58 protein-coding genes, 1 tRNA gene and 3 pseudogenes (2 of these 62 only partly in view) are annotated in these 56105 nt (G+C 51.6%); 24 read left to right on the top strand and 38 right to left on the bottom strand.

Annotation, left to right across the window (positions count from 1 at the left end; translation table 11 throughout):
• The 5 genes from ACJJIJ_RS17370 to ACJJIJ_RS17350 form a co-directional block, all read left to right on the top strand.
• On the top strand, positions 1-234 hold the final stretch of the coding sequence (locus tag ACJJIJ_RS17370) for an efflux RND transporter permease subunit (protein WP_444938008.1). Its footprint begins 2898 nt before the window's first position; only the last 234 of its 3132 coding nucleotides appear in the window; its start codon lies beyond the left edge, outside the window; the stop codon is at positions 232-234.
• Positions 235-371: 137 nt separating this feature from the next.
• Positions 372-1118: a 16S rRNA (uracil(1498)-N(3))-methyltransferase gene (locus tag ACJJIJ_RS17365; protein WP_444938007.1), complete on the top strand. Its 747-nt coding sequence runs from the start codon at positions 372-374 to the stop codon at positions 1116-1118.
• Between the two features lie 50 nt (positions 1119-1168).
• A complete protein-coding gene (locus ACJJIJ_RS17360) occupies positions 1169-1534 on the top strand; it encodes a hypothetical protein (RefSeq protein WP_252083806.1) in 366 nt (121 codons plus the stop codon).
• Positions 1535-1548: 14 nt separating this feature from the next.
• Positions 1549-2196, top strand: a complete 648-nt coding sequence (locus ACJJIJ_RS17355; RefSeq protein WP_252083804.1) for an HAD family hydrolase — start codon at positions 1549-1551, stop codon at positions 2194-2196.
• 73 nt (positions 2197-2269) lie between these two features.
• The gene (locus tag ACJJIJ_RS17350) at positions 2270-2863 is read left to right on the top strand and encodes an OmpA family protein (RefSeq protein WP_444938006.1); all 594 of its coding nucleotides are present in this window, start codon (positions 2270-2272) and stop codon (positions 2861-2863) included.
• A gap of 76 nt (positions 2864-2939) precedes the next feature.
• Here the strand turns inward: ACJJIJ_RS17350 and ACJJIJ_RS17345 are convergent, their stop codons facing one another.
• A complete protein-coding gene (locus tag ACJJIJ_RS17345) occupies positions 2940-4643 on the bottom strand; it encodes a phytoene desaturase family protein (protein WP_444938005.1) in 1704 nt (567 codons plus the stop codon).
• Positions 4644-4797: 154 nt separating this feature from the next.
• On the opposite strand from ACJJIJ_RS17345, the gene ACJJIJ_RS17340 reads away from it, so the two are divergent.
• Both ACJJIJ_RS17340 and map read left to right on the top strand, forming a co-directional pair.
• Entirely contained in the window at positions 4798-5004 is a 207-nt protein-coding gene (locus ACJJIJ_RS17340) for a ParD-like family protein (protein ID WP_444938004.1), read from the top strand.
• On the top strand, positions 4997-5773 hold the full coding sequence (gene map, locus ACJJIJ_RS17335; protein ID WP_444938003.1) for a type I methionyl aminopeptidase: 777 nt from the start codon (positions 4997-4999) through the stop codon (positions 5771-5773). Before ACJJIJ_RS17340 ends, map begins: the two co-directional genes overlap by 8 nt.
• An 80-nt stretch (positions 5774-5853) precedes the next feature.
• Here map and ACJJIJ_RS17330 read toward each other — a convergent pair whose 3' ends face one another.
• The 5 genes from ACJJIJ_RS17330 to ACJJIJ_RS17310 form a co-directional block, all read right to left on the bottom strand.
• Positions 5854-7356 (bottom strand): tetratricopeptide repeat protein, encoded by a 1503-nt coding sequence (locus ACJJIJ_RS17330; protein WP_252083796.1) that lies wholly within the window; start codon positions 7354-7356, stop codon positions 5854-5856.
• Between the two features lie 186 nt (positions 7357-7542).
• Complete coding sequence (locus ACJJIJ_RS17325; RefSeq protein ID WP_252083795.1) at positions 7543-8175, bottom strand: DUF6058 family natural product biosynthesis protein; 633 nt, start codon at positions 8173-8175, stop codon at positions 7543-7545.
• A 228-nt stretch (positions 8176-8403) separates the two neighbouring features.
• Positions 8404-9222, bottom strand: a complete 819-nt coding sequence (locus tag ACJJIJ_RS17320) for a prolyl hydroxylase family protein (protein WP_444938002.1) — start codon at positions 9220-9222, stop codon at positions 8404-8406.
• Positions 9223-9261: 39 nt separating this feature from the next.
• The gene (locus tag ACJJIJ_RS17315) at positions 9262-10590 is read right to left on the bottom strand and encodes an aldehyde dehydrogenase family protein (protein ID WP_444938001.1); all 1329 of its coding nucleotides are present in this window, start codon (positions 10588-10590) and stop codon (positions 9262-9264) included.
• 27 nt (positions 10591-10617) lie between these two features.
• Positions 10618-11544: a CmcJ/NvfI family oxidoreductase gene (locus ACJJIJ_RS17310; protein WP_444938000.1), complete on the bottom strand. Its 927-nt coding sequence runs from the start codon at positions 11542-11544 to the stop codon at positions 10618-10620.
• A 16-nt stretch (positions 11545-11560) separates the two neighbouring features.
• On the opposite strand from ACJJIJ_RS17310, the gene ACJJIJ_RS17305 reads away from it, so the two are divergent.
• A complete protein-coding gene (locus tag ACJJIJ_RS17305) occupies positions 11561-12577 on the top strand; it encodes a LysR family transcriptional regulator (protein WP_252083791.1) in 1017 nt (338 codons plus the stop codon).
• Positions 12578-12866: 289 nt separating this feature from the next.
• A complete protein-coding gene (locus ACJJIJ_RS17300) occupies positions 12867-14204 on the top strand; it encodes a dicarboxylate/amino acid:cation symporter (protein ID WP_252083790.1) in 1338 nt (445 codons plus the stop codon).
• A 287-nt stretch (positions 14205-14491) separates the two neighbouring features.
• On the opposite strand, the gene ACJJIJ_RS17295 is transcribed toward ACJJIJ_RS17300, so the two are convergent.
• The 20 genes and pseudogenes from ACJJIJ_RS17295 to ACJJIJ_RS17205 form a co-directional block, all read right to left on the bottom strand.
• Positions 14492-14974 carry a low molecular weight protein-tyrosine-phosphatase gene (locus tag ACJJIJ_RS17295; protein ID WP_252083789.1) on the bottom strand — a complete coding sequence of 161 codons (483 nt, stop codon included), beginning with the start codon at positions 14972-14974 and terminating at the stop codon, positions 14492-14494.
• Positions 14975-15015: 41 nt separating this feature from the next.
• Positions 15016-15882, bottom strand: coding sequence for a PhnD/SsuA/transferrin family substrate-binding protein (locus ACJJIJ_RS17290; protein ID WP_444937999.1), 867 nt, complete (start codon positions 15880-15882; stop codon positions 15016-15018).
• Between the two features lie 469 nt (positions 15883-16351).
• Positions 16352-16921, bottom strand: a complete 570-nt coding sequence (locus ACJJIJ_RS17285) for a DUF1963 domain-containing protein (protein ID WP_476169783.1) — start codon at positions 16919-16921, stop codon at positions 16352-16354.
• A gap of 17 nt (positions 16922-16938) precedes the next feature.
• Positions 16939-17034: pseudogene (locus tag ACJJIJ_RS21090) on the bottom strand (DUF1963 domain-containing protein); the annotation flags it as partial.
• A 332-nt stretch (positions 17035-17366) separates the two neighbouring features.
• The gene (locus tag ACJJIJ_RS17280; protein ID WP_444889085.1) at positions 17367-17792 is read right to left on the bottom strand and encodes an acyl-CoA thioesterase; all 426 of its coding nucleotides are present in this window, start codon (positions 17790-17792) and stop codon (positions 17367-17369) included.
• Between the two features lie 966 nt (positions 17793-18758).
• A complete protein-coding gene (locus ACJJIJ_RS17275; RefSeq protein WP_444937998.1) occupies positions 18759-18953 on the bottom strand; it encodes a hypothetical protein in 195 nt (64 codons plus the stop codon).
• Positions 18954-19405: 452 nt separating this feature from the next.
• A pseudogene (locus ACJJIJ_RS17270) lies at positions 19406-19720 on the bottom strand (transposase); the annotation flags it as partial.
• Complete coding sequence (locus ACJJIJ_RS17265; RefSeq protein ID WP_353505433.1) at positions 19630-20097, bottom strand: transposase; 468 nt, start codon at positions 20095-20097, stop codon at positions 19630-19632. The gene ACJJIJ_RS17265 and the pseudogene ACJJIJ_RS17270, both read right to left, overlap by 91 nt.
• A gap of 234 nt (positions 20098-20331) precedes the next feature.
• A pseudogene (locus ACJJIJ_RS17260) lies at positions 20332-20760 on the bottom strand (IS5 family transposase); the annotation flags it as partial.
• Positions 20661-21110, bottom strand: a complete 450-nt coding sequence (locus ACJJIJ_RS17255) for a transposase (RefSeq protein WP_353505425.1) — start codon at positions 21108-21110, stop codon at positions 20661-20663. The gene ACJJIJ_RS17255 and the pseudogene ACJJIJ_RS17260, both read right to left, overlap by 100 nt.
• 666 nt (positions 21111-21776) lie before the next feature.
• Positions 21777-22427: a hypothetical protein gene (locus tag ACJJIJ_RS17250; protein WP_444937997.1), complete on the bottom strand. Its 651-nt coding sequence runs from the start codon at positions 22425-22427 to the stop codon at positions 21777-21779.
• A complete protein-coding gene (locus ACJJIJ_RS17245) occupies positions 22402-23388 on the bottom strand; it encodes a histone deacetylase family protein (RefSeq protein ID WP_444937996.1) in 987 nt (328 codons plus the stop codon). The genes ACJJIJ_RS17250 and ACJJIJ_RS17245 overlap by 26 nt, the downstream gene beginning before the upstream one ends.
• The gene (locus ACJJIJ_RS17240; RefSeq protein ID WP_444937995.1) at positions 23385-23855 is read right to left on the bottom strand and encodes a hypothetical protein; all 471 of its coding nucleotides are present in this window, start codon (positions 23853-23855) and stop codon (positions 23385-23387) included. The genes ACJJIJ_RS17245 and ACJJIJ_RS17240 overlap by 4 nt, the downstream gene beginning before the upstream one ends.
• A gap of 561 nt (positions 23856-24416) precedes the next feature.
• A tRNA-Phe gene (locus ACJJIJ_RS17235) sits at positions 24417-24492 on the bottom strand.
• Between the two features lie 125 nt (positions 24493-24617).
• Positions 24618-24893 (bottom strand): oxidative damage protection protein, encoded by a 276-nt coding sequence (locus tag ACJJIJ_RS17230; protein ID WP_444887522.1) that lies wholly within the window; start codon positions 24891-24893, stop codon positions 24618-24620.
• Between the two features lie 15 nt (positions 24894-24908).
• Positions 24909-25994: an A/G-specific adenine glycosylase gene (mutY, locus tag ACJJIJ_RS17225; protein ID WP_444937994.1), complete on the bottom strand. Its 1086-nt coding sequence runs from the start codon at positions 25992-25994 to the stop codon at positions 24909-24911.
• A gap of 563 nt (positions 25995-26557) precedes the next feature.
• Positions 26558-27085 (bottom strand): hypothetical protein, encoded by a 528-nt coding sequence (locus tag ACJJIJ_RS17220; protein ID WP_252083777.1) that lies wholly within the window; start codon positions 27083-27085, stop codon positions 26558-26560.
• Between the two features lie 360 nt (positions 27086-27445).
• Entirely contained in the window at positions 27446-29614 is a 2169-nt protein-coding gene (locus ACJJIJ_RS17215) for an AsmA family protein (protein WP_444937993.1), read from the bottom strand.
• A gap of 176 nt (positions 29615-29790) precedes the next feature.
• Positions 29791-31926: a TonB-dependent receptor gene (locus tag ACJJIJ_RS17210; protein ID WP_444937992.1), complete on the bottom strand. Its 2136-nt coding sequence runs from the start codon at positions 31924-31926 to the stop codon at positions 29791-29793.
• A gap of 89 nt (positions 31927-32015) precedes the next feature.
• Positions 32016-32315, bottom strand: a complete 300-nt coding sequence (locus tag ACJJIJ_RS17205) for a hypothetical protein (protein ID WP_252083774.1) — start codon at positions 32313-32315, stop codon at positions 32016-32018.
• Between the two features lie 116 nt (positions 32316-32431).
• Between ACJJIJ_RS17205 and hisB the strand changes: the two genes are divergently transcribed.
• The 4 genes from hisB to hisF are packed head-to-tail and all read left to right on the top strand — an operon-like array spanning position 32432 to position 35217.
• On the top strand, positions 32432-33019 hold the full coding sequence (hisB, locus tag ACJJIJ_RS17200) for an imidazoleglycerol-phosphate dehydratase HisB (protein ID WP_444889094.1): 588 nt from the start codon (positions 32432-32434) through the stop codon (positions 33017-33019).
• Positions 33019-33669: an imidazole glycerol phosphate synthase subunit HisH gene (gene hisH, locus ACJJIJ_RS17195; protein WP_444937991.1), complete on the top strand. Its 651-nt coding sequence runs from the start codon at positions 33019-33021 to the stop codon at positions 33667-33669. Before hisB ends, hisH begins: the two co-directional genes overlap by 1 nt.
• 55 nt (positions 33670-33724) lie before the next feature.
• Positions 33725-34456 (top strand): 1-(5-phosphoribosyl)-5-[(5-phosphoribosylamino)methylideneamino]imidazole-4-carboxamide isomerase, encoded by a 732-nt coding sequence (gene hisA / locus ACJJIJ_RS17190; protein ID WP_444937990.1) that lies wholly within the window; start codon positions 33725-33727, stop codon positions 34454-34456.
• Entirely contained in the window at positions 34456-35217 is a 762-nt protein-coding gene (gene hisF / locus ACJJIJ_RS17185) for an imidazole glycerol phosphate synthase subunit HisF (RefSeq protein WP_444937989.1), read from the top strand. The genes hisA and hisF overlap by 1 nt, the downstream gene beginning before the upstream one ends.
• Positions 35218-35297: 80 nt before the next feature.
• Here hisF and ACJJIJ_RS17180 read toward each other — a convergent pair whose 3' ends face one another.
• From ACJJIJ_RS17180 to gpmI, 3 genes are all read right to left on the bottom strand, one after another.
• Positions 35298-36659, bottom strand: coding sequence for a S41 family peptidase (locus ACJJIJ_RS17180; RefSeq protein WP_444883128.1), 1362 nt, complete (start codon positions 36657-36659; stop codon positions 35298-35300).
• Between the two features lie 212 nt (positions 36660-36871).
• Complete coding sequence (locus ACJJIJ_RS17175) at positions 36872-37999, bottom strand: murein hydrolase activator EnvC family protein (RefSeq protein WP_444937988.1); 1128 nt, start codon at positions 37997-37999, stop codon at positions 36872-36874.
• On the bottom strand, positions 37999-39546 hold the full coding sequence (gpmI, locus tag ACJJIJ_RS17170) for a 2,3-bisphosphoglycerate-independent phosphoglycerate mutase (protein ID WP_444937987.1): 1548 nt from the start codon (positions 39544-39546) through the stop codon (positions 37999-38001). The genes ACJJIJ_RS17175 and gpmI overlap by 1 nt, the downstream gene beginning before the upstream one ends.
• Before the next feature lie 227 nt (positions 39547-39773).
• On the opposite strand from gpmI, the gene ACJJIJ_RS17165 reads away from it, so the two are divergent.
• From ACJJIJ_RS17165 to smrA, 6 genes are all read left to right on the top strand, one after another.
• The gene (locus ACJJIJ_RS17165; RefSeq protein WP_252083767.1) at positions 39774-40190 is read left to right on the top strand and encodes a rhodanese-like domain-containing protein; all 417 of its coding nucleotides are present in this window, start codon (positions 39774-39776) and stop codon (positions 40188-40190) included.
• 39 nt (positions 40191-40229) lie between these two features.
• Positions 40230-40490 (top strand): glutaredoxin 3, encoded by a 261-nt coding sequence (gene grxC, locus ACJJIJ_RS17160; protein WP_444887513.1) that lies wholly within the window; start codon positions 40230-40232, stop codon positions 40488-40490.
• 158 nt (positions 40491-40648) lie between these two features.
• Positions 40649-41143 carry a protein-export chaperone SecB gene (secB, locus tag ACJJIJ_RS17155; RefSeq protein WP_444883123.1) on the top strand — a complete coding sequence of 165 codons (495 nt, stop codon included), beginning with the start codon at positions 40649-40651 and terminating at the stop codon, positions 41141-41143.
• 120 nt (positions 41144-41263) lie between these two features.
• Entirely contained in the window at positions 41264-41716 is a 453-nt protein-coding gene (locus ACJJIJ_RS17150) for an acyl-CoA thioesterase (protein ID WP_444883122.1), read from the top strand.
• Complete coding sequence (locus ACJJIJ_RS17145) at positions 41709-42572, top strand: SDR family oxidoreductase (RefSeq protein ID WP_444937986.1); 864 nt, start codon at positions 41709-41711, stop codon at positions 42570-42572. Before ACJJIJ_RS17150 ends, ACJJIJ_RS17145 begins: the two co-directional genes overlap by 8 nt.
• An 18-nt stretch (positions 42573-42590) precedes the next feature.
• Entirely contained in the window at positions 42591-43178 is a 588-nt protein-coding gene (gene smrA / locus ACJJIJ_RS17140; RefSeq protein WP_444937985.1) for a DNA endonuclease SmrA, read from the top strand.
• 168 nt (positions 43179-43346) lie between these two features.
• On the opposite strand, the gene ACJJIJ_RS17135 is transcribed toward smrA, so the two are convergent.
• Together ACJJIJ_RS17135 and ACJJIJ_RS17130 are read right to left on the bottom strand one after the other, a co-directional pair.
• Positions 43347-43844 carry an META domain-containing protein gene (locus tag ACJJIJ_RS17135; RefSeq protein WP_444937984.1) on the bottom strand — a complete coding sequence of 166 codons (498 nt, stop codon included), beginning with the start codon at positions 43842-43844 and terminating at the stop codon, positions 43347-43349.
• A 64-nt stretch (positions 43845-43908) separates the two neighbouring features.
• The gene (locus ACJJIJ_RS17130; RefSeq protein WP_444937983.1) at positions 43909-44382 is read right to left on the bottom strand and encodes an META domain-containing protein; all 474 of its coding nucleotides are present in this window, start codon (positions 44380-44382) and stop codon (positions 43909-43911) included.
• 181 nt (positions 44383-44563) lie between these two features.
• Here ACJJIJ_RS17130 and pyk point away from each other — a divergent pair, with 181 nt between their 5' ends.
• Positions 44564-46000, top strand: a complete 1437-nt coding sequence (gene pyk, locus ACJJIJ_RS17125; RefSeq protein WP_444937982.1) for a pyruvate kinase — start codon at positions 44564-44566, stop codon at positions 45998-46000.
• A 99-nt stretch (positions 46001-46099) separates the two neighbouring features.
• Here the strand turns inward: pyk and ACJJIJ_RS17120 are convergent, their stop codons facing one another.
• The 6 genes from ACJJIJ_RS17120 to hutC form a co-directional block, all read right to left on the bottom strand.
• Positions 46100-46276: a hypothetical protein gene (locus ACJJIJ_RS17120; RefSeq protein WP_444937981.1), complete on the bottom strand. Its 177-nt coding sequence runs from the start codon at positions 46274-46276 to the stop codon at positions 46100-46102.
• 425 nt (positions 46277-46701) lie between these two features.
• Positions 46702-47202 carry a hypothetical protein gene (locus tag ACJJIJ_RS17115; protein WP_444889101.1) on the bottom strand — a complete coding sequence of 167 codons (501 nt, stop codon included), beginning with the start codon at positions 47200-47202 and terminating at the stop codon, positions 46702-46704.
• A 97-nt stretch (positions 47203-47299) separates the two neighbouring features.
• On the bottom strand, positions 47300-47641 hold the full coding sequence (locus ACJJIJ_RS17110) for a hypothetical protein (protein WP_252083753.1): 342 nt from the start codon (positions 47639-47641) through the stop codon (positions 47300-47302).
• A 284-nt stretch (positions 47642-47925) separates the two neighbouring features.
• Positions 47926-49476 carry a histidine ammonia-lyase gene (hutH, locus tag ACJJIJ_RS17105; protein WP_444937980.1) on the bottom strand — a complete coding sequence of 517 codons (1551 nt, stop codon included), beginning with the start codon at positions 49474-49476 and terminating at the stop codon, positions 47926-47928.
• 267 nt (positions 49477-49743) lie between these two features.
• Complete coding sequence (hutU, locus tag ACJJIJ_RS17100; RefSeq protein WP_444883116.1) at positions 49744-51420, bottom strand: urocanate hydratase; 1677 nt, start codon at positions 51418-51420, stop codon at positions 49744-49746.
• Positions 51421-51508: 88 nt separating this feature from the next.
• Positions 51509-52219, bottom strand: coding sequence for a histidine utilization transcriptional repressor HutC (gene hutC, locus ACJJIJ_RS17095; protein ID WP_444937979.1), 711 nt, complete (start codon positions 52217-52219; stop codon positions 51509-51511).
• Positions 52220-52406: 187 nt separating this feature from the next.
• Here hutC and hutI point away from each other — a divergent pair, with 187 nt between their 5' ends.
• Entirely contained in the window at positions 52407-53636 is a 1230-nt protein-coding gene (gene hutI / locus ACJJIJ_RS17090; protein ID WP_444937978.1) for an imidazolonepropionase, read from the top strand.
• Positions 53620-54588 carry a formimidoylglutamase gene (gene hutG / locus ACJJIJ_RS17085; RefSeq protein WP_444937977.1) on the top strand — a complete coding sequence of 323 codons (969 nt, stop codon included), beginning with the start codon at positions 53620-53622 and terminating at the stop codon, positions 54586-54588. The genes hutI and hutG overlap by 17 nt, the downstream gene beginning before the upstream one ends.
• Before the next feature lie 49 nt (positions 54589-54637).
• On the opposite strand, the gene ACJJIJ_RS17080 is transcribed toward hutG, so the two are convergent.
• Entirely contained in the window at positions 54638-55060 is a 423-nt protein-coding gene (locus tag ACJJIJ_RS17080) for an organic hydroperoxide resistance protein (protein ID WP_444887504.1), read from the bottom strand.
• A 191-nt stretch (positions 55061-55251) separates the two neighbouring features.
• Between ACJJIJ_RS17080 and ACJJIJ_RS17075 the strand changes: the two genes are divergently transcribed.
• Complete coding sequence (locus tag ACJJIJ_RS17075; protein WP_444937976.1) at positions 55252-55752, top strand: RNA polymerase sigma factor; 501 nt, start codon at positions 55252-55254, stop codon at positions 55750-55752.
• On the top strand, positions 55752-56105 hold the 5' portion of the coding sequence (locus tag ACJJIJ_RS17070) for a hypothetical protein (RefSeq protein ID WP_444937975.1). 240 nt of this gene lie beyond the right edge of the window; the window shows 354 of its 594 coding nt (coding positions 1-354); the start codon lies at positions 55752-55754; its stop codon lies beyond the right edge, outside the window. Before ACJJIJ_RS17075 ends, ACJJIJ_RS17070 begins: the two co-directional genes overlap by 1 nt.

The raw sequence follows: 56105 nt of genomic DNA, 5'->3' as shown, positions 1-56105 counted from the left end.
ATTATCCTCACCTCTATCACTACCTTCATCGGGTTGGTGCCGATCATGTTCGAGCGCTCTATTCAGGCGCAGTTCCTGATTCCCATGGTGATCAGCCTCGCCTTTGGCGTCCTGTTTGCCACCGCGGTAACCCTGGTACTGGTGCCGAACCTGTACAAGGTGATCGAAGTGCTGCGTCCGAAAGGCAAGCGCCAGGAGCAAACTGACACTCCGGTGTCTCTGGAAACTGCCTGATCGCGATTTTCACGCCGGGCAATGGTGGGGGGGGGTTCCGCCATTGCCTGGTCTGTGCATTAGTGCCTAAACTACCCGCCTGCAAAATGCCGACATCTCTGTCGGCTTTTTTATAGTGCTTTACAGGATCTTTACCCATGCGCATTCCGCGTATCTTCTCCCAGCAGGCCCTGGCCGGTGTTTCGCAAATCGAGTTGGATGAGGGCGCTTCCCGGCACCTGGTAAAAGTCCTGCGCCTCGGCGCCGGCCACCCGATGACTCTTTTCGACGGTTTGGGCGGCGAGTACAGCGCGGAATTGCTGGCAACGGGTAAGCGTGCACAAGTGGGTGTTGGTGCATTTCGCGAAGATAATCGCCAGTCGCCTCTGGCGTTAACCCTGGCAATTGGCATCTCCCGCGGTGACCGATTCGACTGGGTGATACAGAAGGCTACCGAGCTGGGGGTGGCGGCCATCCAACCGCTGTTTAGCGAACGCTGCGAAGTCAAACTATCCGGCGAGCGCCTGCAAAAAAAGCTTGGCCACTGGCGCCAGATTGCCATCAGCGCCTGTGAGCAGTGTGAGCGCAATCTGTTGCCGGAAATTGCCGAGCCGTTAAAACTACCGCACTATCTGCAGATCTCAGCACAACAGGGTGCACCACAAACCAAGCTGGTATTACACCACCGCACCGAGCTGGATCTGCGCCGCTGGGAAGCGGACAATGGCAAGCCGGATTCGGCCCTGTTGATGGTGGGGCCAGAGGGTGGATTGTCCCAGGCGGAGATTGATCTGGCCTTGGGCCACGGCTTTATGCCACTGCGCTTGGGACCGAGGGTTATGCGCACCGAAACCGCGCCTATCGCCGCACTGTCTGTATTACAGTTCCAATGGGGTGACCTGTAGGAGCCGGCGCAAGCCAAAATTGGATAGGATGAAAACCAGGAAGGGAAACTATGATTCGAGTAATTGTAGGGTTATTGGGTATCGCCATTGTCTTGTTGTCGCTGGCGGTTATTGCCAAGCCCAAGTTGGCGCAAACCATCAGTGAGCGACTCAGCGAAACGGGCTATTTCTTTTCCGCCTGGCTGCGCATCTTTATCGGTCTCTTCCTGCTGTTGATCGCTGACACGCGCCACTGGTATATCCTCTTCAACGCCCTGGGCGTATTGGTGCTGCTGAGTGGCGCCTATATGCTGCAAATGGGTTTTGAGCGCGGCAAGGCGCTGGCCATCAAAATCTCCCAGGGCAATGAAAACTTCCTGCGTATCAGCGGTATACTCGGTGTGGTTATCGGTATCATGCTGCTTTCAGCGCGCTGATTTTACGGGGTCCCATGTCTTCCATAGATTTGATCATTTTTGATTGCGACGGTGTGTTGGTGGATAGCGAGAGTATCGTCTGCCGCATACTCGCCGAAGAAATGAATAAGTTGGGTATGGCCACCACTGCGGAGGAGCTGGATGAGCAATTCAGCGGCCGGCCCGCCAGGGACTGCCTACTGGAAATCGAGAAGCGTTTCGGCGGCCCCCTGCCAGACAATTATTTTGGTAATACCGAGCGCCGTATTCGCGAAGCATTCCACGCCGAGTTGGAACCCGTAGTCGGTATTGAGGGCTTGCTTGATCACTTACAGCAGATCGGCATGCGCAGTTGCGTGGCCTCATCGGGCTCTCACCAGAAAATGCATCTCACCCTAAATAAAACCGGTCTCTACGACTACTTCGACGGCAGGATCTACAGTGCTGAGGATGTATCCCGCGGTAAACCTTGGCCGGAGCTGTTCCTGCATGCGGCCACCAGTATGGGGGTGGAGCCGGGGCGTTGTCTGGTCGTGGAGGATTCTAACGCCGGTGTGGAAGCTGCGGTAGCCGCTGGCATGCGCGTAGTCGGTTACAGCACCCATAAGCAGAGAGCGCCACAGCTGGAGCAGCGCGGTGCCCGGGTAGTTAGCGATATGATGTCGGTGTTGAACTTCCTCTAACCGCTAGATATCTCCTGCCGCCGGCAGCTTGTTCTACACTGAATTTGACGTCTGCAAACCGGAAGTTTTGTCTATGGCGGGCAAGCCTTTATTCGTCTGCTATCTCGCCCTGCTGGCGCTATTACTTGCCGGCTGCCCCACCCCCGATCCCAATAGGAAATACGCCCTTGAACCTCAGTCTGCGGTGCAGTCCGGAGACAGCGAGAAAGAGGCGAGGCAGGCGGCTCCCTTTGCCGATGATTTGGTGCGCTTTTTACGCGGAAATTCCCGTAAAGATGGGGATACTTTTAGATTGCGCCTGGAGTTTGACCCCGGTGGCTTTGCGCCGCGCATGGACAGCATCGCTGATCTGGAGGCGTTATTGGTGATCATGCGCGATTTCCCCGAGATGCGAATTACGATTGAGGGGCACACGGATAATGACGGTGACCCAAAGAAAAACCTGCACCTGTCTCAGTGGCGCGCAGACTGGGTGCGCAATTTCCTGATAGAGCGCGGTGTAGACGGTGAGCGTATGCGGGCCCAGGGCTATGGTGATACAGACCCTATCGCCGATAATGAAAGCAAGGCCGGGCAGAAAGAAAACCGACGTCTGGTTATCCGCGTCTTAAACTTCGACCGAATGCCCAGTAGATTGCCTCGATTAAAGACATCCCCTAGCCCATAAAATCAATAAAAAACCCGGCATTCAACGCCGGGTTTTTTATTATTGCAGCTGCAGAAAGATCTTTGTTCTCGGCATATCAGGAGGATGCCTTGCCCAGCGCTTCACCACCGTTTGCCGGTACCTGAAAAGGCTGGCCACTAATAACCTGGCGCATCAACTTCGCTCCCTGGCGCAAGCCGAGAATACTTTGAGCGGTTAATACCCCCGAGATCATTGCCCCGGCCACGCCGCAACTCATCACATCCTGGCCGGTGAGATAGAGTCCATTGAGTCGTGTCTTGGGTCTTAGCCAACGCTGTTCAAAACGTTTGGGATCGTGGTCGAGGCCATAAATTTCACCGCGTGGATAGAAGCAGAAATAATCTGTCGACAGCGGTGTGGATAATTCGTAGTAATCGATTTGCCCGCGCAGATGGGGGAAATGCTTGTAAAGGTGCTCCAATAAACGCTGGCTGAAGGCCTCTTTCAGGGCTTCATAGTCATCACCGCGCTTGCCCCAGGGTTTGTCATGCCACTGGGCGAACCAATCGTAGTTGGCTGGTGCAACGATTTCGATAGTGGCGCGCCCAGGATAGCGCTGGGTAAAGGTGGGGTCCTTGGCCGAGGGGAAAGAGATATAGGCTAGCGGAATATCTTTGTCGCTATCCTGCAGGAAGGCCTGCATATCCTCCTCGTAGTTCTCACTGGTATAGAGCCAGTAATTGGTTTTCGGTAGTTGTAGTTCTTCGGCGGTCTTTTCCAGGCCGATATACAGGCACAGGTGAGACATAGATGGAGTGACGGTTTTCAGGTCGCGCAGGTAACCGAGGCGCTCACTGGCACTCTGGGGCAGTAATTTTTCGAAAGTATTGAATACTCCCGCTCCGGAAATCACCACGGGCGCCTCAATTTCGGTGCCATCGCTCATGCGCAGGCCGCGAACCTTATTGCCATCTAACAGAATGGTCTCCACCTTGGCATAGGTAAATACATCGCCGCCACTGGCCTGAATTTGCGGAATAATGGTCTCGGAAATCTTGCTGGCACCGCCCACGGGGTAGTAACCCCCATACAAATAATGTTTGGCAATCAGGGCGTGAATAATAAAACTGCTCTGTGCCGGCGCCATGCCGTTGTCGCCCCACTGGCCAGTGAGTACGGAGATCAGTTTCTCGTTGTTGGTGATTTCAGCCAGCACTTCGCGGGTGGTTTTGTTCAGCCAGGAGGGGTCGCGCAGTTTACGCCAAAGCCGCAGGAGAAGGCCGCACCAGCCGGGAAACAGCTTCTCCATCGCAATGCGTTGCATGGATTTGGCCACCTCGTTGAGGCGGCCCAGATAGCGCTCGATATTTTCCCGCTCGTCGGGAAAATGTTTAACCAGTTCATCGATAAACGTTTGGCGACCGGCGCGCAGATCAAACTGCTCTTCGCCGATACAAATGCGATCGTAGGTGTCGTCCATCGGCGCCCAATGCAACTTACCCCCGCTGATAAAGTCGAAAATCCGGCCTGTCATGGTCGGGTGCTCGCCCACATCGCCAATGTAGTGCACGCCGACATCCCACTCGTAGCCATTGCGGTCGTAGGCATGGGTATAGCCGCCGGCGGTGTAGTGCTGTTCCAGGACCAGTACCTTCTTACCGGTGGCACTCAGCATAGCCGCAGTAGTCAGGCCGCCGATTCCAGAGCCGATTACCAGGGCATCGTAGGGGCCGTTCAAGCGACTGGCACGGTAACGCTGGCCAATACGCAGGCGGCTGGGCTTGGGGGCACTGCGTTTCTTCTCGGTGGTTTCGGACATGGTGGCCTCATCACTATTGTTTTTATCTCTCAACCATATCGTTCAAATATTGACTATGCAACAAGTTGCATATTTTTGATCTTGCTGGTCGGCTTGTACTTCTAATGAAAAGAAATATACACTTTGTATATGGATAATATATGCGGTGTATAAAATGGGTATCGTTAAGATCTCGGATGAATTACATGATGAAATCCGTAAAGCGAGTACAACATTGGCGCGTTCTATTAACGCCCAGGCCGAGTATTGGATAAAGATCGGCATGTTGGCCGAGCTGAATCCAAAGCTCAGTTACAGCCAGTTGTGCAAGAAACTACTGCGCACCGAATCATTTACTCTGGAAGAGCTCACTCGTGAATAACATAAAAATAAAGACCGCCAGGGAGCAGGCGTTGATGCGTAACTCCGGTGAATTATTGAGCCGGGTGTTCGCCATGCTCGATGGTATTGTGAAGCCGGGTATTACTACCATGGAAATTAACGACCGGGTGGAAACGTTTATTACCCGGGAGTTGCAGGCGCGCCCAGCCAGCAAAGGGCAATACGACTATCCCTACTCTCTCAATACTTCGATTAATGAGGTGGTTTGCCACGGCATGCCACGGGAGGGGCAGGTGTTGCGCGATGGCGATATCGTCAACGTGGATATAACCCTGGAAAAGTCCGGTTATATCGCCGATTCCAGCAAGATGTATATGATCGGTAATGTGACTCCCATTGCCAAAAAACTGGTGCAGTGTTGCTACGATGCCATGTGGGCCGGTATTCACACCGTAAAACCCAGCGCGACTTTTGGTGATGTGGGCCATACGATTCAACAGTATGTTGAAAAGCGCGGGTTCAGTGTGGTGCGTGAATACTGTGGCCATGGTATTGGCCGTGAAATGCATGAAGAACCCCAGGTAATGCACTTTGGCCGAGCGGGCAGCGGAGCTGTTTTACGCGAGGGAATGACATTTACGATTGAGCCCATGATCAATCAGGGTAATCGCAAAACCAAACTCAAAAAAGATGGTTGGACCGTGGTGACCAAAGATGGCAGGCTCTCCGCGCAGTGGGAGCACACAGTGCTGGTTACGGCGAATGGATATGAAGTGCTGACTTTGCGGGAAGAGGAAAAGAAGAGTTAGAGGAGAGGCTAATTTCTTCGCTTTCATAGCACGTAGAAAGTAATTCTCTACGTGCTATGCGCTTGATCTAGCGCTCGGACTCAGGATATCTGTTCTGAACTCACTCCACTGTCAGTGGAAGTTTCCTTTGCTACCCAATCGAGCAATTTTTTAGCGCGTGATCGAACCTTGTGATTGTGGGACCAGGCCAGAGTTTTCTCCAGAAATGGTTTTGCAAGCTTTGGCTTTTTAAGTTTTGCGAGGTGAAAGCCAATAGCGCTATTTATTTCAATACTATTTGGATTCTTCTGATAGGCTGCCATCATGGTTTTCAGTGCGGCAACACTTTCGCCTTTGTACTGCTGAGCCATCCATTTGTACTGGTAAGCCGATAGGGAAGCCGGATTTAGCGCTATAGCCATATCTGCATAATGCACCGTTTTGGTATAGCTCCCCTCATCCCATTGCCGGGATTCAAGCGTATCATGTAAGCTATATAAATGGTAAACAGATAGATTCGTTGCCGCTGTATGATTCAAATCAGATATTTCTGATAATTCCTGAAGTAAAGCCTGTGCCGCAGTCTCCTGCTGATTGTGCATTAATAGATTCGCTTTCAGAGCGATAACTCCTGGTAACTTGGCAGCATCTTTTTTTACTTTATTCAGATAGCTTAACGCCTGATCATATCTTTCAAGGTCAACCGCTCGCTCCGCCAATAATAGGGATTTTTCATTATGGTTCAGTTTGCGCTTTTCGATTTTAAAGACGTTTTTGGTTAGATTAACCTTGTAGCCCGACAGACGCCGTTCTTTTAGGTGGCGAGTTAATGCGATATCTAAATCTTCCTCTCGGATATCATAATGTTGTGTAAAGAGATCTAGTGGATCTCCTCCATTATTGATATCTGCCAGGTAATTTTTGGTTTTTTCATGATATGCATTTTTTCTGGCATCTTCGCTAAAAAATAAATAATGTAATAATAACCATGCACTGGCGTAATACTGGTTAGCATGTTTCCAACCTTTCCTGTTGTAGTTTGGTTGGAGAATTTCCCTGGCTTTCAAAGTGCCTTCTTCCAGAGAGTAAGCTCTCCACTCCGGAACGTTGCCGATGGTGATGGAATCCTGATCAATAGTCGCACTGGCTAATAATTCTGCGAAACCCTCTGAATACCACCTGGGGTAACGCATGGAACCGCGCTCACGCATAAGATGGTGAACATATTCATGAAACATGATTGCTTGGCCGTTCAATATGCCACGTTTGTTTTCCTGGGAAAAAATTAAGGGGCCATCGATGGTATTGATGTAGAAGCCTGCGATACTTCTTTTTCCGGAGAATTTTTCAAATTCTCTAGACTTATTAAAGTGATAGACCCTAAGCCTAGAGTTTTCAGGACGATCTTCCATGCCTGTTACCATAAGTGAGGCGCTGCGAAATTTTTCCAGCTCGCGCAATAAGGCCTCAGTTTTTTTCGATGAAACATCGGAGTAGACGGTAAAGTTAGTGCTTTTATATTCCCGCCAATCTCTTGCGTAGGCTGATACCGTTAAGACGGATAGCAATAGAAAGGATATAAGGCAGTAAACTCTGCTTTTCATGGAATATCTCTAATAAAAGTGCGGAGAGGCTTGAGCCAATTAAAGGGGCGGGATTTTATAGGGGCATATACGTTTAGTACATGCCAAATCATATGGCCATTTGGTATAGGTGTAGTCTACCCTGCTTTTCTTGGCTTGTGGCGACAATATGTTTCTCAGTTTTTGACGTTGGCTTTTACAGTGTCTTTATCTGAGATTAAATTGTTGACGAATATCATGAATCAGTATTTGCCTCGAACTCTTATGCCGCTCATGGGGTGCGAAAAGGCTGCTGGCGCTCTCTAGCAGGTCAACAGCCCTCTGTAATTTTTGTAGGCCTATTCTGCTGAGATTCCCCTCTTTTGTTAACTCCTTGATCACTATAGAGGCCAGCTCTTTACGGGCTATATCCTCGGGGAGTCCGCTTTTGGTGCATAGCCCATAAGTACCATCGATAAAGTGTTTCCATTCGCTTTCGATATGTGTGGTAAGCCCCTTGTTCATTTTTATGTCAGAACAACTATGGCCAATAGACTTTAACTGATAGATTGTATCCGTGTATCTTGTTTTAAATAAATCAAAAATCTGTTTTGGATTATTTTGTAGCCGAAGGTCTTTTAACCAGGATACATAACCTTTGGCGTAGAACTCTCGGTTATGGGATTCATTATGGGTGCCGAAGAATGAATGGCATTGCAGGCCCAGCACCATCGTGTAGGAAGCTTTAGGCATCACAAGGGCATTCTGGTAGCTTACAAACTCTTCCTGCCTTAAACTGCTTAGCGATAGCAGCTCCTCTTTACTATAAAAGTGACTCTGTAAATATTCTATTAATTCCATAAGTACACACCCGAATGTGCCGTTGCGATCAGATTGGCAGTGCAGCTTGACATAAACCTTACGGCAACACTTCGATGGAGGGCGTAGTATATAAGTCGGGCTATAGATTATATGTAGCGAATTTAGGGAAGCTCTAAGTAGCGATTTATTGTTATTAAAGTTCGAGCCGCTTCCCTGCGACTGAATGCTTTATTAAGATTTTTTAAATAAAATTGTTAACCTTGTTAATCAATCCTGAAGAAATAATATATCTGTACGAATAATATATTTTATTCCACGAGTAATTGCCGTTGAGCTGTGGATCCTATGCAAGGGGTGCATACCATGGGGGAAACACAGTACGGATCCAGCGGGGGTTTTTACATCAATATCCATCATGGAGTGCCGGCTGGGCTGTTGGTAGGGGTTATCTGCATTGACACGAAAACGTGTGGCGCCGCCGTCAAAATCTTCACTGAGTAAAACTAGAAAAGTCATTTCGCTAAAACGGTCTGGAAAACCATTAGCGACCAACTGGCCATCTATGATTCGGCTGCCCGGCCAGGCTCCATCGGTGTGAAATTGAAAGTAATCACCTTCGCCATAACGATAAAAGCGAAAACGCTGATTGAGTCCCACTGGCTCCCGCCCTTCAAAGTAGCCATTGGGGTCCTGCATAAAAGCGCTGCACCGCTGCCAGATTAGCCGTTCGGTAGTTTCATCTACTACCCAGGTAAGGCTGTCGTTATGGCGTACCTCCCTGGGCAAAGAAACGGCGGCATCTGGCAGATAACCGATATTTTCAGTGATATCGATGAGGCGCTGGCATTCCTCACTGGAAAATACATTGAGTAATTGAAAAGCGCCGGGCACCTCGGCAATTTCTCTGCGCTGAACCAAAGACGGGGCGTTACCCTTTAGTGAGGCTGGGTTTGCCAGTCGTGCGGCCCAGGTGGGCAGAGCAGGATGCTCCGCACCGGGTTCCCTGGCGATAATAAAGAAATCCTGCTCAAGGCTGTTGTTGGCCTCAGTTGATGGGTTCATCGCAATGTCTTGAGAACTTGGCATAATGACTTCGTCCAAAATATCTGCACTCGAGTTTTTTAATTAATGATTAATAAGGGTGAGCTGGGCAAATTGTCGGTGTCCCTCAGCCCCGCCGTGGTAGCCAAAACCACTCTGCTTGGCACCTACCCATGGTGTTCCACCGGCCCCCTGGTTAATACCAATCATGCCCGCCTGTAGTTGATTCGCGACTTCCTGGACATCTGCTTTGCCAAATACCACGGCGCCCAAGCCGTATACAGAGTCGTTGGCTCTGTGAATCCCCTCTTCAATGGTGCTGAACCGGTCTATTGCGACTACCGGGCCAAAAGTTTCCTCGTCCTCAAGTTGCATACCCGGTTTGATACCACTGATGACCGTGGGAGGAATAAAAGGAAGCTCGGGGGATTTTTCTCCCAGCAAAAGCGTTGCGCCCTTCTCTATGGCGTCATGAATATGCCGAACCACTTTTTGATGCTGACGGGGATTGACCAATGGCCCTATATCGACATCCCCTTCTGGCCAACCACCGGTGCGATAATTTTTTGCAATGGCAACCACCGCTCGCTCAAACTGGTCCGCGATACGCTCGTCTACATAAACACGTTCAGTTGAAGTGCACATTTGTCCGGCATTTTCAAAGCTGGAAGCCACGGCGAATTGTGCGGCGCGGTGAATATCGGCGCTGGCCAAAACCAGCATGGGATCATTGCCGCCCAATTCCATGATCAGGCGCTTTAACTTGGGAGCGGCATTGGCCATGATGGCCTGGCCGGTTGCACGGGAGCCGGTGAAAGCAACCATATTGATGTCCGCTTTGACCAGGGCTTCTCCGGTTTTTCCATCTCCATGGGCAATCTGTAATACTCCGCTGGGCAGCGATTGGTTCAGAGTTTTTACCAGTAGGTCTGCAACCAGAGGGGTTTCTTCGGAGGGTTTTAAAATCACGCTGTTGCCGGCAATCAGTGCCGGTACGATCAGGTTATTGGCCATCGCCAGAGGGTAATTCCAGGGGGAAATAACCGCGACCACGCCCAACGGACGATATTGAATTTCACTATTACCCTGGCGCTGGCTGCGCAGGGCCTCACCGGAATCTCCGGCCAACCAGGGGCCACTGTGGATGGCACCACCCGCCTCGTAGCTGGCCCGCCGCGCATCTTTGCCCATCTCACGGCTGATCAGTTTTGCCAATTTCGCCTGTATGGGTTCAAGCTGCTTATAGGCTTGTTGTACAAGCTGTACACGCTGCTGAATGGATTTTTTGCCCCACTCAACCTGTGCCTGCTTTGCCTGCTGCAGCAATCCTTTTAAATCGTCTTCATAACAAATAGCGACGCTACCGATAACTTCGTTATTTAAAGGATCTGTTGAGTTCAGGGTTTTATTCATGGGGTTTTGATCGATATTTCAATTTAATTAATGTTTAAACAACGCGATAGTGCGAATTTCCAGGCTGGTACGCCGGGGAGCATTTTCGCTTTCCGGTAAGTCGAAGGCGCTATGGGGACTGCCGGTAATCACATCGCTGTGTTCGCTATCAAAAACCCGCAGTAGCAACCCTTCGCCGGGGCGCATACCACTAAACCAAACCCAGCGGTGTTGAGGGTTGGAGCTGATGACAGAAATCTGCCCCTCCCGCTCTGGATAAATCAGGCGCATTTTGTGGAAATCCGCTGCTTCCACGCTGCGCAGATCCGCCATAGCCAGGGGGGACTCTTCAACCCGATGCAGCAGCGGCAGCCACAAGTTCACAAACTTAAACCGGGGAAAATCGTCCGGATTTAAGCCGTATTCCGGTAGCGTCTGCTTGAGCTGGCGCTGGGCAGACCAGGGCGTGTAATCGTTGTGCGCGATTTTTACCGGGGCGCGGCGACTGCGGCTCTGCTCAGCGATGGCGTCTGCTTTAGTCTGAGCGCGCAGCGTGTGATCGAAGGTCACAACCTGGTCCGCCCCCAAATAAGCAGCCAGCCATCGCTCAATCGCCGGATACCACTGAGTACGGATCAAGGTGTCTCGGGATTCTGGCGAAAGCACTGTGCTATTGGCTGAAGGCTTGTTGCTATCCAGCGCTTTTAAAGTGTCATCCAGCTGGTGCAGGTCGATACCGAGGCTGGGCTCTACCAGCTCAAACCCCTGTTCGTCCAAACGGAAGGTCTCCCCCGCAGCCTGCAGTTGCCTGCCGTCATGAACTGTCACCAGGTGGGGGATTACCTGATCGATCAGGCTAGCGGGGCCGGGGCCTGTATGGCGTTGGTCGTAGACCAGCTCTGCGCTGGGGTCTGCGTAGTTGATACTTGCCCGCATTAAGCCCGGTGTCGATGATTGCAGAGTCGCGCCTGGCATAGTGGGTTCCTCACTCATGAAGGTCTATGTATCGGCAATGCTAGGCTGGAGCAGATACAATGAAAATCAAGTAACGATTGTGAGTGATACAGGTTTGACTAGGGGCAACAGAGACGATCGCCTGGACCGGCTTGAACTAAAGCAACTGCGGTTGCTGCAGGCAATTCTGCGGGAGTTAAATTTATCCCGGGTGGCCGACCAGCTCGGTGTGACTCAGCAGACCGTGAGTGAACAGCTCAAGCGACTGCGGGAGATCTTTGGCGACCGCTTATTTATTCGGACCAGCAATGGAGTGGTAGCCACTCCCCTGGCAGAACGGCTGGCACCGAGGATCGATAGCGTGTTAAACGAAATCGCCTCACTGTTGCGTGGGCACGAATTTCTGCCGGCCGAGTACACCGGTATTTTTACTATCAGTGCCACCGACTTTGAACAGCGAGTGGTATTGCCGGGGCTGCTGAAAAAACTGCGTGAACAGGCCCCGGGCCTCAAAGTGGTTGTACTCAAGCTGGAAATCGACCGCATGGCGCAGCAGCTGCAAACCGGTGAGGTAGATTTGGTCTTCAGTACACCCGGTTTTGTGCCGGACAACTGCCCGACAATGCTGCTATATCGAGAGCACTATGTTTGCGTGTGCTGCCGCCATGCAAAAATACCCGGCCAGTTAACAGGGGAAACCCTGGCATTGGCACAGTTGGCGGCGCTACCGCAATTGGTGGTGTCTCCCTCCCGCGGAGAACTGCGTGGCATGGCCGATACCTGGTTCGAGGAGTTTGGCCTGCAGCGCAATGTGGTGTTGTCGGTTCCCTCTTTTGCCGCTGCAGCCGAATGTATTGCCTCCACCAATACCGTGGCTTTCCTGCCGTCGCGCCTGTTGCCCGATGAGCGCCTGAGTACCCTGCCGATTGCCGACCAGCCCCCCGGTTTCGATGTGATCGCCGCCTGGCACAGTCGCAGCGGGCAGGATCCGCTGCATAAATGGATCAGGGAGTTATTGGCGCAGCAATTTGCTCCAGCGACGGATCATCAGTAAAAACGCGCAAGAGTATTCTTTAGCGGCCTCGCTATTAGATAAAGCATTGGTGTTGAATGTGGGTAAACAGGCCGTAGTATTTTTAGAGTGGTGAACGATCTACCCCTTGCCCTTTTTCACTAGGGACTCACGGTGTCATCTTTCTGCAACCACTCTTACCAATCATTGCCTGGGATTGCGTGATCGCCCTCACTTGATCTGACTAAAGAGTTTTGCTCTAGAGTTGCAGGATACTGGTGGCTTTCCTTTTGGGTGCCGAGTTAATGAATTTGAATCTGGTAATTCTCGTATGAATTATGGTTCCAATGTTTACCTGTTCAGGATGGTGGAATCCCTGGGCCTGTTGATGCGCACGCGCCTGTGGATGCAAATCCTGTTGGCTATGGTGCTGGGGCTCGGTATTGGGCTGCTGCTGTCGCCGGAAGGGGCTGGGCTGGTCGATGAGAATCTCAGCGTAATATTGGCCAGCTGGTTCAAGCTGCCCGGTGCCCTATTCCTGAATATGATCCAAATGGTGGTGATTCCACTGGTGGTCTCCTCCATTATCCTCGGGCTCTGTGGCAGTGGAAATGTATCCCAGCTCAAGCGGGTTGGCCTGCGTATAGCGCCCTATTTTATTGCCACCACCACAGTAGCGGTGGTTATCGGCATAGTCCTGGCCCAATTTATTCAACCGGGTAACTATATCGATGAGGCCCTGCTCACGGCAGCTACTGAATTACCCGGCAGCCCACCACCACAGATGCTGGAATCCAAGCCGCTACCGGAGCGAATTGCCGAACTGATTCCGGCCAACCTGAATCAGAGCATCGCCATGCGCAATATGCTGCAGCTGGTGGTTTACGCGATTTTCACCGGAGTGGCAGTGATGTTGCTGCCGCAAAAGCAGCGTGAAACTGCAGTCTATGCCTTCGGCATAGTGCAGGAAATCGCCTTGAAAATAGTCGGTTGGGCCATGCTGTTCGCGCCGCTGGCGGTATTCGGATTATTGGCGGATATCGCCATTCGCGTGGGCTTAACGGCGATAGTGGGGATGTCTGTCTATGTAGGCACGGTTATTCTGGGGCTACTAATCCTACTGCTGTTCTACCTGTTGATTGTCGCACTGGCCACGCCAATGCGGCCTTTGAGCTTCCTGCAGCGCATCAGCGGCGTTCAGCTACTGGCCTTTTCCACTTCCAGCTCCGCGGCCGTTATGCCGCTTTCAATGCGCACTGCCGAGACTTCCCTGGGAGTGAAACCTTCCATAGCCAAATTTATTGTGCCCCTTGGCGCTACGGTGAATATGGACGGCACCGCGCTCTATCAGGTGATAGCGGCTGTATTCCTAACTCAGGTTTATGGAATTGATCTCAGTACCGCCCAACTGGTTGGGTTGACGTTAACAACTGTGGGGGCCTCCATCGGCTCGCCCAGTACGCCGGGCGTGGGTATCGTTATTCTCGCGACAATTCTTGCTGGTATTGGTGTTCCTCCTGAGGGCATTGCCTTGATTATTGGTGTAGATAGGATTCTGGATATGTGTCGAACCGCAGTAAATGTCACAGGCGACCTGACTGCTTGTCTGGTGATGGATAAGTTACTGGGGAGCGATAACCTGGAGGAAGTGACCACTCAGGTGGCCTGAATTATGACAATATATGTGGGGAGAATTCCTGGAATGTTATGCAGTGATCTATTGCATTGAGCTGCTTAAAATATAAGCAAAATATTTGATTCTTTTTTATGCTTAGCCAAAAAGTCATCAATACTTTTTAAGAATAGCTTTATGAGCCCTTGGGAAAATGAATTAATTGCTCACTTTATTGGATGTGTTTTAATTAAAGGAAACAAATCACTTGTTAAGCAGAAAACCTTTTTTATTTTTAGGGGGTTGATTGTTTTATATAAGGTATGATTTTTTCAACGTTGTGTTTAATTATTTTCTTCTTTTAATTTTTCAATAAGTAAGTCTACTCCCTGTTCAATAGCGCTTAATGTTTTTTTAAAGTCACTTAAGCCCCCAAAATAGGGGTCTGGTATGTTTTTTTTTGTTGTGTCTCCAGCAAAGTCTAAGAATAGATACAGTTTTGATTGATATTGGATTGGAGAAAGAGATTTAAGTGATTTTAGCGTCTCATTGTCCATTGCCAATATATAATCAAACCTAGAAAAGTCTCCCTCTCGGACCTGCCTTGCATGGAAATTTCTGAATGAATAGCCGTTATCCTCACCTAGTTTCAACGCTCGCTGGTCGGGCCTTTCGCCAACATGTTGATTAATAATTCCTGCAGAATCTACCAAAAAAGAAAATCCTGCGAGTTGTGCTTTGGTGCGAAAGACTGACTCGGCAAGAGGAGATCGACAGATATTACCTAAGCAGACAAACAATATCGAATAGCGAGGTTTGATATTCAAGTTAAATCCTTTTTAAATTAACCTGTAGTTTTGCAGGGTCTCTAATACAGAATGTCATTTTCTTTTAAGTGCATATCATTTATTGCCGATTCAACGGTTTGATAACTATGGTGAGAGACAGGGCTAAGCCCTTGCATGCCCCTCCAAAAAATGCTTAAAGACTTTCTAATTTCAGGATCTTTGACAACTTCGATAAGCCCTTTTTGTATCAGGTTAAAAGAGATGCTCTCTGGCAAGGGAATTTTATTTATAACTAATGGGTCAGTATAGATTTTCTCTCTATGCAATTGAACTAACTTGTCTTCTGCATCGGCGTACGTTTCACCCAGTGATTTGATTACTGCTTCATGGCCGGTACCTATATCGGCCTCTCCTAAGTATACTGCTTTTGCCGCCAAATTTTGGCACCCGGCGAAAATTGACTTTTTGAAATGCAGAAATGGATGAATATTAAGTCTTTTTAAATGAGCTGCAGGGATTAAGAAGCTGGATGTGGAAAATCTATTTCCATAAGCAATCCTGAATTTTCCTGGATTTTTCTTTAAGTCAGAGAGGGACTTGATGCCGGATTCCTTGTTGACATAAATCTGCGAAAAATAATACGTGTCTTTTTTGCTATTTTCTGAGCGGTATGCAGCACAGGCAGGTATTATATGGTTGTTTTTTTTATGGGCAAAAATATATTCTACAGGCTTCATTAGGGCAATTTGAGAGTGATCATTACACATGTCATCATATTGCTCTAGGACAGTCATGCCATCCCTTACATTAATAAGAACTGTTCCGGTTGAATTTTCTGACAGCCAGACAGCTAATTTTTTTGAAAATAAATTAATGGTTGTGTGTATTTTTGATGGGGAGGAACCCTGATAAAAATCATTATAGTAAGTCAGATTTAAAATAGTCATGTAGGGCCACTTTGAGCTCTATATACCTACTACAAATAGGTGTTGCCTTTTAATTTTTTAATAAGATAAATTTCCTTGTTTGGCGTTTAAATCCCCAATTGATAGATAATTGAAGACCTTTTTGAAGAATAGACTCTTTTAACCGGAGTGGGTTTTGTGGTGAGTGAGTAGTTTGAGTTGTGAATATTTATATATGATTTATCTATCAGAGAATAGGTGAGTCTATTGTTGCAAGAGATTTGGTTGATCAGTCTCTATGGCTCTCCTATACCCCTATGGCATTTAAATATTTAATTAAAATTATGTCTTGCTCTATATTGAGGTAAACAAAATCAATAGATAGTTTTATGTCTGTATTCTCGTGAGATTGCATTTATTGAGTGTGCTACGGTTTTTATATACGTCTATAAGTTAGCTTTAGTGTGATTCTTGAAGAGTTATTTGTTCTAGTATTTTTATGATATTTAATTTAGCTGCACTGCATAATCATCCACGAGTTATTAAACTTACATTGCTTTGCGTCACTTTCCTTAACCCAGATATAGAGCCTGCCACAATCTCCCCACATAACCTTAACATCATCGTCGGAATCAAACTGTAGAAGTAATTTCCAGTCATTTAGCTGGTCCCTTAGTTGTTTTGCTTTTTCTGAGGTAAAGCTTTCAGGTTCACGGCAATAGACGCCACCGCTAACCAGCGGATATTCCTCCTCCATTAAGTCATTCTGCACGGGCTTTGGGTAACCTCCCACTTGATGGTAAGGATCATCCCCATAATTATTCGCGATAAAGTCATAATAATCGCAGTGATCTTCATCCGATAGTTCTGTGTAAGAAATATCTAGACGATCTAAGTCGGGGTAGCTGGTGAACGGAGAAGGCCTTAAATATTTGATTTCTGAAGCAACAGATTCGGGATCTATATTGAGAGGTAACGGTTGTTCAAAGGGTTCATCGCTACCATTTTCATAGATAACGACCCATCCGTCCTTATCTTTTGGGTCAAAGCCCCAAGGACACTCTTCAAGGTCATAAAAAATAATAGTCGCCCCTGTTTAGGTAGCCAGTCAATACACTGGTCGGCATTAATTTCAGATAAATCCAGCTGGGCGATAAAGCTTAAAGGTTGATCATTATTTCCTGGCCACTTAATTTACTGACAAACAATGGGAAATCCGCCTAAAAAGCTGTTTGTCTCAGTGGGGGAGCCAAATAAGCGTAAGCATTCATGCCAAAGGCTTTTTCACATCTTCAATCATTACAACATCCCTTTAATTTTGTGACAGAGAGGTAAACTATGTACTTACAATCAGTGTTCTTATTTACTATTAATTAACACTTGTGTATTGAAAGGAAAGAACATACTGATTCGAGATGCGTTGTGATTAGATCTCTGCAAGTTTGAACTCGGCATCCGCGCCTGATTTTTCCCGAGAGCAGCCTATTCTTTCCTTCTGCCTTCTTAGTCTTATGACGAAATCCAATTTAAGCGGTGGGCAATAAGGCCCGTATATCATCAGGTACTGGCATGGATTTTCCAGCCTGCTGGTCTACCCAAACAATCTTAGCTTCACCGGTGGTGTAGAGTTTATCGGTGTTATCCGCATCTCTGATCTCGTAATAGCTATTAAAGCTACTACGCCCTGGATTACCGCCATACATACTAATCGTAATGTTGGCTGGAAATACCAACGGTAAATGAAAATTGGCTGAAGCATTGAGTAATACAGGACCATCCCCTTGATTACTGCTAAGAGCACCCGAGCTATATATCGAGGCTAGCCAGCTACAGCGGCACTGCTCAAAGTAGGTGAAATAGGTAGCGTTGTTAATATGGCCAAAGGCATCCATATCACCCCAGCGTACAGCTAAGGTTTCCTGATGTAGAAGGTTGCGGGGGGCTTCATTCATTGTCATTACACTTAAATCAAAACAGTAAAGCGGTTAATTGTAATGGGCCGTCGAGGCTGTGAGTAGGTTTATATTTTATATTCTTAAGTGAATGCAAGAAAACATCAATATTACTTTTGTCTTTCCTTCTTACTCCTACGTTGCGGCGGTTGACTAGTAGTAAGTGCCAGCAAAAAATAGTTGACATCAAATAGTTACTTGCCGGGCCGCTTCCACAAACTGGAGCCGGGAAACCCATGGGAATGTTCGCAAGAAATCACTGCTCCGTATTATTGAGGCAGCCGAAATACAGTCTCTCTGTGACAACGAATACGCCAAGCTCGTTAGTATACCATGGAATATCCAGGAGATAATGTGAAGTCAAAGAAAGTGACTTCTTTTTCGCAGGCGTTTAATGGTCGTGTGGTAAATTATAAATGGCTCTTGTATGTAGTGGACATGTAATCTTTATAGTTTTGTATCTTTGTTATAGGGCTGAAAGGTTTTTTAATTTCATATTTAAAATTTATGGCTGCTTTGAAAGTGGTAGCCATTGAGGCTGGTGATAGTTTTAAAATATTATTTTAGTGGGAGGCCTCACTTACATGATGCACAGGAGTTAATATCCCGCGCATCATGATTGATTTTCTAAATTATTTTTGCTGGTTTATTCGGCTTCAACGGTAATTCGTAGTGTTCCAGAAAAGGGAGCCGATGCTTGATTGGGCTCCCACTGATTTTCGGGGATAATAATAACAAAAGTGGCGTTATCATCCGCGCAGTTGGACGCTTGAAGGACATTGTTGGTGATGGCTTGTCCGGCTGGAGCCGGTTCAGGAAGTGCACCATCATTCTGGTAGACCACATCGTAACTAATTGAAGTCCCGTCAGATCCAATTAAACTATATGTAGGGTCAGCACCATCATTTTGAAAGGTTATGCCATAAAGTGAAAACCCATTTCCGGCAACACAAAACCTGTCGTCGGCTATTGCGTCATTTCCCGTGTGGGGTTTGAAATAGTGATTGGATCAACATTATCTATTGTGATAGTTGTATCAAATTGAAGGGTTATCAAACTGGTTGCACTATCTGTGGCTTGGGATAGCGCGGATGGAGTAAAGCCAATGGCTAATCCGGTAACTACTATGGGTGCCAGAAAATTTGCTGTAACAATTCTCATTGTGAACTCCCTTTCATATTAGATCACACAATATCTGTAAATCAATAACGACAAAACCAAATGAGAATGAGTGGTTTCTGTATTGAAATGTTAGTCGTGAATTTTCTGTGGAATCTTGCTGGGCGGTTATCTAATTATTTTAGAGAGATAACTACTAGTTATAGAGAGAGGTTTCTTATTTTTAGGTTGGGGCTTTGGCGGTTAAGTTGCTTTTATAAATATTCTAGTGAAGGTTGTTTTGAGGTTTCTGGATCTTTACACCTGTTGTTAGGCGGCGGTTTCAATTTTTCGGCGCCGGAAAATTTAAATCTGATAGGCTCAAGTGACCCCAATCACTAGAAGCTGTTTCATAACTTCTTTAGCGTAATTAACATGCAGGCAATATAGAAAAAAGCTCTGTATGAAGATAAGTAGCGATCCCACCTGACAACTAAACGACGGTAGTTCCCTAGCTATGCAAAAGTTCGCTCAACTTTCCAACGTCGCATATATCTCCTAAGCTTTCTGCCATCTTGTTTCGAAGGTTTTCTTCTATTCCTACGGTGAGGGCAAATCAGGTCAATTTCACGGCGGGCCAAACTATGGCGTAGTGGATCAGAATCTGCAGCCTTGTCGTACACTAGTCGTCGAATTTTTGTATTTTCATAGGTAACATCGAGTAGTGGGTGTAATAAATTTACTTCTGCTGGTGAGGCCGAAGTAACGGTGCCTCCCAATGGAATACCTTCGCCATCGACCACCACCATCCACTTTGTACCCTTGCCTCGCTTAGTTTTTCCGACTTCTGCTCCCCTTTTTTTGCTGAAGCAAAGCTACCATCCGAAAAGACTTCTTTCCAATTAAGCAGGGATCTTTGATCGAGCTGTCCGAAAAATTTTCTCCAAGCCTCCAACCAAGCGCCTTGCTCTTCCCAAAACTGGAGCCTTCTCCAGCAAGTACTCGGCGAAGGGTAAGATGGGGGGAGATCCTTCCATCGTGCTCCTGAGCGCAAAATCCACAAGATACCTTCAAAACATGCACGGTTATCAATGGGTTTGGGACCTCCTTTTCCACGTTTTAGCTGGGGAAGGCAAGGCTCAATCAATTTCCACTGAGCGTCGGTTAATTCTGACTTAAATCTACTCACACTTACTGGTCTTATCATTCCATGAGGTCGCAAGAATAACTGATTTCAAGTTATGAAACAGCTTCTAACCATTACCTTAATAGTAATATCTTACGCTTGTTTGAATGCTCGTGGTAGGGACTAATTGTGCAAACCTCCTGAATTAGATACTGTGCATATGGGGCTGGCTGGAGAAAATAAAGAGTGGTGGTTCTTGTGTGCTAACTGGATAAAAATTTATGAATTTATTTTTTACTTTGCCTAGAAGCTGTTTCATAACTTATTTAACGTAATTAACATGCATGCAATATAGAAAAAAGCACGATAAGTGGACAAATATCGCTCCCATCTAACAACCAAACGGCGGTAATTTCCCAACCACGCAAAAGTCCGCTCAACTTTCCAACGGCGAGTATACCTTCTGAGCTTTCTACCATCCTGCCTTGAGGCTTTTTTCCTATTTATCCTGTGTGGACAGATAAGGTCGATTCCACGACTCAACAGACTATCTCTAAGAGGATCAGAGTCCGCCGCTTTATCATAAACTAAGCGATGAATCTTTGTATTTTTATACGTAACATCAAGCAATGGATGTAATAACTTTACTTCTGCTGGTGAGGCCGAAGTAATGGTGCCTCCCAGTGGAATACCTTCGCCATCGACCACCACCATCCACTTTGAACCCTTGCCCCGCTTGGTTTTCCCGACTTCGAAGCCCCCTTTTTTGCTGGTGCAAAGCTACCATCAGAAAAGACTTCCTCCCAGTTAAGCAAAGACTGTTGATCCAATAGCTCCAGGAATCTTCTCCATGCATGTAGCCAAGCTCCTTGCTCTTCCCAAAACTGAAGCCTTCTCCAACATGTACTCGGTGATGGATAGTGTGAAGGAAGATCTTTCCATCGCGCTCCAGAACGCAAAACCCACAGGATGCCTTCAAAACAAGCCCGATTATCAATGGGTTTTGGGCCTCCCTTTCCTCGTTTTAATTCAGGAAGACATGGTTCGATCAATTTCCATTGATCATTGGTTAACTCTGACTTGAATCGGCTCACTATTGCTGAACTTTTTTTCTATGTAATTGCGTGAGAATAACCGATTTCAAGTTATGAAACAGCCTCTAAGCAGACCGTTACCTAAAAGGTCAAATAGGGAATATTCACGAATCATTGGCCAAGGTCCGCCAAGCTATCAAAGTCAAAGACGGCGGCAAAATTTGGTTAGGCAGTGACTCTTTAAATGTGCTGAAGTTGTTAGAAGATTTAATCGGTATAGTGGCGTCCCTCTCCGGTGCGCTTGCTACACACATGCATCCCAGTAATGGCAAAAAACCAGCCGCGGGATGCGGGAATCATTTGCCATAAAAGCAGTGAGGATAGCTTGGAGTTTCAACTTAAGCCAATAAGGGCCTAAGTTATTTATTGTGTTAAAGGATGTTGTTTATGGAAAAGAATATAAACAGATACGCAATTTTTTCTGAAAGAATCCATCTTATGAATGGCGGACTAAAGAAATTCAGAGGTTCCGCACCTGCAGAAGAGGCGGTAATGTAGTTGGCAGAAGAAATTTCGAAATCTAAGAAAACCGAGTTTTATTCTTGATTGAGAGGGGCGGAGAGCTGGCAGAGAGAAAGTGCCTATCTTAACCAGTAAAGTGCCTGTCTTGGCGGGCACTTTGCTACAAACTTTATTCTTTTTGAGTATGAGGAATATAATTAGTTTTTAACCTCTTGATTTTAATATCTCATAGAGAGCCGTTATTTGTTCCTGCATCATGTGTATCCTACTTTTGAGTCCGGCCTCTTCTCTTTTTCCTCTGATGCTTAACTCCTTATCACGGTAGGACGATTTTACTAAATCCCTAAGCTCTATTTCAGCTTCTTCTTGTTTCTTTTGTAAGGCTGATATCTCTGCTAGGATATCAGCATCTTTAGACAGCCTATCAATAGTTTTGTCTTTATTTAGGATGGTTGCTCTTTTAGAAGTTTTACAAGATTCTAGCTCGTTTTCTATAGATTTTATTTTGTAGCTTATCCCATCCATCTTTCTTTTTTCAGTAAGGCATATATTGAGCTGGCCTCCAAAAATCTCAACTTTCCCATTGCTAATTGCTAGTTCACCTTTTAGGTTCATATATGTATCTGAAAGTTTTATGTCTTTTTCTATTGTTTCAATTTTTGTTTTTAGTCTGTTATTTTCTGTTCTTATTTTATCTACTACAAATCTATCATATACAGTCAATATTCCTATTATGGCTGTTGTTGAGCAAACTATAAACGCAAAAAAATTTCTTGTGGCTTTGACCAGGTTCCAATTTTCTTTTTTGTCTCTTGCTTGGTTATTTCGTTCAGGATCCAAGTTTTCTGTGCTCATGATTTAGATTGCTTGTCGTTCTTTCTGTAGAGATTTTATGTTTTAAATATGTGCAGCTCTTAATCGCTTCAGCAGTAGCTTTGGAGCTGGCTTTTGAGTATCCGCCCCCTCCAAGTATGACGGCGGGTATAGAGCGTTTATTAAGATTTTTTAATGTTAATCTTTCTCTCTCCGCTATATCTTCGATAGTTAGACAAAGTCCTCCCAGCTTATCATTGGCTAAGGTATCCGTGCCTGCAACTACAAAAGCTATCCGGAATTCATCGTCTAATTTCTCCAGTGCTTCTCTATATCGTCTCAAATACTCAAGACCTTCTGTGCCTGGCATCAGAGGAACTGAAATATTTACACGATCACGCGTATAACCCGATGTAGGATAAATACCGGAATTGTAGATATCTAAAATTGTTACGTTTTTATTCTCCATGAATGTGTAAGCGTTCCCATTACCGTGGTGGGCATCCGTATCGATTATCAATATTTTATCTTCTGGCCTTAGTGTTCCATCTTTTATCATTTGCTGATAGCAAATACCAATATCGTTGTAGATGCAAAATCCTTCCATATTTTGTTGCATGGCATGATGATATCCTCCGGATAGATTCCAGTAGAAGCCACCGTTACAGATTGCATTTTTTGCACCTAGCATGGTTCCAGCTACACCCCAGCGCATAGGAGAAAGTACCCTCTTATTCAGCAGGGAAAAGCTAATGAAGGGAATCTTGGGAACTTCTAGTGCCCTAAAAATAAATACGGGATCCCTCACTTTCTTTCGCATCATACTGGAAAGAAAAGAGTCTACTAAATCCATACTGATTGGTCTTGCAGGTTCAATGAAATTTATTTCAGGATTGCTTTTTAAAGCATTAAATATCTTTTTAAACTTCATTCCATCGAACGGATGCAGGTAGCTTGCTAGCCCTAGTCGTATATTAAAGTTATGGCTATAAATCACATTCATACTGTTGAAGCCCTTTCTGATGCTAATTCTCGGGCAAATTGCAAAATTTGATTTGGAGTCCAAATACCTCGTCCTATAAACCTTCCAAGCCTACTATACTCTTGAGCAGATGGATAAAAACTAGGCTCCTTTCCGCACGCAACCTTTAGACACTCAGCGACAACGCTAGAACAGTTGTATCGCGCTAATTGATATCTTGGAATATTTCTTTGAAGATCTAAAATGAAATCTTCCAGCGCTTTCGTATTGGCATTTGGAATTGTCACTGTTATTGGTTGGCGATTTCCTTCCTCTCGAATATCTTCATTAAGTGCGCTTATGAATTGCCCAGGCTGGCTGGTTTTGATTTTTAAATCCTTTTTATTTGCTCCTTCTTCTGGCCAGAAGCTGACATAGTTTCCTTCAAAGGATAATGAGGCGTGCCCAACCATATTGCCATGGGGTGGCCAAACGTGAACTTTTAACAAAACGGTCTCCTTTATACCAAGTAAAAATTTATTCTTGCCCTGTCCTTCATGGGCATCTTTATCGATAGTTTTCTAATAAAAGGGGAGGGTTAGCTCTAGGCACATAATTGATCCCATATTTATGATTTCAATCGTGTTCACAACCTTTGCGGCAGATGCTTAAACCTATCATGAAGGGGTCTGAGAGAAAAACACCTTTAAAAAAGCGTAATTCTCAGTATTAGAAATTTGTCAGATTATATTTCGAACAGTGAAAGTGGTTGGCGGTCACTCCTCCCCAAGCCTGCCGATTTTTGGCGTTCTTTTAGTTGATGAAATGAGATTGGGCCGTGAGGGCCTGAGCTGGTGCGGGGTTTGGTTAAGAGTTGGATTTCACACTTTGAAGAGTTGCGAAGAGAAGTGAAAGGATATTGCACAGCCGGAAGGCTTGCGGAGTAGCAAAGAGTCAACGTGATTTTGCGTTGATACCATGTTGACACTTTGGGGGAATTTACCGCCAAAACTTTAAGGGCGGTAGAATTAAAAAACCCGCGAAAGCGAGTGCTTGCGCGGGTTTAAAAATGGTGCCCGGAGGCGGAATCGAACCACCGACACGGGGATTTTCAATCCCCTGCTCTACCGACTGAGCTATCCGGGCTTTGCGATTTTGCTGGGCTTCCCCTGCGTCGCGAGGCGCGTATTAAAGCCTTATCGCGGGCCTGAGTCAACCCCTTGATTGTAAAAAGTTTTTTTTCTTTTGGGGGGAGGCTTTGCGGGGCCCGTTTACTGCTGTTCCGGGGGCACGTAGCCGTCGGCTGCGTCGTACTCTTCACCACTCAGGAACTTCATCATCTGCTCGCTCAGGTAGGCGCGGCTGGAGGGTTCCATCATGTTGAGGTGCTTTTCATTGATCAGCATGGTCTGGTGTGACATCCACTCCTGCCAGGCTTTTTTGGAAACGTGCTCGAAGATATCGATGCCTTTGGGGCCGGGGAAGGGCGGTGCGTCCAGGCCTTCCAATTCCTCTTGGTACTTGCGGCAGAATACGGTTCTGGACATGGACTCCTCCTGGTTCTAGTCGGCCGTAGTTGGGGCGAGCAGGGGTGCCTGCAGCGCCAATAGTTGTTTTGCCAGCTTTACGATCGGGGCGGGTAGCCCCAGTTCCTGGGCCGCGCGGGCGCGGTTTAGTTGCCGCAGTTTATACCAGCCGGCGCCGCTCTCCGCCACCTGGGTGGAGACTTTGTCGAGCTGTACCCACAGCGGGGTAATATCCAGGTGGAAGTGAGTAAAGGTGTGGCGCAGCAGCGGCAGCGTTTGTATTTCACTGGCGCGCCAACGCTGTTGTTTGAGCCAAGCCTTGGCATCTTCTGCTTGGGGAGGGCACCAGAGGCCGCCCCAGATGCCGCTGGCGGGGCGCTGCTCTAGATAAATTTCGCCCTGGTATTCCAGCAGTAACAGGGTGGCGCTGCGCACCGGTTTTTCCTTGCGCGGTTTTTTGCCGGGGTAATCCTGCGGATTGCCTTGGGCGTGGGCCACACAGGATTTCTTTAACGGGCACTCTTCACAGCGGGGTTTGCTGCGGGTGCACAGGGTGGCACCCAGATCCATCATCACCTGGGTGTAATCGTTAGCGCGTTTGTCCGGGGTGTAGGTCTCGGCCAGCTCCCACAATTGATTGGCCACGGCACTCTGTCCCGGCCAGCCTTCCACAACGTGGAAGCGCGCCAGTACCCGTTTTACATTGCCATCCAGAATCGGCGCTCTGAGTCCCATGCTGATACTGGCGATAGCGCCTGCGGTGGAGCGGCCAATGCCGCTCAGTTCGGTGAGCGCTTCTACATCCTGTGGAAATTCCCCACCGTGTTCCTGCAACACCGTCTGTGCACATTTATGTAAATTGCGCGCGCGGGCGTAATAACCGAGGCCGCTCCAGTGGGCCAGTACCTTATCCAGCGGCGCGGTGGCGAGGCTCTCCAGGGTGGGAAAGCTCTTCATAAAGCGCTCGAAGTAGGGGATCACCGCGCTGACCTGGGTCTGCTGCAGCATGATCTCGGAAACCCACACGCGATAGGGATTGATACTCTGCTGCCAGGGCAGGTCCTTGCGCCCGTGTTTGTCGAACCATTTGAGAACGGCGTTTTGGAACTGCTTTGGGGTCATGGAGATACTGCGGGCTGATGTTTGTGATGGAAACCTTGGGCTGTGCGCGGGGTAACCTTGGTGCACTTTGCTTTGAGCCTTAGCGGCTGAAGAGATTTTTCATGGTTTCTTTCCATTCGTCGACCTTTTCTTCTACCCAATCGCCATATTTTTTCTTGGTGTTGTATTGAAGCTCTTTTGTGCTCAGGATCTTCAAAGCGACTTATGTCGGGTGTTGCCGTATCTACATCTTCAAAGTCAGCCTTGCGGCGCCGTGGCAACGGGTCGATGTGCCAGCGGGTTACAAAGAGAGGGGTACTGGCCTGTGCGGCCAATGGAGGGGTAATCGCGCTATCAGATCAGCATTGATCAGTTGGAATTTGCGCAGGGGAGATCACTATCTGCCCGAAGCGGAAATTGTCTCTGCTAGAAGCACCCCCGCCGGCTGTTAATAGCCTGGGGGAGCTTCCACTAGCGTGGGGATAGTGCTGGACCGCCCTGGTGTAAATTCGGTGAGGGCAGGCCTTGCTGCCCATCTTATCTAGCTCAGGCTGAGTAACACCGTGACGACCTGCGCTTAGCCTTCAGACCTGAATACCCTCTTCCGGCACATAGAAATAGCCGACAAAGTGATAATTTGTGGCAGCCATTCCATAGTTATGGTTTGCCGTCTCCAGCTGCTTGGGCAGAATCACAAAACCGGGCCCGTAGTTTTTCACTCCGTGAGCGCCTGGTTTGTGCGTCCAGTAGCCGGTTTCCGGGTCCCGCCGGTACCAGTGGTGATCGGTTGTGGACTTATACAGGGCAACACAGTAATAACCTTTGGTGAAAGGCGGGGGGTTGTTTGCTGGGGCGTTGGCTACATAGGCCATCCCATCGCGTTTGGCGCCCTCAATCAGACGGTCATTATCCAAGCCCGCGACATAGCCGGAGTTGGAGCCAGGGTCTGGCTTGCCCTTGTGGGGCTTCTCGCAGTTTGCGGCCCAGGCATAGCAGTTCACGTGGTGGTTACCCCAGGCCTCCTCTGCAGGTGTGTTTTTCGCAGCGCTAGTAACCAGCTTGGTGATCACCTGTTTGGATTTATTGTCTTGCGCTCGTTGCATTAATGGCATTTGTTATTCCCTTTATATGGCCGATCAAGCTTGTACTGATCTTGGAAAAAGAAAGTGCAAGTAATAAGGAAATTGTCGCGCAATGGGAAAAAATATAAATAAAAGTAAAAGATGGCCGGGGTGATGTAGAAGCACCTGATGACAGCTCCCGGCACCGGCTAGGGGCCGCGTTACGTAAATCGCACTAACCCCGTTCTTTAACGGTTTATTCGCACTCTATGCGCTTCGCGGTCATTGGTTACTGCAATTTAGCGCGGTATTTTGTCGTGGCTTTGGCGCTATGGAGAGGATTCGGAGATGGAATAGCGTGCAATATTTGGGGCGGAGATGCGCACCGGGCGAAACCCGGTGCGGCTTACATTAACGGCCGAAAAGATTTTTTAGTTTTTCTTTTAGTTCGTCGACTTTTTCTTCCACCTTATCGCCATATTTTTTCTTGGCTTTGTATTTCAGCTCTTCGCGCACCAAGTCATCGAGGCGGCGGCTGTCGGGTTTACAGGTTGTTGGACCCACATCGTCGAAGTCGCCTTTGCAGCGCAGTGGCAGCGGGCGGTTGCGCCAGCGTTTGTTCTTTACGGTGCAGCCATCGGCGGAGGTGCTCTCACCCACTAGAGCGAGGCCGAGGGCGAAGTCGAAATCCTGTTTCTTCAGGTCCACCTCGCCATCGCCGGTCATGGCGATATTCTCGATGCCGGCGAGAATCTCGGTCACTTTTACTTCGTCCCCTTTCACCGCGATTGTGGCGCGCACATCCTGCAGGTCAGTTTGGGCGGGCCAGTTCTTCTCCGGCAGTGGAGTATTCTCGGCGTAGCTGAACAGCTGGCACATGCTCTTTTCCAGGTTGAACGGCGCTATGGACAGCTCTTTACTGGACACATTGACGGCGGCGCGCAGGTTCTGCTGCAGATCTGTGGAGGTCTTGCCCTTGGTCTGCCCGTCCCAGTTGACACTGGCTTCGCCGGCCACCTGCACTTTTTCATTGGGGAACAGTGCCTTTTGGACCTTACCGATATCCACACCGACAAGGCCGCCGCGCACCTGTCCCTCTGCCGTTTGGGCGCGGGCATTGAACTGGCCGTTGCTATTGAGCTGGCCGCCGTAGAGGTCGGCGCTGAGTTTTTGCAGCTGGTAGAGACCGTTATCCACGGTGAGCAGAATTTCGGGGCTGTCCAGCTGTAGGCCGGCGGCCTGTAATTGGTCCAGGGCCAGGTTGATATTGGCGTTAAAGCCGCGCAGATCACTCAGAGGTAGGGGCTCGGCGGATACCTGCTGGGTACCGGCTTTGGTGGTGGCTTTCTTTTCCGTCTGTTGGGCACTCAGGGTCTCCGCGGAAGTTGGGGTCTGGGTAGACTCCACACTCTGTGCGGTGGCTTCAGTAGAGGGCGCCTTGGTTGTTGACGCTCCACTGGTTTTTTCGTCCGGCTTAGCGTTTGTTTCATCGGCGGGTGGCAAGTAGTTGTCCAGATTGAAAGCGCCGCCGCGCAGACTCAGATCTAACCCCGGCATCTCCGCATTGCGCAGCTGGGCGTTGCCGTTAAAGGTGGTGCCGTCGAGTTGCAGTTGCAGAGGGGTCAGGTTGATCTTTTGTTCGGTGCCTTCGATGCTGGCTTCGATACTCAGCTTTTGCAGTGCGGCGCTATCGCGAGTCACGACTTGACTGCCGGTCAGCTCCAGCCAGGGGCGCAGGGGATCGGCGCTGGCGTTTAGATTCATCTGCACGCGCCAGGGCTGGTTGCCGTTGTCGCGGCGCACATAGCCGCGCAGGTGCATCGTGGCTTTGGCGTTGTTGTCGGAGGTGAGCACCAGCTGCAGAGGTTGCAGGCGCAGGCCGTTGAGGCCTTCATCCAGGGCCAGGGTGCTATCCATTTTGAGTTTGAGCGGATAACGTAAGTCGCTGCCTGTCACGCTGGCATCGGCGTTGAGTCGCCCAGGCTCGCCGCCGGGCACCAAGTTGTCGGCGGTTATGCTCAAGTTTTCAACCTTGTAGGCCTTGCCGCTGCGGGCGTCACTGTAAGAGAGCAGGCCTTTTTCAATACGCAGTTTATCCAGGCTGAGCTCAACCTGTTGCGCGGCGGGCTCTTGCGTTTCCTTGGGAATCTCCAGCTTGGGTGGCTGTTTTTTCTTTGCCTCCAGAGCCTCACTGATCAGCTCCCAATTACCGCGCCCCTCTTTGTCCACGGAGAGTTCGATCTGCGGTGCCACTAGCACGATTTCCTCGGCTTCCACGCGGCGCTGCAGCAGTGGCTTGAGGGCCACACCCACGGCGATTTTGTCGGCGCGCACCAGGGTCTCTTTCGGCAGCTGCAATGGCGCCATGGTGACATCATCTAATTGCAGCCCCAATTTGGGCCACAGCTGCCAACCGATATCGCCCTGGAGTTGCAGGGAAATGCCCTGTTTGGCGGCGAGTTTTTCTAGTTGCGGCTTGTATTGATTGATGTCGAGGCCGGCCAACAGCCAGGCGACAGCGCCGGCGAGTAGCAGGAAAACGACCAATAGAGCGATAAATGTGCGCTTGATCCAGGCCATGGAGTGGATTGTCCCTGTGTTTTTTTAGAAGGTACGTCGAGCGTGTAGTAATACTTCAGACGCCGCGGTGGGGGTTGATGTTCCCACAGGTGTTCACCGAGAGCCTATCCGGGAAGTGTAGGAGATGCAGCCCCGCGGAGCTGGGTGCGCCGCGGGGCCATTGAAGCAGTTGTGGCTTAGAAAATAAACCGCACGCCGGCTTCGATACTGCGGCCTGGTGCCGGGGCATAGTCGCGCAGCAGAGAGGTGGAATTGCGGATTTCTTCGTCGAGCAGGTTGCGGGCGCTGGCGAAGAGCACCGCGTCGCTGCCGCCGATATTGAGGTTGTACTCGGCGCTCAGATCCATGCGAGTGTAGCCATCGGTGGGCTCCTCATAGGCACCGGCGCGGTCCTGGTCCGCCGCCTGTACGGTGCGCCACTCCCAGCCCCACTGATCGTACTCGGCCCCCAGGGCCAGGCCCATACGCAGCGGCGGCATACGTGGTACATCGGAGCTTTCGCCGGCGATGGCATCATCGAAGCTGGCGCGCACCATATCGCCAAACAAGGTGACATAGTGGCCTCCCTGTAAGGGGAAGGTCACCGAGGCCTCGGCACCGTAGAAAGTTGCATCGCGGTTGGCATAGGCATAGACCGGTAATTCCTCTTCCTCACCGCCGGTGTTTTGCGCGTAGATATAGTCACCGATCTGGTTGTAGAACACACTGGCCTCAATACGCGCAGCGTGCCAGCCGTTGGCGGCTTCGTTGTGGTGGTGATAACCCAGTTCCAGGTTAACGCCGTTCTCTTTATCCAGCTGGTTGTTGCCCAAGAGGTAGCGGGATTCCGCCAGGTGCGCTCCGTCGGCAAACAGCTCCTCGGCCACGGGGGCGCGCTCGGAGTGGGTAGCGCCGAAGCTGATATGCTGGTGCTCGGCGAGGAAGTACTGCAGCGTCGCGCTGGCGCCGATCAGGTTGTAATCGCGGTCGCTGGCGGTTTCTGGATCTATATCCACTCGCTCCAGGCGGGCGCCCAGATCTAGGTGCCAGTTACCCCACTCGCGCTCTTTCATGGTGAAAAAGCCAGCGCTGCGGGTGCGTGAGGGCTGAATAAAGGCGTGGCCACCCACTGCGGCAAAGTCTTTGTCGGTCAATTGCAGGCCGTAGGCCCCGCGCCAGCCGTTGCCGGCATCGTGGGTTATTTCAACCCGGCTCTCCCAGGCCTCGTTGGTGAAGCGGGTGCCCGGATTGCCGGCATCCAGTTCCACATGCTCATAATCGTTGTAGCCGATGCGCAGGCTCAGTTTGTCCCAGTAATCGCCGTCGAAGCGGTGCTCACCTTTCAGGTCATAGCGGGTTTGCACCAGGTCGATACGTACCGCATCGATCTCACCGGCCTCGGCGTGCTCCTCGTGTTCATCATGGTCGTGATCATCGTGGTCTTCACCCGCATGGTCCTCATCGTCATGGTGATGCTCATGGGTGCCCAGGGGGATACCGTAATTGTTTTCCAGTCGGTTTACGGAGAAACCGATAAAGCCGCTGTCGGTGATCCAGGAAACGCCACCGCTATAGCTGTGGGCGCGGGCATTGGTGTTGCCCACGAAGCCATCGGTGTTGAAGGCCTCTTCGTGTTCGCCTTCTTCGCCAGCGTGCTCTTCATGATCATGGTGTTCTTCATGTTCATCGTGCTCAACGATCGCGAGACCTGGGATTTCGGTATTGTCATTTTCCCGGTAGACACCGTCCACATACCAAGCCAGCTGCCCGGCGCCACCGGTGAAGCGAAATACCGAGGCATCCTGATTGTCGGCGCTGTTGTGGCGCAGCTCTACCGCGCCTTCCACTTTCTCGGGCACGGCGGTGGGAATACGTCCGTCGGTAATATTCACCACACCGCCCACGGCGCCGCTGCCGTAACGCAGGGCGGCGGGGCCGCGCAGTATTTCAATGCGCTCGGCCAGTAGGGGTTCGATGCTGGCGGCATGATCGGCGCTGGTATTGGAGGCGTCAGACACATCCAGGTTGTCACTGAGTATTTTGACCCGGTTGGCGCTTTGGCCGCGGATAACCGGCAGGCCCACGCCGCTGCCGAAGGAGGCATTGGCGACGCCGGGCTGGTCTTGCAAAGTCTGGCCCAGGGTTGCGGCTGCTGATTTGCGCAGTGCGTCGCCGGAGAGAATAGAAACTGGTGCTGCCACAGCATCTGCGGGTTTATCCAGCGGCGATACGGTAACGTTGACCTCTTCCAAGGGCGAGTTGTATTCAGCGGCGTAAATAGTGGGCGCAGCCAGGCTGGCAATAGCCAGGGCCAGAGTATTGAACTTGATCATTTGTTTTTTTATGTCCTGTCACAGGCGGATGCTGCCGTACGCGCACAGGCGCGGGCATCCACAAAAATAAATTGTTGGTTTTTTTAGGGTTAGCTGAGAGACAGGGACAGGGGAGGGGCGCGTGCGCTCTGGCGCTCCGGCTGGCGATCGCGCGCTGCTAGCGCAGAGGGCCGGTTGCAGTGACTTTGGGGCTCAGCCTGAACGAGCAGTGGCTCGCTGCCGAGTGCTGCGGGTGAATGCATGCAGCACAGGTCACACAGTTCCACTTGGCTGTTACCAAGATGGAAGTGCTCCGCCCACAGCGGCTGAGCTGCTACTAATGCAAGTAGCAGGAACAGGCTGGCCCAGTAATGGGATTTTCGGCGCTTTAAGGTAACCATACCGCGCATGATAGGTACTTACGGTTACGAATCAAGTTTCATCTGACACTAGCGAACCACAGAGGGCATCATTCATCTTATAATCTGCGCCCTCTGTCTTATTGCTCATAAAAGGAACGCTTTCGATGCGCAAGGCTAGCGTCACCCGCGACACACTGGAAACCAAGATTCAAGTCAGCGTCAATCTGGACGGCCAGGGGCACGGCCAGTTTGCTACCGGCGTTCCTTTTCTCGAGCATATGCTCGATCAAATTGCCCGTCATGGCATGATCGACATGGATATTCATTGTGATGGGGATACCCATATCGACGACCACCATACGGTGGAAGATATCGGTATTACCCTCGGCAAGGCCATTACTCAGGCTCTGGGGGACAAGAAGGGGATGACCCGTTACGGCCACAGTTATGTCCCCCTGGATGAAGCTCTCTCCCGCGTGGTGATCGATTTTTCCGGCCGCCCCGGTCTGGTGATGGATGTGCCTTTTACCCAAAAGCGAATCGGTAATTTTGATACCGAGTTGTTCTATGAGTTCTTCCAGGGCTTCGTCAACCACGCATTGGTAACAGTACATATCGATTGCCTGCGCGGCCACAACGCCCACCATCAGGTAGAGACGGTATTCAAGGCCTTCGGCCGCGCCCTGCGCATGGCGCTCACCCTGGACCCGCGCATGGCTGGCACCATGCCCTCTACCAAGGGGGTGTTGTGATGGGCAAGATTGCGGTCCTCGATTACGGCATGGGCAACCTGCACTCGGTTGCCAGTGCTCTGAATAAGGTGGCGCCGGAAGCCGAAGTGGTACTGGCGCAAACCCCGCAGCAGGCCCAGGGGGCGGAGCGTTTGTTGGTACCGGGGGTGGGCGCCATTCGTGACTGTATGGCGGGATTTGTTGACGCGGGCTTTGCGCCGTTGCTCAAAGACGCTATCGCGGCGGGTACACCGGTATTGGGTATCTGCGTGGGTATGCAAATCATGATGCGCCACAGCGAGGAGAATAACGGTATCGATTGCCTGGATATCTTCCCGCAGCCGGTTAAATTTTTTGCCAGCGACCTTTTAACGGTGAAGGGTAGCGAACGATTGAAAGTACCGCATATGGGTTGGAATAAGGTGCAGCAAGTTCGCGAACACCCTCTTTGGGAAGGTATTGAAAATGGCAGCCGTTTTTATTTTGTACACAGCTATTATGTTCCGGCAACAAACAATGATGAGATAGCGGGTAAGACTCAATATGGCCTCCCATTAGCTGCCGCAATGGGTAGAGGAAATGTCTTTGTTACCCAGTTTCATCCGGAGAAGAGCGCGGATACTGGCTTGAGATTGTTGAAGAATTTTGTCAACTGGAATGGCCGGGCCTGAGTTGCCACTATCTATCTTGAAATATTGAGTTAACTGCTGACGGAAACAGAGAAGCATGATTGTAATACCCGCTATTGATATGAAAGATGGCAAGTGTGTGCGTCTACGCCAGGGGGAAATGGATGATGTCACCGTATTCTCCGAGGACCCATTGGCCCAGGTTGAGGAGTGGGTTCAACAGGGAATCAAACGTTTGCATCTGGTGGATCTTAATGGTGCCTTTGCCGGCAAGCCGGTGAATGATGAAATCATCACTGGAATTGCTAAGCACTTCCCTGACTTGCCGGTCCAGATTGGAGGAGGGATTCGTGACCTGCACACGATTGAGAAATATCTGGAGGCTGGAGTTAACTGGGTAATTATTGGTACCGCTGCAGTGAAGTCTCCTGAGTTGGTACAGCAGGCCTGCAAAGAATTTGAGGGACACGTTATTGTGGGGCTGGATGCAAAAGATGGGCTGGTAGCTACTGAGGGTTGGGCAGAAGTGTCTGAGCTAAGAGCCACGGAATTGGCTAAACGCTTTGCTGACTGTGGGGTGAGCTCAATTATCTATACGGATATTGCCCGCGATGGCATGATGCAGGGGGTCAATTTAGAGGCCACTTTGGAAGTGACCCAAGCGACTCACCTGCCGATAATTGCTTCCGGTGGTGTCAGCAGCATCGAAGATATCGAGAGATTGCTAGATACCGGAAAAATTTACGGGGCAATTACAGGGCGGGCAATTTACGAAGGGAAGTTGGATCTGCGCGAAGCGCAACAACTTTGTGATCAGCGGAATACATAATGGCGTTAGCACAGCGAATTATCCCCTGCCTCGATGTTGATGCCGGACGTGTAGTTAAAGGTGTGAATTTTGTCGATATCCGCGATGCTGGTGATCCGGTAGAAATTGCTCACCGCTACAACGAGGCGGGTGCCGATGAAATTACCTTTTTAGATATCACGGCGACCCACGAACAGCGCGATACCATTCTGCACACCGTGGAAAAGATGGCCAATGAGGTATTTATTCCACTCACCGTGGGCGGCGGGGTACGCTCCTTACAGGATATCCGCAACCTGTTAAATGCTGGCGCGGATAAGACCGCGATCAACTCTGCAGCGGTAAAAAACCCTGAGTTTGTACGCGAGGCTGCTGAACGATTCGGCAGCCAGTGCATCGTAGTGGCGATAGACGCCAAACAGGTGGGAGAGAACCGCTGGGATATATTCACCCATGGCGGGCGCAAGCCCACCGGCATAGACGCTGTGGCCTGGGCTCGGCAGATGGCGGAGCTGGGTGCTGGGGAAATACTGCTCACCAGTATGGACCGAGATGGCACCAAGAACGGTTTTGATTTGGCCCTGACCCGCGCGGTCAGCGAGGCGGTGCCAGTGCCGGTCATTGCCTCCGGTGGCGTCGGCAATCTCCAGCACCTGGCCGAAGGTGTTCTGCAGGGTGGCGCCGATGCGGTGCTGGCGGCCAGTATCTTCCACTTTGGAGAATACAGCATCGCCGAAGCCAAGGCGTTTATGCAGGAAGCGGGAATAGAGATGCGAGTTTAGCCTGTGGGCTGACGAAGGCTGGATGTCACTGCTGGGACGGATGCGCTGGCGGCGGGCTTGAGCCCGCCGCGCGCCAGTTACTACTGTTTATCTGCGCGGGCAAAGCGTTCGCGCAGACCCCGGTCCCTGTGAGCGTAGAGATTCAGCCCTTTAAGTACATTGAGTGCTTCGAAGATCTGGTTGTCGCGATCCATCCAGTTGTCGCGCTCTCCCTCTTCCCGTTCCCGCGCGCGGTCTTCCGAGGTGCGATCAGCCCCGCCGTTGCCATTGTTCAAATGGCCGGCCAGGTCCGCCTCGGTGGGGCGCTGCATATCTTTCAAACGGGTGATCTTGGCCCTTTCCACAACAATATCTGGCGTGATGCCCTGGGCCTGGATGGAGCGGCCATTAGGGGTGTAGTAGAGCGCGGTGGTGAGTTTGATGGCGCGTTCGCTATTGATAGGTATCACGGTCTGTACCGAGCCCTTGCCGAAGCTGTCGGTGCCCATCACCACGGCGCGGCGATGGTCCTGCAGGGCTCCGGCGACAATTTCTGCCGCCGAGGCGGAGCCGGCATTGATCAGCACTACCAGCGGGGCGCCTTCGGTGAGGTCGCCGGGTTCGGCGGAGTAACTCAGGTTGGCGGCCTCATTGCGGCCTTCGGTGTAGACCACCAGCCCTTCCTCAAGGAAGGCGTCGGCCACTTCCACCGAAGACTGCAGCACGCCGCCGGGGTTGTTGCGCAGATCGATAATCAGGCCTTTGAGCGCCCCTTTCTTTTGAAGTTTGATCAGCTCTTCCGCCACATCGGCGCCGGTATCCAACTGAAACTGGCTGATGCGCAGATAGCCGTAGCCTTCATCGAGCACCTTGCTGCGCACACTGCGCACGCGCACGGTGTCCCGCTTGAGGGTGACGTCGAAGGGCTGTTTGCGGCCCTTGCGGGCGATAGTCAGGGTGACGCTGCTACCTTTGGGGCCGCGCATCCATTCCACCGCCTCATCGAGGCCGACCCCCTTCATGGATTTGCCGGACAGGCGCAGTATCACATCACCGGCTCTGAGACCCGCGCGCGAGGCGGGAGTGTCATCCATGGGGGTGATCACAGTGATATGGTCATCTTCAATACCCACCTCAATCCCCAGGCCGGCAAATTCGCCGGTGGTGTTGGCCTGTAGATCGTCGAAAGAGCGGCGGTCCAGGTAGGAGGAGTGGGGATCGAGTCCTTGCAGCATACCTTTGATGGCGTACTCCAATAGGGTGCGATCATCCACTTCTTCCACGTAGCCCTGACGGATCTGTTCGAACACCTTGGCGAAGCTGCGCAGGTCTTCGAGGGGGAGGCGCCCGCTGTTCTCGGTGGCGAGATTGGGTTGTTGGCCACCTTCGCTGAGACCCATTAACGGCAGGGCTGTGAGGGCGGCGGCTCCGAGAAATGTGGTGAGCGCCTTGGAGATGAACATATTGTTGTGACCTCTGCCTTATTTCTTCGCTGCTTTGCGAAAGTGTAGACCGCAGAGATTGGCAGGGATTCTAATGCGCCGCCAAATTCTACTGTGCCACAGGCTTAGTCGTGAAAAGCCCAACTGCCTTACAACTCCCTTTTGCACTGGTGCACTAGTCCGGCGTCAGGGGAAAAAATGGGCGTATCGTCGCAGAAGAGAGCGGCAAAGTGTCAGCCACGGCACCAGCCGGTGGGATCGCGGGCCTGGCCGCGATGGCGTATTTCAAAATAAAGCCCACTGTGGGTGAGGCCGCCACTGTTGCCTACCCGAGCGATAGTGTCACCGCTCTCCACCCACTCACCGACATTGCGGCTGAGGGATTGGTTGTGTGCATAGAGGCTCATATAGCCATCGCCATGATCGACAATCACCAGCATGCCGTGGCCGCGCAGGTAATCGGAAAAGACGACGCGCCCGCGGTGGATTGCCTGCACGGGCTCCCCCCCGGCGGCGCGAATAATCACTCCCTTCCAGCTGATTCCATTGGCGCGGCGCTGTCCATAAGCATTGGCGCGGCGGCCCTTGACCGGCCACTGTAATTTACCCCGCTGCTTTGCGAAGGGTTTGTGCTGGTCCGGATTTACCAGGGTGGCGATCGCGCGCCCGACTTCATCAATCAGGGTCTGTAGGCGTTTCCGGTCCCCTTGCAATTGCTTGAGTTCACCTCCGCCATTGGCGAGCCGCGCTGCGAGTTTTTCCAGGGTGCGCTTGCGTGTTTGTTGCGCGCTGCGCAATTTGTCCTGGCGCTCCTGCAGATGTGTCCGTTCCGCCTGCAGGCTATTGCGCTCGCGCTCGATCGAGGCGGAAACCGTTTCCAGCGAGGCGAGGGTTTGCAGGTAGTTGTCGATAACGCGGCTGCGTTCTTGGAGGAAGTAATCGTGGTAGCGAAGTTGGCGGGCGATATTCTGTGGATTTTGTTGGTTGAGAAGGAGCTTGATCTGTTCTTGTCGGCCCAGTCGGTAAGCGGCGGCGATCTCCTGCTCGACCCGCCGCTGCATACTTCGTCGCGCTTCTTGCAGCTGTTTCTGCTCTCGCTGCAGTTCGCGCAGCTTGTCCGTGCGGCTGCGCATATCCCGCTTGATCTGGTCTATGCGCTGGTACAGCCCGGAGATATCTTTCTCGTTCTCTTCCAGATCCTTGAGCAACTGGTCGCGCTGGCCGCGCACCTGGTTGAGCTCCTGTTGCAGGGAGTCGATGCGCTGCTTGATTTCCGCGAGGCGTGCCTGCTGGTCCGCTTCCGCCTGGTTCCAGGCGGGCAGTGACAGCAGGGCAATCAGGAAGAGTACGAGAGTTTTCATCAGTCCATTTTTACCAAACTGTGGCCGGTCATTTCCGCCGGCTGTGGCAGATCCATCAACGCTAACATGGTTGGCGCCACATCCGCCAGACTGCCTCCGTCACACATTTGCACATTGCGTTCGCCGATGTATACAAAAGGCACAGGCAGGGTGGAGTGCTGGGTACTGACCTGGCCGGAGTTAGTGTCGAACATCTCTTCCACATTGCCGTGGTCGGCGGTGATCAGCACTTCGCCACCGGCGCTCAGGGCTGCATCCACGACACGCTCAACACATTGGTCCAGGGCTTCTACCGCTTTTACCGCCGCTTCAAAAACACCGGTGTGGCCGACCATATCGCCGTTGGCATAGTTGCAGATAATGGCGTCGTACTCGCCGCTCTTAATCGCCGCGACCAGCTTGTCGGTTACTTCCGGCGCGTTCATTTCCGGCTGCAGGTCGTAGGTGGCTACGTCCGGAGACTTGATCAGCTCGCGGGTTTCGCCGTTGTAGGGCGCTTCGCGGCCGCCGCTGAAAAAGAAAGTCACGTGGGCGTATTTTTCGGTTTCGGCAATGCGCAGCTGGGTCTTGCCCTGGGCAGACAGATATTCACCGAGGGAATTCACCAGGTTTTCCGGTGGGAAGGCGCAGCTGGCGTGGATGTCTGCGGCGTATTCAGTGGTCATGACAAAGTCTGTCAGCTTGGGCTGGGCCTTGCGCTCGAAGCCGCTGAAGTCCGCTTCGGTAAAGGCGCGGGTCAGTTGGCGTGCGCGATCTGGGCGGAAGTTCATAAAGATCAGAGCATCGCCATCTTTGATGGGTGCGGGCTCGCCGATCACTGTCGGCGCAACGAATTCATCATTTTCACCGCGCTCATAGGCGGCAGCTAATCCTGCCAGGGCGTCAGTGGCTTTGTGCTCTGCGGTACCCAGGGTGAGCATGTCGTAGACAGATTCGGTGCGCTCCCAGCGCTGATCGCGATCCATAGCAAAGTAGCGGCCTGCCAAAGTGGCCATATGGGCATTGCCGACGGTGTCGCACACCTGCATCAGGCGCGCGATGGAGGGCTCGGCGCTGCGCGGTGGCGTGTCCCGGCCATCCAGGAAAGCGTGTACGTAAATGGCGCGGGCTCCGCGCTGGGCCGCCAGGGTCACCATCGCGACAATATGGTCCTCGTGACTGTGTACGCCGCCCTCGGACAGCAGTCCCATAATATGTACCGCGCCGTTGTTGGCGATGGCCTTATCTACCGCAGCGGTGTAGGCGGTATTGCGGAAGAAGTCGCCGTCCTGAATGGCCTTATTGATACGGGTGAAATTTTGGTAAACCACACGGCCGGCTCCCAGGGTCATGTGTCCCACCTCGGAGTTACCCATCTGCCCTTCGGGCAGCCCCACCGCCATACCGGAGGTCTGGATCAGGGTCTTGGGGCGCGTCGCCCAGATGTTGTCCCACACTGGAGACTTCGCGGCGCGAATGGCGTTGTACTCGGCATTGTCGCTGTGGCCGAAGCCGTCCAGAATCAGCAGGACCAAGGGGCGTTTGTGCGGGGCTTGCGAAGCGGCCATAGCGACGGATTTCCTCTATCGGGTGGTTTGGATTGCGGACGCGGATTTTAACCCGTTCGGCCATCGTTTAACTACGTCGAATAGTGTTGGGTGAGTCCATTTGAGTCTATATCCATGCCGTTGGAGTATGATTTTGCTGGTTAGAAATTCGCCACAATCGTGTATACTCCCGCCAGCTTTGGCGCAGCTGCGCCGTAACGATAACCACGATGGATTTTGGGGGCGGAGTGGATTTTTTCGTTTTTTTAAGTGAGCAATGGCTGCTGGTCGGCCTGCTCGTGGCACTGCTCTATGCGCTGGTTCTGAGCGAGCGTTACAAGGCGGGCGTACCGGTTTCCCTGCACGAAGTGACCCGGCTGATCAATAGTGATGGGGCCAAGGTGTTGGATGTGCGCGATCGCAGCGAGTTTACCGCCGGGCATATTGTCGATGCACTGCATATCCCCCACGGGGAAGTGGCCGAGCGGTTCGCCGAACTGGAACCCTTTAAAGATAAGGTGGTGATTGTCGCCGATAAAATGGGTCAGCACGCAGGTCCTGCGGGCCGCCTGCTTAAGCAGAAGGGCTTCCAGGTACGTCGCCTACAGGGCGGTATGAGCGAGTGGACTAATCAGAATCTGCCCCTGGTCAAAGGCAAGGGCTAGCTCAGTAGTTTTATAGATGGCTTTAGGCGGAGTTTTATTATGCAGGATGTAGTCATCTACACCACCCGTTTTTGTCCCTACTGTATTCGCGCCAAGCAGCTGCTCGACAGCAAGGGTGTGAACTATCGCGAGATTGCGGTGGACAATAAACCTGAGCTGCGCGCACAGATGGCAGCCAAGGCTGGGCGCCGGTCGGTGCCGCAGATTTGGGTCGGCGACTTCCATGTGGGCGGTTGCGATGATCTGATGGCCCTTGAGCGCAGCGGTAAGCTTAACGGCTTGCTTAAGTCAGCTGGCTGATAAAGGTTGACGCCGCGTGCCTCACGCGACTCTTTATATTTGCTATTAATCCGGTCCGGGCCTTGAAACGGTATTTGCAGGCCCCAATCTGAAGGCTCATACAGGGAGTCTTTCTCACGGAAGGCATCAATAAACTTTTTATAAAAACAGGCAGTAACATGGCTGAAGAATTAAACGGCGCGGCAAACGCAGAGGCTCCACAAGTACAATTCGCGATGCAGCGCATCTACCTGAAGGATCTCTCCTTCGAGACTCCCATGGGCGTTGAGGTTTTCAAGAAACAGTGGAAGCCCCAGGTAAATCAGGAGCTGAACACCAAGACCGCCAAGGTTGAAGAAGACCTGTACGAAGTAGCACTGACGCTCACTATCACCGTGAAGCTGGAAGAAGACACCGCTTTCCTGGTGGAAGTGAAGCAGGCTGGTCTGTTCGGTATCAAGGGACTGGAAGGTCAGCAGCTGGCTCAGGCCCTGAATACTGCCTGCCCACAGATCCTGTTCCCATACGCTCGCGAAGTGATCGACAACGCGGTTGTTAAGGGTTCTTTCCCGGCTCTGATGCTGCCGCCGGTCAACTTCGACGCCCTGTTTGCCCAAGCCCTGAATCAGGCGCAGCAACAAGCGGAAGGCGCACAGGCTAACGCGGACGCATAATCCGGTCAGCTTGCAAAAAAGGTCCCATCAGGGGCCTTTTTTTATATCTGCTATTTGTCCACTTAGTGGGATTAGTAGAAATAAATACCAATTATTTGTGAGATCCAGCGGGGGCTGCCTATGCAATGGGATTTACCCAATCCCTTTATCCACAGAGTCAGGGTAAGTGCTGAGCATGTGGATGGATTACACCATGCCAATAATGCCGAGTATGTGCGTTGGTGCGAGGCTACCGCCTGGGCCCATAGTGCCGCATTGGGTCTGGATGTCATAAATTACCAGGACCTCGACCGGGGAATGGCCATTCGTCATGGGCAGTATGACTATATACTGGCGGCGAAAGAGGCGGATGAACTGGTATTCGGCACCTGGCTCACCGAGGTGGATGGGCGCCTGAATATGACCCGCCACTTTCAAGTCTTTCGCGCCGCCGATGGAGCATTGGTATTGCGGGCCCAGTGGCGGTTGGTATGCATCGAACTTTCCAGTGGTAGACCGAAGCGCATGCCGGCGATCTTCAAGGAAATTTACAGTCCGGCAGTGACTGCCCCGGAGGCTGAAAAAAATGAGTGAAGAGTTTGTAACCCTGACAGAAAATACAGGGGCGCTTAAGGACAAGACCATCTTTATCACTGGCGCTAGCCGCGGTATTGGCCGTGCTATAGCGCTCAAGTGCGCGGCGGATGGCACAAATATTGTGATCGCCGCCAAGTCCGCAGAGCCACACCCGAAGCTACCCGGCACCATCTTCTCAGTAGCGCAGGAGGTGGAGAGCGCTGGCGGTAAGGCCTTGGCCCTGCAGGTGGATGTGCGCGATGAGCAGCGGGTGCAGGAAGCGATGGCGCAGGCAGCCGACAAGTTTGGTGGTATCGATGCAGTGATCAATAACGCCGGTGCGATCAACCTGAGCAATGTCGAGTCCACCCCGCCCAAGCGTTACGATCTGATGCAAGACATCAACAGCCGTGCAGTGTATCTGACGGCGCACCTGGCAATTCCCTACCTGAAGAAATCGGATAGCGCCCATATCCTCAGCCTGTGTCCACCGCTCAACCTACAGCCCAAGTGGCTGGGGCCTTTTGCGCCCTACGCACTGTCTAAGTTTGGCATGACTATCCTCAGCCTGGGATTGGCGGAGGAGTTGCGCGAGGCGGGGGTTGCCGTTAATACTCTGTGGCCGCGCACTCTGGTGGCTACCGCCGCCATTGAGTTTGCCGTGGGTAGCCGCGAGATGTTCGAACAGAGCCGCAGGCCGGCGATTATGGCCGATGCCGCCTACGAAGTACTGATCACCAAGGAAGCCGCCTTGAGTGGGTGTCAACTGATCGACGAGGAACTTCTGGTGGAACGCGGGGTAAAAGATTTTACCGACTATGCCCACAACCCCGATAATGCGGGGGACCTGACTAAGGATTTATTTTTGGACTGACGCTGGCGGGGGTATTTCATGAGCGGCGACAGCAAGCTATTCAAAGACGCTCTCGGTGAGCTGGGAGACGTGAAACCGCTGGTGCAGGAGCGCCGCGTCACCCTGCGCAAGGAGAGCGAGGCATCCGAGCGTATCTTGCGCGAGCGCCGTGCTGCTGCGACGCGTTTGACCGAGCGCGAAATGAACCCCCTTTCCGGTGAGTATATTGAGTTTGTGGCGCCCTGGGACCCTATTGAATTCAAGCGTGATGGGGTGCAGAACGGTGTGTATCGCAATCTGCGCCTGGGCAAGTATACGGTGGATGCACGTCTCGACCTACACCGCCACTCGGTGGAAATGGCGCGCAGCGCCGTTGTGGAGTTTGTGCGTGATTGTGTCGAGGCGGATGTGCGCTGTGCGCTTATTACCCACGGCAAGGGCGAGGGCCGCAAGCAGCCCGCACTTTTGAAAAGCTGTATCTATCATTGGCTGCCGCAATTGGATGAGGTGTTGGCATTCCACAGCGCGCAAAAACAACATGGTGGTATGGGCGCTACTTACCTTTTGCTGCGCAAAAGCGAGCGCAAGCGTCAGGAGAATCTGGAGAGGCATCAGCGGCGCTTTTGAGGTCCGTTATGTCATTTTTCTGTCATCTGTGAGAACTATGATGCGGGCCGAGGCTTTCCAATGCGATTGCGCATCTGACTCATCTTTTTGATTCTTCTTGATTGTAATATTGGCGATCCTATGGGTCGCCTTTTTTATGGCTGCGCTACAGGCATTGGTATCGGGAACTCAACGCATAATGTCATCGACCCGGTTAAATTCGAGCCGTGTGGATTTGTCATTACTGCTCAAGATCAGCTTGTCACCCACCACTTCGAGAAAACGGGTTTTGCGCAGGGCTTTCAGGTAATCGGCCTCTAGTTCATCACTGGGGCGGCGGTTTCCCACTCTGGAGATAATCGGCGACCTGGGCCAGGAAAGTTCGCCGCTGCTCTCGAGAGAAAAGCGCCCCAGATAGGGATTGATGCCCCCGTTGCCCCGTACGTAGCCGAAGCGATCACAGGTAAAGAATGGGCGCTCGCGCCAGAACTTTTTCCACAGTAACGTGTACTCGTAGGTGTTCTCGCCATCTCGGAGGTTTGAGAGTATCCAGTCGTGCCCACAGGCAGACCACGCCGGCTGTTTGGGGAGCTGGGGAGCGGGCTCCCTGAAGGACATACACCCGGAAAAAAGCAGGCTCAATACGGCTGGGACCACAAGCTGCAAGCGTAAGTGAGATCGCGGCATGATGTCGTTCTCATTGTTTTTGCGACATTTAATCGTAAAAGCTATCAGTGGTCTGTGGTGGTGTTCAAGATCCTGCCCTGACATATTCAATATAAATATCGCCAGAGGCGTCGCGAAGGATCAAACGCTTGCCGCGGGACTTGGTAAATGCCTGGCGAGTACCGGCCAGGGCGCGCAGGTAGACATTTTCCTGCTGCAGTAGGATCTCCGGGCCGCTCATCTTGGTCGAGGCGAAGCTGGAACTGTCCCACAGCATCAGGCCGTTTTCAGTTATCTGCAACTCGCCACGGTAGGTATTAATACCGCTGCGCCCCATCACATTGCCATCGAGATTACACACGAAAGTAAAATCTGCAGGCTTCTGGATCGGCACTGCAGCGCCGTTAATACGCAGGCGTACCAGCTGCCACTTCTTATTGCAGACCGAACTTGCAGTTCCCGCACTCTGCACAACTCGGGCTTCTTCCGCACTATTCGACAGGCATCCGCCAATGACCAGCAGGGCCCCCAGCAGCCACAGTTGCACCAACCTGCTCATCGGCGAGTTACTCCCTGACCCTTGCACCTACAATGTCGAACGGGCCTGTCGCTTTAGCCTATAACCCGCTCTATGCAAAGCTTAGTCGCTGGCCTCTATTGAGAGACGACAGGTGTGACAAGCTATGCTTCACCTGTGAAAGCGAGTGCTATCCGGGCAGTAAAACGAGGCTAGGTGCGGCATGATCCGGCGGACAAAAATAGTCGCAACACTGGGTCCCTCAACCGATAAGGGGGACACCCTGGGGCAACTGGTCGCCGCCGGGGTGAACATCGTGCGCCTGAACTTTTCTCATGGTGAAATCGACGAGCACCGCCGCCGCGCCGAGCAGGTACGGGCAGAGGCCGCTCGCCAAGGGTGTCATATCGCCATATTGGGTGATCTTCAGGGGCCGAAAATTCGTGTGGGCAAGTTTACCGATGGCGGTGTGCATCTCAGCACTGGTGCCGAGTTTACTCTGGACCCCACTTGGCCAAGGGAGCAGGGCAACAGCGCCGGGGTTTCGGTGGATTACGCCGAGCTGGCCGAGGACTGCCGCCCAGGAGATACCCTGCTGCTGGACGATGGGCGACTCAGTCTGCAGATCAAGAAAATTGATGGCAGTGCGGTTATCACTGAGGTACTAGATGGGGGCTGGCTCTCCAATCGAAAAGGAATTAACAAGCGGGGCGGTGGCCTCACCGCGCCCGCATTAACGGACAAGGATTTGTGCGATATTCAAGTTGTCGCCGATCTGCAGCTGGACTACTTGGCGGTGTCCTTTCCTCGCGATGCGCGGGATATTCATAGGGCGCGCGAGCTTCTACAGCAGGCGGGGGGTAGCAGCCAGATTGTCGCCAAGATTGAACGGGCCGAGGCGATCTCTTCTGATGAACACTTGCAGGAGCTAATTCTGGCGAGCGATGTCATCATGGTGGCACGCGGCGATCTGGCAGTAGAGATTGGCGATGCGGAATTGATGGGGGTGCAAAAACATTTAATTCGTTTTGCTCGCTATCTGAATCGCACGGTAATTACGGCAACACAGATGATGGAATCGATGATCTCCAGCCCTGTGCCTACGAGGGCGGAGGTGTGTGATGTCGCCAATGCGGTGTTGGATGGCACCGATGCGGTAATGTTGTCGGCGGAAACCGCCAGCGGGGACTACCCGGTGGAGACTGTTCGACATATGGACGAGGTAATTATTGGGGCGGAAAAACACCGTGCAACACAGCGCCCTTCGGATAGTTTGCGTGGCAATTACCCTGCCGGGGATGCCTGTATCGCCATGGCTGCCATCACCATTGCCAATCACTGTCGAGATATCAAGGCTATTATCTGCCAGACAGAAACGGGCAACACAGCCCTTTTGATGTCCAGGGTTCGCGCAGCCATTCCGATTTACGCCTTTTGTCGGCACCGTAGAGTTTGTAACCGGGTTGCCCTTTATCGCGGCGTCGATCCGGTTTTAATGGCGGTGGCGGGTATGGATGGTCCCTCCCGTGACCACAAGGCAATCGACCATTTGAAGCAGCGCAGTCTTTTAAAATCTGGGGATTTTGTCTTGGTTTCCCGTGGCTATCGTCAAGATGCCGGTGGCCAGACCGATACCCTACGGGTTGTAAGAGTTGGGTAAGCATTTTTTCTGCTTTGGGCGAAAATTCAATTTTATTTTTTAAATCGAGATCCTTACTTTTTTCATCTGTATTTTTCTGGCATTTAATGAGTTCGTTTTTTAGCCGGAACGTGCGCAGCGCACTAGAGTTTTAGTTTCCAGTTCCTGTTCAACACAGTGAAATTTTTTTCCGTTGAGTGATAAAGATTTTGGGGTGCCCTGTGATTTGGTTGTGGAGCAGCCGGTAATGCCTATTACCAGTGTCACAGCAAGCAGTTTCGGCAGGAGTTTCTGCACTGCACTTACCTCGCAAGGTTTACAGGATTAGCTTTCTTAACTCAGATTAGTGGTAATAGCTGTCAGAGTGAGGAAAAAAACGCCAATTTGCAAAAACTGGCGACAGCTATTGAATGGCTAAAGATAAGCCAGATATTGGTAGCCAGTGAGCAAACTCGCCGGTCACCATTGTGGGGCGGATGTGAATTATCAAAGAGAGGTTTTCTAATTACATTTTTTTTGCGCGCAAATAAGTAATCGAATATTTCTAAATGATTAATTCAAAGTTATTAGCGGACCCATTTAAAACTTGTATTGACGTTGTTTTGTGAATTGGTGAGTCCGCAAAATGCCAGTAATATTATTGATCTGTACCGGCATTTTGCGGGCAGAATAAAATAACTGGGTTTCAGCTATTTCATGGTTGGGTTAATAGCAGCTAAACACTAGCGTCTTCTATGGTGATGCCCACCGCGGACGCGATGGTGTCCACGCACTCTGTAGCTGCGGTGGCTGCGATATCCTCGGTGGCCGCCGCGATAGTAACGGTGCTGGGCACGATAGCGGATTTGTGCAGCACCGGGGGAGTTAAAGCGGTTGTAGTAGGGAAGCCCGCGATAAAAGTACCTGGCCCGGTAGCGGGGGTTGCCGCGATAACCTGGTGCGCGGTAATAGGAGTAGGCACCGCGATAATAATAGCCATAGCGCGGGGTTGCCCGGTAATACTGGTAAACCGGTGTGCGGTAAGAGACATAGATATTACTGGAGGGATAGTAGTTCGGGGTTGCGTAAGGGTAAACAAAGGAAGAGGTGTAGGCCACTCCCCCTCCTCTGTAGTAACCGCCGTAGTAGCCACCGTTATAGTAACTATCGGTTGCACAGGCGCCTAAAGTTAGGGCCGTGCATACCGTGACGGCAATAAAAGCCGTCTTAACAGCTCTATTCATAGTGCAATCTCCGGTAAGCGAAAGTTCCCCCCGGAGAGGCCCGGCAGGGGCCAAGCCCCTTTATGTGTGCCAAATGGACGCACACAGAATTTCTTTCTCAGTAGGGCCTGGCCTGGTAGGGCGGATCCGGCAGATCAATTACCTGGTAACTTGTGTTCACCACCGCGGGCGGCCTCAGGCGATAAAAATTCCCATCCCAGTAAAAGTTGCAATGCTGCATGTTGTGGCAGGTTCCATCGGGGTGGCAGTGGGCATAGCGGCCCCGTAGGTTGTAGTATGACTTGCTGTAATAAGGGCTATATCCGTAATAGCTAGCTGAGCAGTCATAGCCTCCTCCGCAGGGGTAACCTGTTCCGTTACAGGCTGACAGAGCAAAACCTGTGGCAATAGCCAGCGCGTAGCCCGAGTGGCGGAGCAGCCGAAGCGACAGCGGTTTCATCTAGACCTCCACACCTTTTGGCGGGTAAAACGTCTAATTGTCAGCCTAGCACTTTTGGCGCAAATTTCCTCACAAAGAAAAAAATTTGTTCTAGCGGTACCTGATAAAGAAAAACTTGTCTCTTTACTGATTTTTTTGTTTTAAATCGCGACCGCGGACAAACAGCTACTTTAGAGTCGCTGTTGCTGGCGGACCAAAGACAGAGAAAAAAATACCGGGATTTAGGCCCCGGTATTTAGTAACGAAATCTTCTATAAAATTTAATTTATAGAAATTAAAGGAAATTAATGACTGCTTGGGAGCAGGGCTGGATCAATGGATTCCAGGTAGGCGCCGCTGCTTAGCAATTGCTTCGCCTCTTCAATATCCGGGGCAAAGTAGCGGTCCTTGTCATAGAAGGGTACTCGCGCGCGCAGTTTTGCCTTGGCGGCTTCCAGTTTTTCCGTAGATTTTAACGGCGCACGGAAATCCAATCCCTGGCAGGCCGCGAGTAGCTCTACCGCCAGGATGCCACAGGTATTGTCGGCCATATCCCTCAGGCGACGGCCGGCAAAGGTGGCCATGGATACATGGTCTTCCTGGTTGGCGGAGGTGGGCAGTGAGTCCACACAGGCGGGGTGCGCCATGGATTTGTTCTCACTGGCAAGCGCTGCTGAGGTGACCTGAGCGATCATAAAGCCGGAGTTCACCCCGCCATTTTCCACCAGGAAGGGAGGCAGGCCGGATAGGTTGCTGTCGATCAACAGCGCCATGCGACGCTCGGAAAGGGAGCCGATTTCTGCCAATGCCAGCGCCAGGTTGTCGGCGACCATCGCTACCGGTTCTGCATGGAAGTTACCACCGGAAATAATGTCGGAGTTATTCGGATTTTCCTCGTCGGTAAATACCAGCGGGTTATCGGAAACACCATTTGCCTCGGCCAACAATACTTCTGCAGCGAAGCGCATTTGTTGCAGACAGGCACCCATGACCTGGGGCTGACAGCGCAGGGAGTAGGGGTCCTGCACCTTTTCGCAGAATTGGTGGGAATCACCGATCTGGCTGGTTTCACCGAGCAGGTCCCGATAAATTGCCGCTACGTCGTGCTGAGCCTGTTGGCCGCGGGCGTTGTGAATACGATCATCGAAGGGGCGGCGTGAGCCCTTGGCGGCTTCCAGGGTAATGGCACCGGTTACCAGGGCGCCGGCGAATAGGTCTTCACTGGCGAATAGGCCGAGCAGGGCAAAGGCGGTAGAAGCCTGGGTGCCATTTAGCAGGGCGAGGCCCTCTTTGGGAGCCAGGGTAATAGGCTCTAGCCCTGCCGCTTTGAGGCCTTCGTGAGCACTCTTGCGCTCGCCCTTGATAAATACTTCCCCTTCACCGAGAAGTACCACGCTCATATGAGCCAGCGGCGCCAAATCGCCAGAAGCGCCGACAGAACCTTTCTCAGGGATAGCGGGGTAGACACCGGCATTGACCAGTTGCATTAAAGCTTCGATAACCTGCGGGCGCACACCAGAGAAGCCGCGCGCGAGCGAGTTGATTTTCAACACCATCAGCAGACGCACGGTGGCTTCACTCATAAAGTTGCCGGTACCGGCGGCATGGCTAAGTACAATAGCGCGCTGCAGGTTTTCCAGGTCGTGCTTTTCAATGCGGGTGTTGGCCAGTAAACCAAAACCGGTATTAATTCCGTAAACCGTGCGCCCCTCGGTAATAACCTGGGCAACAGTGTGGGCAGAGGCTTCAATAGCGGGATAGGCACTTTTCGCCAGGGACAGTTGCACCGACTCGCGGGCTACGCGGCGCAGTTGCGCAAGGCTCAATTGACCGGGATCGATTTCCAATTGATACATAAATTCATTCACCAAAAAATATTTACTGCTTAGCTGGCTGTTAAAAAACAACCTGCGCGGGCGGTGCGAAAGCGCCTGCCGCAAAATCAAGCACTGAAATGCTTGATTTGAGTGCCCATCTTTGGGGACATGTGCCACAAAGATGGCTTGAAAAAGTTGCCTTTTGGCTTTTTCAACACTCTGTTAGGCGCCGGCGGCGCAGCCCGATAAAAATTATTCGGGCTGTAAAAGATTTCCGCCGGCGGTATTTTTGTTGCGGTAAAAAAATCAGTCGTTCAGCATAGGCAGGTCCAGGCCCTGCTCTTTTGCGCATTTTTTTGCGATCTCGTAACCGGCATCGGCGTGGCGCATTACGCCGGTGGCGGGATCATTCCAGAGAACCCGTTCGATACGTTTGCGCGCAGCTTCAGTACCGTCACAGACAATGACCACCCCTGAGTGCTGGGAGAAGCCCATGCCTACGCCACCACCGTGATGCAGGGATACCCAGGTAGCGCCGGAGGCAGTGTTCAGCAGGGCATTCATCAGCGGCCAGTCGGAGACAGCGTCGGAACCATCCATCATGGCTTCAGTTTCGCGGTTGGGACTCGCTACAGAGCCGCTGTCGAGGTGGTCGCGGCCGATCACTACCGGTGCTTCCAATTCACCGTTGGCTACCATCTCGTTAAATGCCAGTGCCAGGCGTGCGCGATCTTTCAGGCCCACCCAGCAGATACGTGCGGGCAGTCCCTGGAAATGAATCCGCTCGCGGGCCATATCGAGCCAGTTGTGCAGCTGTGGATTGTCGGGAATCAGTTCCTTAACCTTGGCATCGGTCTTGTAGATATCTTCCGGGTTTCCGGACAGGGCTGCCCAGCGGAAAGGACCTACACCTTCGCAGAACAGAGGGCGAATATAAGCGGGTACAAAGCCGGGAAAATCGAAGGCATTTTCTACACCTTCCTCGAGAGCCATCTGGCGAATATTGTTGCCGTAGTCGAGGGTCGCGGCTCCGCGCTTTTGCAGCTCCAGCATGGCTTCAACCTGAACCGCCATAGACTGTTTGGCTGCCTTTACTACTGCGGCCTCGTCTTTTTTACGCATTTCTGCGGCGTATTCCATGGTCCAGCCCTGGGGCAGGTAGCCATTTAAAGGATCGTGTGCGGAAGTCTGGTCGGTAACAGAATCCGGCAGAATATTGCGTTTTACAATTTCCGGGAAAATATCTGCTGCGTTGCCCAGCAGACCAACGGAAATGGCTTCGCCTTTTTCCATCGCGGCTTCAATCATTTGCAGTGCTTCGTCGAGGCTGGTGGCTTTTTTGTCTACATAGCCGGTGCGCAGACGGAAATCGATACGGGTTTCGTCACACTCTACGGCGATCATGCTGAAACCGGCCATCGTCGCCGCCAATGGCTGAGCGCCACCCATGCCGCCGAGGCCACCGGTAAGAATCCATTTGCCTTTCGCTTCGCCCTTAAAATGTTTGCGTGCGACTGCGGCAAAGGTTTCATAGGTACCTTGGACGATGCCCTGGGAGCCGATATAAATCCAAGAGCCGGCGGTCATCTGGCCGTACATGGCCAGGCCTTTTTTATCTAACTCGTTGAAGTGCTCCCAGTTGGCCCAGTGGGGTACCAGGTTGGAATTGGCAATTAATACCCGAGGTGCATCGGCGTGGGTTTTAAAGACTCCGACGGGCTTGCCGGACTGCACCAGCAGGGTTTCATCGTCTTCCAGGCGCTTTAGCACCTCGACAATTTTGTCGTAGCACTCCCAATCCCGCGCGGCGCGGCCGATACCACCGTAAACCACCAGATCCTCCGGGCGTTCAGCTACCTCGGCGTCCAGGTTGTTCATCAACATGCGCAGGGGAGCTTCGGTGAGCCAGCTTTTGGCATTGAGCTCACTGCCGCGAGGCGCGCGGATTTTGCGGCTGGGATCGTGACGTTTATCAGCGGACATACATTCCTCTCAAATTATTTGGTAAAAATTCTTGCGCCCTGTGGCTGGCAGTTTACGGTTGCCGGGGCGTGCGAGATAAATTCAAAAATTAGAATCTCAGCTGTGCCCCCAGGCGGTAGCGGTTACCCGGATGCACCAGACGGGCAAAGCTCACAGTGCCGGCGCTACTCTTGGTACGCCGCCACACCTGTAGGCAGGCATCGCCGGTGGCGATCTCCAGTGCGTAAGCAATAGAAGCTTCTGCTGCGATTGCCTCAACCGTGGTATCTGCCTCGGTCAATGGTGCGACCCTGGAAAGATAGGCGTTGGGTGTGGTGTGGGCGAAATCCTGTTGTAGGTATTCGGGAGCCAGGGCCGGATTGGTAAAACGCTCTTCCCACTGAATGGGAACGCCGTTATCACAGTGCACAATAATGGTGTGAAAAACCTTGGCTTGTTCCGGCACTTCCAGGGCACGGGCTACTTCGGCATTAGCCATACAATGCTGTGCCAGCAAAATGCGATTGCTGTAGCTGTGGCCGCGTGCGGAAATTTCATCGGCAATATTGCGCACTTCTAACAGGGAGCCAGCCGGTACTGGTTCGGCCACAAAAGTACCGAGCCCCTGGGAGCGCATCAGCACCCGCTCATCGGTCAATTCACTTAAGGCGCGTCTGGCCGTCATACGGCTGACACCAAATTCCTGCGCCAGTTGATTTTCTGAGGGTACCTGGAAATGCACCGGCCAGCTGCCGTTTTCGATGTTTTGCCGGATATGGCGCTTGATCGCCGCGTAGCGGGGTTCGCTTGCAGTATTCATACTCGGGTTCAGTGCCTTTAAGGCTTGTATATGGTTGTATATACAAGAAATAATAGAAGCTACTATGGTTGTCTTAAAGATGACTGTCAAGCCGGGGCGATGGTCTGTATGCTGACTGCCCAAATCCCGCTCAGTATTGCACTGGGCATCTATGGTTAAAGAAGGAAAAGCGCGCCGCTAGAAGCTTATGACAGAACGCTGTGACCTACTGATTACAAATGTGAACGCCGCCACCATGGACCCTTCTATTGCCGGGGGTTACGGTGCTGTAGAGGATGCCGCAGTGGCGGTAACCGGCGGCAAGATTGTCTGGCTGGGGCCGCGTCGCGAGTTACCGGCCTGTGCTCCAGATAAGGTGATTGACGGTGAGGGGCAGTGGCTGACCCCGGGCCTGATCGATTGCCATACCCATCTGGTTTACGGCGGTCACCGCGCCGGAGAATTTGCCCGCCGCCTGGGCGGGGAGAGCTATGAAGAAGTAGCTCGTTCTGGTGGTGGCATTATTTCCACCGTGAGGGCCACTCGTGCCGCCAGTGCCGAGGAATTGTACCGTCTGTCGGAGCCGCGCCTTCGCGCCTTGATGTCTGAGGGGGCCACCACTGTCGAGATCAAATCCGGCTATGGCCTGGATCTGGATACGGAGTTGAAGCAACTGCGCACCGCTCGCCGCTTGGCGCAGCACAACTCGGTGGAAATCGTTACCACCTGTTTGGCCGCTCACGCCCTGCCGCCGGAATATGATGGTCGTGCCGATGAGTATATCGACTTGATCTGCGAGCAGATATTGCCGGCAGTTGCGCGCGAGCAACTGGCCGATGCGGTGGATATGTTCTGCGAAACCATCGGCTTTACCGTAGAGCAGTGTCAGCGGGTGATTGATGCCGCCAAGCAGCTGGACATGCCCATTAAAGTGCATGCCGAGCAGCTGGCACGAACTGGCGCCACTGAGATGGCAACCAAAGCCAGCGCCCTCTCTGTAGATCATATTGAATATATTAGCGATGCGGATGTGCTGGCCATGGCTGAAAGTGGCACCGTGGCAGTTTTGCTCCCTGGAGCTTTTTATACATTGCGCGAGACCCAGATGCCGCCGGTAGAGAAACTACGCGAGGCGGGGGTTTGCATGGCCCTGTCCACCGATCTGAATCCCGGTAGCTGCCCCATCGGTTCACTGCGGTTAATGATGAATATGGGCTGCAACCTGTTTGGCCTTACCCCAGCGGAGGCGCTAGCCGGGGTGACTCGCGCCGCCGCGCGCGCGTTGGGGCTCTGCTGCTCCCGTGGAGTGCTGCGGCCAGGATTGCGCGCAGATATGGTGTTATGGCCGATGGATACCCCAGATCAGCTGGCCTATGAATTTGGCGCGCTGAAACCCGCACAGATTTTCCTGGGAGGTAAAGATGTTACAGCTGGCTGATATGCGCTTGTGGAGTGGCCGCACAGACAGTGAGGACGGTCGCGCCGGGGAGCGTTGGCACCAGCGTGTTTCGCCGCTGCAGCTGGATAACCCCCCTGGTATCGCTATCCTCGGCTTCGCTTCGGATGAAGGCGTACGCCGCAATAAAGGGCGTATTGGCGCTGCGAAAGGGCCGCGAATCCTGCGTTTGGCGACTGCCAATCTGCCCGCCACTTTTGATTTGCCCCTTTATGATGCCGGCAATGTGCGCGTGGACCGTGAGGATTTGGAATCCGCACAGGCACTGCTTGGTGCGCGTATCAATGAGTTGCTGGCTAACGGACACTTTCCCCTGGTTTTGGGGGGTGGACATGAAATCGCGTTTGGTAGTTATCAGGGCATAGCGCGATGGATGCGCGAGCTACACCGGGAAAAGACCCTGGGTATTATCAACTTTGATGCCCATCTGGATTTGCGTATCCCCTCACCCAAGGGCTCCTCGGGTACGCCTTTCTATCAAATTGCGGAACAGTGCCAGATCAATGGCCGCCCTTTCAATTATCTCTGTGTCGGTGCTGCCGATAATGCCAATACGCCGGCGCTTTACAATCGTGCCGATGAACTGGGTGCAGAAGTCATTCGCGATCGAGAAATTAGCAGCTGGAACCTGGATAAAATAAAACAGCAGATCCGGGACTTTACCAATAAGGTGGACTTTGTGTACCTCACAGTATGCCTGGACGTATTACCAGCAGCAGTAATGCCTGCAGTCAGTGCCCCCTCTGGGCGTGGAGTCCCGCTGGAATTACTCGAAGAGCTATTGGATACCGTTTTGGACTCAAACAAGGTTTGCTTGGCGGATATGGCCGAGTTTAATCCCTATTTCGATATTGAAGATCATGGTGCGCGCACTGCAGCAAGGTTGGTTTTCCAAATAACCAATGGGGCCGCGCGCTCAACTCGCCAAGAGTAAGAGGGTAAAGTGGCCTGTAAGGCTGCCAGGGGTTGGCAGCCTTATGCTTCTAAACCGTAATATGCAGCCTCACGGTAATATTATTGCGGGTTGCATTGGAGTAGGGGCAAACTTCCTCGTGAGCTTTTAAGGCCACGCGTTCAGCTACCACCTGATCCATGCCCGGTAGCTCTATATAGAGATCAACTTCCAGCCCAAAGCCTTTCCCGCTGGGTCCTATGCCAACTTCAGCTCGCACACTGGTATCGTTCGGTGTAGCGACCTTTTCCTTGTCCGCAACAAATTTCATTGCACCGATAAAGCAAGCCGAATAGCCTGCCGCAAATAATTGCTCAGGGTTGGTACCACTTCCGCCATCCCCGCCCAGCTCTTTGGGAATACTGAGCTTTACGTCTAGGGCGCCATCCGACGAAGCCGCCTGTCCATCACGTCCACCTGTCGCCGTGGCGACTGCCGTATAGAGAGCCTTCATAAGTGTGTCCTCAGAAATTCTGCAGACCAAGTGTAGTTGTCTTGGCTTGTGTCGGTATGTAAAGCCTGAGGTAAATCCGAGTTATCGGATCAAACGAAGATATCGACACCGATTGAAGATGTAGACGAAATTTTTTGTAAGGTTCTTGGCGTCGCCGGTACAGTAATCATTACAAAAAAATGGAGTAGCCGGTGGATTTACGGGATCAATTATTTCAGCAGGCGATAAGCGAGTATGCCGAGGGTATCTCCCGAATAGCGCGCAGCTATGTGCGCACTACTGCAGAACATGAGGATCTGCTCCAGGAGATATGGTTGGGTTTATGGCGAGCGTTACCCTCCTTTCGAGGGGATGCCAGCTTAAAAACCTTTGTCTATCGCATTGCTCACAATCGTTGTGTAACCGAAATAGCAAGAAGAAAACCTCAACATGCGGGTGAGGAGGAATTGATGACGCTGCCAGACAATCAAGAGGGTCCCGATGAGCGCCTGGCAGAAGAGCGTAAGTCAGAGCGGCTGCTAATTGCGGTTAAAAAACTACCACTGGGCTTACGTCAAACCCTGACCCTGCGTTTAGAGGGGTTAAGCTATATGGAAATTTCAGAAGTGCTTGGTATCAGTGAAAGCAATATTGCCGTGCGCTTGAATCGAGCAAAAGAACGGCTGAACATCTGCTTGTCAGGAGGTGAGTAGTGAATAAAGCGAGCAGTGAAGAACAGTGGTCTGAACTGGAAACTTTATGGAAGCAGCAGCGGGTTAGTACAAAAGTGCCTACTGCTATATTGAAGTGGGTACGTCGTCAGGAACGGCGTATGCGTTTTGTGATTGTTTCCGAGGTTATCACATGGATTGTCTTAGCACTTTTTATAGTCAAGACAGCACTGGAAAGAAACCTAGCAGATGTATCTATCAGGTTATTCTTTGTATTTAGTATCTTTGCGCTGGGGATTGGATTTTCAATAGTAAATCGACGTGGCTTGTGGGGACCATTGGAGGAAACGGCAAAAGCTTATATTGATTTAGCGTTATTAAGATTGCGCCGAAAA

It is taken from the genome of Microbulbifer mixtoriginis (SeqCode) (assembly GCF_052467945.1).
This window is presented reverse-complemented; position numbering and strand designations above follow the sequence as displayed.

Bases quoted from the DNA above. Each gene is read 5' to 3' on its own strand.
- ACJJIJ_RS17365 (WP_444938007.1), top strand. From the start codon at position 372: ATGCGCATTCCGCGTATCTTCTCCCAGCAGGCCCTGGCCGGTGTTTCG.
- ACJJIJ_RS17360 (WP_252083806.1), top strand. From the start codon at position 1,169: ATGATTCGAGTAATTGTAGGGTTATTGGGTATCGCCATTGTCTTGTTG.
- ACJJIJ_RS17355 (WP_252083804.1), top strand. From the start codon at position 1,549: ATGTCTTCCATAGATTTGATCATTTTTGATTGCGACGGTGTGTTGGTG.
- ACJJIJ_RS17350 (WP_444938006.1), top strand. From the start codon at position 2,270: ATGGCGGGCAAGCCTTTATTCGTCTGCTATCTCGCCCTGCTGGCGCTA.
- ACJJIJ_RS17345 (WP_444938005.1), bottom strand. From the start codon at position 4,643: ATGTCCGAAACCACCGAGAAGAAACGCAGTGCCCCCAAGCCCAGCCGC.
- ACJJIJ_RS17340 (WP_444938004.1), top strand. From the start codon at position 4,798: ATGGGTATCGTTAAGATCTCGGATGAATTACATGATGAAATCCGTAAA.
- ACJJIJ_RS17330 (WP_252083796.1), bottom strand. From the start codon at position 7,356: ATGAAAAGCAGAGTTTACTGCCTTATATCCTTTCTATTGCTATCCGTC.
- ACJJIJ_RS17325 (WP_252083795.1), bottom strand. From the start codon at position 8,175: ATGGAATTAATAGAATATTTACAGAGTCACTTTTATAGTAAAGAGGAG.
- ACJJIJ_RS17320 (WP_444938002.1), bottom strand. From the start codon at position 9,222: ATGCCAAGTTCTCAAGACATTGCGATGAACCCATCAACTGAGGCCAAC.
- ACJJIJ_RS17315 (WP_444938001.1), bottom strand. From the start codon at position 10,590: ATGAATAAAACCCTGAACTCAACAGATCCTTTAAATAACGAAGTTATC.
- ACJJIJ_RS17310 (WP_444938000.1), bottom strand. From the start codon at position 11,544: ATGCCAGGCGCGACTCTGCAATCATCGACACCGGGCTTAATGCGGGCA.
- ACJJIJ_RS17305 (WP_252083791.1), top strand. From the start codon at position 11,561: ATGAAGGTCTATGTATCGGCAATGCTAGGCTGGAGCAGATACAATGAA.
- ACJJIJ_RS17300 (WP_252083790.1), top strand. From the start codon at position 12,867: ATGAATTATGGTTCCAATGTTTACCTGTTCAGGATGGTGGAATCCCTG.
- ACJJIJ_RS17290 (WP_444937999.1), bottom strand. From the start codon at position 15,882: ATGACTATTTTAAATCTGACTTACTATAATGATTTTTATCAGGGTTCC.
- ACJJIJ_RS17280 (WP_444889085.1), bottom strand. From the start codon at position 17,792: ATGAATGAAGCCCCCCGCAACCTTCTACATCAGGAAACCTTAGCTGTA.
- ACJJIJ_RS17275 (WP_444937998.1), bottom strand. From the start codon at position 18,953: ATGAGAATTGTTACAGCAAATTTTCTGGCACCCATAGTAGTTACCGGA.
- ACJJIJ_RS17265 (WP_353505433.1), bottom strand. From the start codon at position 20,097: ATGATAAGACCAGTAAGTGTGAGTAGATTTAAGTCAGAATTAACCGAC.
- ACJJIJ_RS17250 (WP_444937997.1), bottom strand. From the start codon at position 22,427: ATGAGCACAGAAAACTTGGATCCTGAACGAAATAACCAAGCAAGAGAC.
- ACJJIJ_RS17245 (WP_444937996.1), bottom strand. From the start codon at position 23,388: ATGAATGTGATTTATAGCCATAACTTTAATATACGACTAGGGCTAGCA.
- ACJJIJ_RS17230 (WP_444887522.1), bottom strand. From the start codon at position 24,893: ATGTCCAGAACCGTATTCTGCCGCAAGTACCAAGAGGAATTGGAAGGC.
- mutY (WP_444937994.1), bottom strand. From the start codon at position 25,994: ATGACCCCAAAGCAGTTCCAAAACGCCGTTCTCAAATGGTTCGACAAA.
- ACJJIJ_RS17220 (WP_252083777.1), bottom strand. From the start codon at position 27,085: ATGCCATTAATGCAACGAGCGCAAGACAATAAATCCAAACAGGTGATC.
- ACJJIJ_RS17215 (WP_444937993.1), bottom strand. From the start codon at position 29,614: ATGGCCTGGATCAAGCGCACATTTATCGCTCTATTGGTCGTTTTCCTG.
- ACJJIJ_RS17210 (WP_444937992.1), bottom strand. From the start codon at position 31,926: ATGATCAAGTTCAATACTCTGGCCCTGGCTATTGCCAGCCTGGCTGCG.
- ACJJIJ_RS17205 (WP_252083774.1), bottom strand. From the start codon at position 32,315: ATGCGCGGTATGGTTACCTTAAAGCGCCGAAAATCCCATTACTGGGCC.
- hisB (WP_444889094.1), top strand. From the start codon at position 32,432: ATGCGCAAGGCTAGCGTCACCCGCGACACACTGGAAACCAAGATTCAA.
- hisH (WP_444937991.1), top strand. From the start codon at position 33,019: ATGGGCAAGATTGCGGTCCTCGATTACGGCATGGGCAACCTGCACTCG.
- hisA (WP_444937990.1), top strand. From the start codon at position 33,725: ATGATTGTAATACCCGCTATTGATATGAAAGATGGCAAGTGTGTGCGT.
- hisF (WP_444937989.1), top strand. From the start codon at position 34,456: ATGGCGTTAGCACAGCGAATTATCCCCTGCCTCGATGTTGATGCCGGA.
- ACJJIJ_RS17180 (WP_444883128.1), bottom strand. From the start codon at position 36,659: ATGTTCATCTCCAAGGCGCTCACCACATTTCTCGGAGCCGCCGCCCTC.
- ACJJIJ_RS17175 (WP_444937988.1), bottom strand. From the start codon at position 37,999: ATGAAAACTCTCGTACTCTTCCTGATTGCCCTGCTGTCACTGCCCGCC.
- gpmI (WP_444937987.1), bottom strand. From the start codon at position 39,546: ATGGCCGCTTCGCAAGCCCCGCACAAACGCCCCTTGGTCCTGCTGATT.
- grxC (WP_444887513.1), top strand. From the start codon at position 40,230: ATGCAGGATGTAGTCATCTACACCACCCGTTTTTGTCCCTACTGTATT.
- secB (WP_444883123.1), top strand. From the start codon at position 40,649: ATGGCTGAAGAATTAAACGGCGCGGCAAACGCAGAGGCTCCACAAGTA.
- ACJJIJ_RS17150 (WP_444883122.1), top strand. From the start codon at position 41,264: ATGCAATGGGATTTACCCAATCCCTTTATCCACAGAGTCAGGGTAAGT.
- ACJJIJ_RS17145 (WP_444937986.1), top strand. From the start codon at position 41,709: ATGAGTGAAGAGTTTGTAACCCTGACAGAAAATACAGGGGCGCTTAAG.
- smrA (WP_444937985.1), top strand. From the start codon at position 42,591: ATGAGCGGCGACAGCAAGCTATTCAAAGACGCTCTCGGTGAGCTGGGA.
- ACJJIJ_RS17135 (WP_444937984.1), bottom strand. From the start codon at position 43,844: ATGCCGCGATCTCACTTACGCTTGCAGCTTGTGGTCCCAGCCGTATTG.
- ACJJIJ_RS17130 (WP_444937983.1), bottom strand. From the start codon at position 44,382: ATGAGCAGGTTGGTGCAACTGTGGCTGCTGGGGGCCCTGCTGGTCATT.
- pyk (WP_444937982.1), top strand. From the start codon at position 44,564: ATGATCCGGCGGACAAAAATAGTCGCAACACTGGGTCCCTCAACCGAT.
- ACJJIJ_RS17115 (WP_444889101.1), bottom strand. From the start codon at position 47,202: ATGAATAGAGCTGTTAAGACGGCTTTTATTGCCGTCACGGTATGCACG.
- ACJJIJ_RS17110 (WP_252083753.1), bottom strand. From the start codon at position 47,641: ATGAAACCGCTGTCGCTTCGGCTGCTCCGCCACTCGGGCTACGCGCTG.
- hutH (WP_444937980.1), bottom strand. From the start codon at position 49,476: ATGTATCAATTGGAAATCGATCCCGGTCAATTGAGCCTTGCGCAACTG.
- hutU (WP_444883116.1), bottom strand. From the start codon at position 51,420: ATGTCCGCTGATAAACGTCACGATCCCAGCCGCAAAATCCGCGCGCCT.
- hutC (WP_444937979.1), bottom strand. From the start codon at position 52,219: ATGAATACTGCAAGCGAACCCCGCTACGCGGCGATCAAGCGCCATATC.
- hutI (WP_444937978.1), top strand. From the start codon at position 52,407: ATGACAGAACGCTGTGACCTACTGATTACAAATGTGAACGCCGCCACC.
- hutG (WP_444937977.1), top strand. From the start codon at position 53,620: ATGTTACAGCTGGCTGATATGCGCTTGTGGAGTGGCCGCACAGACAGT.
- ACJJIJ_RS17080 (WP_444887504.1), bottom strand. From the start codon at position 55,060: ATGAAGGCTCTCTATACGGCAGTCGCCACGGCGACAGGTGGACGTGAT.